Genomic DNA, 57671 nt, shown 5'->3' on the forward strand with positions numbered 1-57671 from the left:
ACATCCCACAGGATATTTCGCTTATCAGCGTTAACGATATCCCCACCGCGCGATTTACCTTTCCGCCGCTCTCCACCGTGCGCATCCATTCCGAGATGATGGGAAGTCAGGGCGTTAACCTGGTGTATGAAAAAGCCCGCGATGGTCGCGCGCTGCCGCTGTTGGTCTTCGTTCCCAGCAAATTAAAACTGCGCGGCACGACCCGTTAAATCCCCTTACACACTGTCCGGCAATCGTTTTTGCCGGACAGTGCTGCCGTTTATTTTCGTGATCCAGTTAAAGTAAATGCATTTACCTGCTATTTTTTAGTAAAAATTTTACTAAACTCCCCAGCAATTACACAAACTACCATCACCATAAATGGTTCCGATTTCTCTCTACCGGGAGGCCCTATGAATCGCTGGGAAAACATTCAGCTCACCCACGAAAACCGACTTGCGCCGCGTGCGTACTTTTTTTCATATGATTCTGTTGCGCAAGCGCGTACCTTTGCCCGCGAAACCAGCAGCCTGTTTCTGTCCTTAAGCGGTCAGTGGAATTTCCACTTTTTTGACCATCCGCTGCAAGTACCAGAAGCCTTCACCTCTGAGTTAATGGCTGACTGGGGGCATATTACCGTCCCCGCCATGTGGCAAATGGAAGGTCACGGCAAACTGCAATATACCGACGAAGGTTTTCCGTTCCCCATCGATGTGCCGTTTGTCCCCAGCGATAACCCAACCGGTGCCTATCAACGTATTTTCACCCTCAGCGACGGCTGGCAGGGTAAACAGACGCTGATTAAATTTGACGGCGTCGAAACCTATTTTGAAGTCTACGTTAACGGTCAGTATGTGGGGTTCAGCAAAGGCAGTCGCCTGACCGCAGAGTTTGACATCAGCGCGATGGTTAAAACCGGCGACAACCTGTTGTGTGTGCGCGTGATGCAATGGGCGGACTCTACCTACGTGGAAGACCAGGATATGTGGTGGTCGGCGGGGATCTTCCGCGATGTTTATCTGATCGGAAAACAACTCACGCACATTAACGATTTCACCGTGCGCACCGACTTTGACGAAGCCTATTGCGATGCCACACTTTCCTGCGAAGTGGTGCTGGAAAATCTCGCCGCCTCCCCTGTCGTCACGACGCTGGAATATACCCTGTTTGATGGCGAACGCGTGGTGCACAGCAGCGCCATTGATCATTTGGCAATTGAAAAACTGACCAGCGCCCGCTTTGATTTTACTGTCGAACAGCCGCAGCAATGGTCAGCAGAATCCCCTTATCTTTACCATCTGGTCATGACGCTGAAAGACGCCGACGGCAACGTTCTGGAAGTGGTGCCACAACGCGTTGGCTTCCGTGATATCAAAGTGCGCGACGGTCTGTTCTGGATCAATAACCGTTATGTGATGCTGCACGGCGTCAACCGTCACGACAACGATCATCGCAAAGGCCGCGCCGTTGGAATGGATCGCGTCGAGAAAGATCTCCAGTTGATGAAGCAGCACAACATCAACTCCGTGCGTACCGCTCACTACCCGAACGATCCGCGTTTTTACGAACTGTGTGATATCTACGGCCTGTTTGTGATGGCGGAAACCGACGTCGAATCGCACGGCTTTGCTAATGTCGGCGATATCAGCCGTATTACCGACGATCCGCAGTGGGAAAACGTCTACGTCGAGCGCATTGTTCGCCATATTCACGCGCAGAAAAACCATCCGTCGATCATCATCTGGTCGCTGGGCAATGAATCCGGCTATGGCTGTAACATCCGCGCGATGTACCATGCGGCTAAGGCGCTGGATGACACGCGACTGGTGCACTACGAAGAAGATCGCGATGCTGAAGTGGTCGATATTATTTCCACCATGTACACCCGCGTGCCGCTGATGAATGAGTTTGGTGAATACCCGCATCCGAAGCCGCGCATCATCTGTGAATATGCTCATGCGATGGGGAACGGACCGGGCGGGCTGACGGAGTACCAGAACGTCTTCTATAAGCACGATTGCATTCAGGGACATTATGTCTGGGAATGGTGCGACCACGGGATCCAGGCGCAGGATGACAACGGCAATGTCTGGTATAAATTCGGCGGCGACTACGGCGACTATCCCAACAACTATAACTTCTGTCTTGATGGTTTGATCTATTCCGATCAGACGCCTGGGCCGGGCCTGAAAGAGTACAAACAGGTTATCGCGCCGGTAAAAATCCACGCGTTGGATCTGACTCGCGGCGAGTTGAAAGTCGAAAATAAACTGTGGTTTACCACGCTGGATGACTACACCCTGCACGCAGAGGTGCGCGCCGAAGGTGAAACGCTCGCGACGCAGCAGATTAAACTGTGCGACGTTGCACCGAACAGCGAAGCCCCCTTGCAGATCACGCTGCCGCAACTGGACGCTCGTGAAGCGTTTCTCAACATTACGGTGACCAAAGATTCCCGCACCCGCTACAGCGAAGCCGGACACCCTATCGCTACTTATCAGTTCCCGCTGAAGGAAAATACCGCGCAGCCTGTACCTTTCGCGCCAAATAATGCGCGTCCGCTGACGCTGGAAGACGATCGTTTGAGCTGCACCGTTCGCGGCTACAACTTCGCAATCACCTTCTCAAAAATGAGTGGCAAACCGACATCCTGGCAGGTGAATGGCGAGTCGCTGCTGACCCGCGAGCCAAAGATCAACTTCTTCAAGCCAATGATCGACAACCACAAGCAGGAGTACGAAGGGCTGTGGCAGCCGAATCATTTGCAGATCATGCAGGAACATCTGCGCGACTTTGCCGTAGAACAGAGCGATGGTGAAGTGTTGATCATCAGCCGCACGGTTATTGCCCCACCGGTGTTTGACTTCGGGATGCGCTGCACCTACATCTGGCGCATCGCTGCCGATGGCCAGGTTAACGTGGCGCTTTCCGGCGAGCGTTACGGCGACTATCCGCACATCATTCCGTGCATCGGTTTCACCATGGGGATTAACGGCGAATACGATCAGGTGGCGTATTACGGTCGTGGACCGGGCGAAAACTACGCCGACAGCCAGCAGGCTAACATCATCGATATCTGGCGCAGCACCGTCGATGCCATGTTCGAGAACTATCCCTTCCCACAGAACAACGGCAACCGTCAGCATGTCCGCTGGACGGCACTGACTAACCGCCACGGCAATGGTCTGCTGGTTGTTCCGCAGCGCCCAATTAACTTCAGTGCCTGGCACTACACCCAGGAAAACATCCACGCAGCCCAGCACTGTAACGAGCTGCAGCGCAGTGATGACATCACCCTGAATCTCGACCACCAGTTGCCTGGCCTCGGCTCCAACTCCTGGGGCAGCGAGGTGCTGGACTCCTGGCGCGTCTGGTTCCGTGACTTCAGCTACGGCTTTACGTTGCTGCCGGTTTCTGGCGGAGAAGCTACCGCGCAAAGCCAGGCGTCGTATGAGTTCGGCGCAGGGTTCTTTTCCACGAATTTGCACAGCGAGAATAAGCAATGAGGATCATCGATAACTTAGAACAGTTCCGCCAGATTTACGCCTCTGGCAAGAAGTGGCAACGCTGCGTTGAAGCGATTGAAAATATCGACAACATTCAGCCTGGCGTCGCCCACTCCATCGGTGACTCATTGACTTACCGCGTGGAGACGGACTCCGCGACCGATGCGCTATTTACCGGGCATCGACGCTATTTTGAAGTGCATTACTACCTGCAAGGGCAGCAAAAAATTGAATATGCGCCGAAAGAGACATTACAGGTAGTGGAATATTATCGTGATGAAACTGACCGCGAATATTTAAAAGGCTGCGGAGAAACCGTAGAGGTCCACGAAGGGCAAATCGTTATTTGCGATATCCATGAAGCGTATCGGTTTATCTGCAATAACGCGGTCAAAAAAGTGGTTCTCAAAGTCACCATCGAAGATGGTTATTTCCATAACAAATAAAAACTACGGCGGCAAAAGGAGTTTGCCGCCACCGCTACCCTACTCATTTTCGGAGATGTGTTATGTCTGATACCAAACGTAATACAATCGGCAAATTCGGCTTGCTCTCGCTGACTTTTGCCGCCGTTTACAGCTTTAACAACGTTATCAATAATAATATTGAGCTTGGACTGGCCTCGGCACCGATGTTTTTCCTCGCAACAATTTTTTATTTTATTCCCTTCTGTCTGATCATCGCAGAATTTGTTTCGTTAAATAAAAACTCGGAAGCCGGTGTCTACGCGTGGGTAAAAAGTTCGCTGGGCGGACGTTGGGCATTTATTACTGCCTATACCTACTGGTTCGTAAACCTGTTCTTTTTCACCTCATTATTGCCGCGCGTTATTGCTTACGCCTCGTATGCATTCCTCGGCTACGAATATATTATGACGCCGGTTGCCACCACCATTATCAGTATGGTGCTGTTCGCCTTTTCCACCTGGGTTTCTACCAACGGGGCGAAAATGCTGGGGCCAATTACCTCCGTCACTTCAACGCTGATGCTGCTGTTAACGCTCTCCTACATTTTACTGGCAGGTACGGCACTGGTTGGCGGCGTACAGCCTGCTGACCCCATCACTGTTGACGCGATGATCCCAAACTTTAACTGGGCGTTCCTCGGCGTTACCACCTGGATCTTTATGGCTGCAGGTGGCGCGGAGTCCGTCGCGGTGTACGTTAACGACGTCAAAGGCGGTTCGAAATCGTTCGTTAAAGTGATCATCCTCGCCGGGATTTTTATTGGCGTACTGTACTCCGTCTCCTCGGTACTGATTAACGTCTTCGTCAGCAGCAAAGAGTTGAAGTTTACCGGCGGATCGGTACAGGTATTCCACGGCATGGCGGCGTATTTTGGTCTACCGGAAGCACTGATGAATCGCTTTGTCGGTCTGGTGTCCTTTACCGCGATGTTCGGTTCCCTGCTGATGTGGACGGCAACGCCGGTGAAAATTTTCTTCTCCGAAATTCCGGAAGGCATCTTTGGTAAGAAAACCGTCGAACTGAACGAAAACGGCGTTCCGGCGCGCGCAGCGTGGATCCAGTTCCTGATCGTCATCCCGCTGATGATTATCCCGATGCTCGGTTCCAATACCGTGCAGGATCTGATGAATACTATTATTAATATGACTGCTGCAGCGTCCATGCTTCCGCCGTTATTCATCATGCTGGCTTACCTGAATTTACGCGCCAAATTAGATCACCTGCCACGCGATTTCCGTATGGGCTCCCGCCGCACCGGTATTATCGTTGTTTCAATGCTGATTGCGATATTTGCAGTAGGGTTTGTCGCTTCGACATTCCCGACTGGCGCGAATATTCTGACCATCATTTTTTATAACGTCGGCGGTATTGTTATCTTCCTCGGCTTTGCGTGGTGGAAATACAGTAAATATATAAAGGGATTAACGGCTGAAGAGCGCCATATTGAAGCGACGCCAGCCAGCAATGTTGATTAAGCAGAATAATAAAAAATGAGCAGGCATTTTCCCTCTTCCTGGATGGGGAGAGGGAAAATAGTTTCTGCCTTTATATTTTTATAATTACAACGATAAAAGGCTGTACTTTTTCTTTAGCTCATGGATTAACACAATGAAATTAATCACTGCACCATGCAGAGCATTACTTGCCCTGCCTTTTTGCTACGCTTTTTCTGCACTTGGCGAAGAAGCACGTCCGGCAGAACATGACGACACAAAAACCCCCGAAATGATCTCGACATCTTCTCCTTCATTTCGTTTTTACGGCGAATTAGGGGTTGGTGGGTATATGGATTTAGAGGGTGAGAATAAACATAAATACAGCGACGGCACCTATATTGAAGGTGGCCTGGAGATGAAGTACGACTCCTGGTTCGGCCTGATTTACGGCGAAGGCTGGACCGTGCAGGCCGACCACGACGGTAATGCCTGGGTGCCTGACCATAGCTGGGGTGGTTTCGAAGGTGGGATTAACCGTTTCTATGGCGGTTATCGTACCAATGATGGCACCGAAATCATGCTCAGTCTGCGTCAGGATTCCTCGCTGGATGACCTGCAATGGTGGGGCGATTTCACGCCCGATCTGGGCTACGTCATTCCCAATACCCGCGACATTATGACTGCGCTGAAGGTACAGAACTTAAGCGGCAACTTTCGTTATAGCGTTACCGCCACACCTGCCGGACATCATGACGAAAGCAAAGCCTGGCTACATTTTGGCAAGTACGATCGCTACGACGACAAATACACCTATCCGGCAATGATGAACGGTTACATCCAGTATGACCTTGCAGAAGGTATCACCTGGATGAACGGTCTGGAAATCACCGACGGCACAGGCCAACTCTATCTCACGGGCCTGCTTACCCCTAACTTTGCCGCTCGCGCCTGGCACCATACCGGACGCGCCGACGGGCTGGACGTACCGGGAAGTGAAAGTGGGATGATGGTGAGCGCCATGTATGAAGCGTTAAAGGGCGTTTATCTCTCCACCGCTTACACCTACGCCAAACATCGCCCTGACCACGCTGACGATGAAACCACCTCTTTCATGCAGTTTGGTATCTGGTACGAATACGGCGGCGGACGTTTCGCAACGGCTTTTGATAGCCGCTTCTACATGAAAAATGCCTCTCACGATCCCAGCGACCAACTCTTCCTGATGCAATATTTTTACTGGTAATAAGGACAGTAATCTCATGAAAATCAAAACTATTTTAACACCAGTAGCCTGTGCTCTGCTGATGAGCTTTTCCGCCCATGCCGCTAACGCTGACAATTATAAAAACGTGATTAACCGTACTGGCGCGCCGCAGTACATGAAGGATTACGATTACGACGATCACCAGCGTTTTAATCCGTTTTTCGATCTCGGAGCCTGGCATGGTCATCTGTTGCCAGACGGCCCGAACACTATGGGCGGCTTTCCAGGCGTTGCGTTGTTGACGGAAGAGTACATCAACTTTATGGCCAGCAATTTCGACCGCCTGACCGTCTGGCAGGACGGCAAGAAAGTCGATTTCACGCTGGAGGCATACAGTATTCCCGGCGCGCTGGTGCAAAAGTTGATATCGAAAGATGTACAGGTCGAAATGATTCTGCGCTTCGCCACGCCGCGCACATCACTACTGGAAACCAAAATCACCAGCGATAAACCGCTGGATCTGGTGTGGGATGGCGAACTGCTGGAAAAACTGGAAGCGAAAGAAGGGAAACCGCTTTCCGATAAAACCATTGCTGGCGAGTACCCTGACTATCAGCGCAAAATCAGCGCCACCCGCGATGGCCTGAAAGTTACCTTTGGCAAAGTGCGCGCCACCTGGGATCTGCTGACCTCCGGTGAATCAGAATATCAGGTGCATAAATCATTACCGATGCAGACTGAAATCAACGGCAATCGCTTTACCAGTAAGGCGCATATCAACGGATCGACGACGCTCTATACCACCTATTCCCATCTGCTGACCGCTCAGGAAGTTAGCAAAGAGCAAATGCAGATCCGCGATATTCTGGCGCGTCCGGCGTTTTATCTCACCGCCTCGCAGCAACGTTGGGAAGAATACCTGAAGAAAGGATTAACCAATCCGGATGCGACGCCGGAACAGACGCGCGTCGCGGTGAAAGCCATCGAAACGCTCAACGGTAACTGGCGATCGCCGGGCGGTGCGGTGAAATATAACACCGTCACGCCGTCGGTGACCGGGCGCTGGTTCTCCGGCAACCAGACCTGGCCGTGGGATACCTGGAAGCAGGCGTTTGCGATGGCGCATTTCAATCCGGACATCGCCAAAGAGAATATCCGCGCGGTCTTCTCCTGGCAGATCCAGCCAGGCGACCGCGTGCGTCCGCAGGATGTGGGCTTTGTCCCCGACCTGATAGCGTGGAACCTTAGCCCCGAGCGTGGCGGCGATGGCGGCAACTGGAACGAACGTAATACCAAACCCAGCCTTGCCGCCTGGTCAGTAATGGAAGTGTATAACGTCACCCAGGATAAGGCCTGGTTGGCAGAGATGTACCCGAAGCTGGTGGCCTATCACGACTGGTGGTTACGTAACCGCGATCACAACGGCAACGGCGTGCCGGAATATGGCGCGACCCGCGACAAAGCCCACAACACCGAGAGCGGCGAGATGCTGTTTACGGTGAAAAAAGGCGACAAAGAGGAGACGCAGTCTGGGCTGAACAACTACGCCCGTGTGGTGGAGAAAGGCCAGTACGACAGTCTGGAAATTCCGGCACAGGTTGCTGCGTCGTGGGAATCAGGTCGTGATGACGCCGCCGTTTTCGGGTTTATCGACAAAGAACAGCTGGATAAATATGTCGCTAACGGCGGCAAACGTAGCGACTGGACGGTGAAATTCGCCGAAAACCGCAGTCAGGACGGAACGTTGCTGGGCTACTCGCTATTGCAGGAGTCGGTGGATCAGGCCAGCTATATGTACAGCGATAACCATTATCTGGCGGAGATGGCGACGATTCTCGGTAAGCCGGAAGAGGCCAAACGCTATCGTCAGTTAGCACAACAGCTCGCGGACTACATCAACACTTGTATGTTCGACCCGACTACACAGTTCTACTATGACGTGCGTATTGAAGATAAACCGCTGGCGAACGGCTGCGCGGGCAAACCGATTATTGAGCGCGGTAAAGGGCCGGAAGGCTGGTCGCCGCTGTTTAACGGTGAGGCAACGCAGGCCAATGCCGACGCGGTGGTGAAGGTGATGCTGGATCCGAAAGAATTCAACACCTTTGTCCCGCTGGGAACGGCGGCGTTAACCAATCCGGCTTTTGGCGCGGATATCTACTGGCGCGGGCGCGTATGGGTGGATCAGTTCTGGTTTGGTCTGAAAGGGATGGAGCGTTACGGTTATCGTGATGATGCCCTGAAGCTGGCGGATACGTTCTTCCGGCACGCCAAAGGATTAACCGCCGATGGCCCAATTCAGGAGAATTACAACCCGCTCACTGGCTCGCAACAAGGCGCACCAAATTTCTCCTGGAGTGCCGCGCATTTGTATATGTTGTATAACGATTTTTTCCGTAAGCAGTAATTTGCAACGGCTGGCGGATGCGGCGTGAACGCCTTATCCGCCCTACATGTGCAATCCCCCAGGCCGGATAAAACGCGGCAAGCGTCGCATCCGGCGTTACCACCGGGCGTATTCTTTTTGAATCCCATCACAAACCCCGCACTCCCCTTTTCCCTTTTCTCCGGCGACGGCTAAATTAGAACTCATCCGACCACATAACAATTATTTTACATACTGGACAATTTTATGAGCTACCCGTCGCTGTTCGCCCCGCTGGATTTAGGTTTTACCACGTTAAAAAACCGCGTGTTGATGGGCTCAATGCACACCGGGCTGGAGGAGTACCCGGACGGCGCTGAACGGCTGGCAGCGTTTTATGCCGAACGCGCCCGTCACGGCGTGGCGTTGATTGTCAGCGGCGGTATCGCACCAGATTTAACAGGCGTTGGCATGGAAGGCGGTGCAATGCTCAATGACGCCAACCAGATCCCACACCATCGCACCATTACCGAAGCCGTACATCAGGAAGGCGGCAAAATCGCCCTGCAAATTTTGCATACCGGGCGCTACAGCTACCAACCGCATCTGGTCGCTCCCTCCGCATTGCAGGCCCCCATCAACCGTTTCGTTCCTCACGAACTCACCCATGAAGAGATCCTGCAACTGATCGACGATTTCGCCCACTGCGCGCAATTGGCACGGGAGGCAGGATACGACGGTGTAGAGGTGATGGGGTCCGAAGGGTATTTGATCAACGAATTTCTGACGCTGCGCACCAATCAGCGTAGTGACCAGTGGGGCGGCGATTACCGCAACCGGATGCGGTTTGCCGTAGAAGTAGTGCGTGCGGTGCGCGAACGTGTCGGCAACGACTTCATTATTATCTACCGTTTGTCGATGCTCGACCTGGTCGAAGGCGGCGGTACTTTTGCCGAAATGGTAGAGCTGGCGCAGGCCATTGAAGCGGCGGGCGCGACCATTATCAACACCGGCATTGGCTGGCATGAAGCGCGGATTCCGACCATCGCCACGCCCGTGCCGCGCGGCGCCTTTAGCTGGGTCACGCGCAAACTGAAAGGGCACGTTTCGCTGCCACTGGTGACCACCAACCGGATTAACGATCCGCAGGTTGCCGACGACATTCTCTCGCGCGGTGATGCGGACATGGTATCGATGGCGCGACCGTTTCTCGCTGATGCGGAGCTGCTATCAAAAGCGCAATCGGGACGAGCCGATGAGATCAACACTTGTATTGGCTGCAACCAGGCCTGTCTCGATCAGATCTTCGTTGGCAAAGTCACCTCGTGCCTGGTGAATCCTCGCGCCTGCCACGAAACCAAAATGCCAATCCTTCCTGCCGTGCAGAAAAAAAATCTGGCGGTGGTCGGTGCGGGACCTGCTGGGCTGGCGTTTGCCATTAACGCGGCGGCGCGTGGGCATCAGGTAACATTGTTTGATGCGCACAGCGAGATCGGCGGGCAGTTTAATATCGCCAAACAGATCCCCGGCAAAGAGGAGTTTTACGAAACGCTGCGCTATTACCGCCGGATGATCGAAGTGACGGGTGTAACGCTAAAACTCAATCACACCGTGACGGCGGATCAGTTACAGGCGTTCGATGAAACGATCCTCGCCAGTGGGATCGTGCCGCGCGTTCCGCCTATCGACGGGATCGATCATCCGAAGGTACTGAGTTATCTCGATGTACTGCGCGACAAAGCGCCGGTGGGCAACAAAGTTGCCATCATCGGTTGTGGCGGAATTGGTTTTGATACGGCGATGTATTTAAGTCAGCCGGGCGAATCCACCAGCCAGAATATCGCCGGGTTCTGTAATGAGTGGGGAATCGACAGTAGCCTGCAACAGGCCGGAGGTTTGAGTCCGCAAGGCATGCAAATCCCCCGTAGCCCACGGCAGATTGTGATGCTCCAGCGCAAAGCCAGCAAACCAGGACAAGGGTTAGGCAAAACCACCGGCTGGATCCATCGCACCACCCTGCTCTCACGCGGCGTGAAAATGATCCCAGGCGTAAGTTACCAGAAGATCGACGATGACGGGCTGCATGTAGTGATCAACGGCGAAACGCAGGTACTAGCAGTGGACAATGTGGTGATCTGCGCGGGGCAAGAGCCAAACCGCGCATTGGCGCAACCGCTGATTGATAGTGGGAAAACTGTGCATTTAATTGGCGGCTGCGATGTAGCTATGGAGCTGGACGCACGGCGGGCAATTGCCCAGGGAACACGGCTGGCGCTGGAGATTTAAATCGTTGTTTGAAGCGCCGGATGCGACGCATCCGGCACGTCGCGTTAATCAATAAACAAGGCGGGAGAAATACCGAATCGCGTTGCCAGTTTTTTAGCGTGTTCCAGCGTTAATTTCCTTTTCCCGCTCAAAACGCGTGACACCATCGATTTACTGCCTATTTCCGGAAGATCGGAAAGGGTTAAACCATATTGATCCATAAGGGTACGAATCACGGCTATACCGCCAGGCATGGCTTGAGCCATGGCATTAAATTCCACAAATTCGGGCGCTGATTCTTCCCACGCGGTTATTTTGGCACACACCAGATCCAGTAAGGGGTTTTCAGGATCGTTGAGCAGCAGATGATCTACCAGTTCCAGCGCCTGGGTGTATTGTTCCTCGTTCTGAATACCCGCCAGAAAAGGTGCCACAGCAGTTAGCTTTTCTCCTGCTTGCAAGATGTCGGCAATCGCAATCATTTTTTCCCCTTAGTACGATGAACGGCGGTAAAGAAATCGTATTCTTTATGCGTCATAACTTCACGTATGTAGCACTTTTGCGATTCAAAAAAGACCATTGCTACAACACGTAATTCATTGCCCCCGACATTGAAAACATAATGCTTATCCAGATATTTGAAGTTATCCAGAGAAGGGAATACTGCTTTTAATGACTCAGGTTTTTTGAAATATCCCTTAGCAATCGTGTTCCCCAGAGCCACCAACTCCGTTTTATGTTGCGGGTATTTTTCCGCAGCATCTTTCAATGCTTTTTGAGTTATCAGGTGCATTCTTCATCACGTCCGTTGACAAATTGGCAATATGATAACATCCGTTGACAGATTGGCAACGAATGAATTTATCTGTGTGACGGAAGAATAAACGTAGAAAAACGCTAAACAAGAGAATGTAGAGGATGGTGACAGGAATTTTTTGTTTTATGGAAGCGCGATTCCAGAACTGGGCAGACATTGCCGGATGCGACGCTTGCCGCGTCTTATCCGACCTGGGGGTAATGTGCTGAACGTATGCCGGATAAGGCGTTTACGCCGCATCCGGCAGGTAACCCCCAATCTTACCGACGACGCCCCAGCTTCACTGCTTTCAGCACCACAAATTTATTATTCGTGGCGATGGTGGTGCAGTTGCCGAAAATTTTCTTCAGTTTATGGAAGTAATCCAAGTGACGGTTGGCAACGATATACAGCTCGCCGTTGATTTTCAGGCAGCGGCGGGCGTGGTGGAACATCTCCCAGGCGACGTTATCGGTCAGCGCATGTTGCTGATGAAACGGCGGGTTGCAGAGCACAGCATTAAAACGGAAAGGCTCCACGCCGGAAAGCGCGTTGTTGATCATAAACTCGCAGCGATCCAGTGCCTCGGGCATGTTGGTTTCAACGTTCAAACGGCTGGAAGCAACCGCCATCGGTGATTCATCGACAAACACCACTTTCGCCTGCGGGTTTTTATCGAGCAATGTCAGGCCAATAACGCCATTACCGCAACCGAGATCGACAATCTCACCTTCGAGATTCTCTGGCAGATGTTGCATAAAGAAGCGCGCGCCAATATCCAGCCCGGTGCGGGAGAAGACATTCGCATGGTTGTGGATAGTCCAGTCAGTACCTTCCAGCTTCCAGCTAACGGTCTGCGGCGCATCGGCCAACGGCGGTTCGTTGAAGGTGCAGTTAATCAGGCGCGCTTTCTTCCATGCCAGCGTGGTGGTGGTCGGGCCGAGCACTTTTTCGAACAATTCCAGCGTGGAAGTGTGAATGTCACGGGCTTTGGCACCAGCAATAATGCGCGTATCTGGCGTGACCACTTTGCGCAGCGCGCGCAGTTGTTGTTCCAGCAATGCCAGTGTTTTCGGCACTTTGATCAGCACCACACCCGGCTGTTGCGGGTAGTCGGCGGTGCTGTCGAGAAACTTCACGCTCGACTCATCAATCCCGTTGAGGCGTAAATTCTCGCGCGTGGCCAGTTCACTGATGTATGAGTCGCCAATGCTGTACGGCTTATGTTCCGCCAGCACACAGCTTAACGCACCAAAAGCATCATTCAGGATCAACACCGGGCCGCGGATTTCTGTGTCGTCCAACTGTTGCAGCAAATACTCATCCGCCGCTTCCCACGCCTGTAGCGGGTTAACGTCATCCGTCGCCGGAAAACGTTGTAGTGTCAGTGAACGGAAACCGTTGTCTAAGTGGCTCATCGGCCCTCCTGAATGATAAAATTTCGACGTTGCCCCTGAAAAGGGTGCGTGAGTATACCCTTTTTCTCTTTTTCGTGGGCGGTTATGAGCAATCTTACTTATCTTCAGGGTTATCCCGAGCAGCTACTTTCCCAGGTGCGAACGCTGATTAACGAACAGCGTCTGGGCGATGTGCTGGCAAAACGTTATCCGGGAACACACGACTACGCCACCGATAAAGCCCTCTGGCAATATACTCAGGATCTTAAAAATCAGTTTCTGCGCAATGCCCCGCCGATCAATAAAGTGATGTATGACAATAAGATCCACGTGCTGAAAAACGCGCTCGGGTTACATACTGCCGTTTCGCGTGTGCAGGGCGGCAAGCTGAAAGCAAAAGCAGAGATCCGCGTCGCTACCGTGTTTCGCAACGCGCCGGAACCGTTTTTGCGCATGATCGTGGTGCACGAGCTGGCGCACCTGAAGGAGAAAGAGCATAACAAAGCGTTTTACCAGTTGTGCTGTCATATGGAACCGCAGTACCACCAGCTTGAGTTCGACACCCGGCTGTGGCTAACGCAGTTGTCGCTTGGGCAGGACAAAATCTGAAAATGATGTCAGGCGTTATTTTTTCCTCCTTTAGCGCCTAAAATCGACCTCCTCCCTTTCGTTAAGGATAACGACCATGCTGCGCGCATTTGCCCGCCTTCTTCTTCGTATTTGTTTTTCTCGCCGGACTCTTAAAATTGGCTGTTTATTGTTGCTTATAGCAGGAGCGACCATTTTTATTGCCGATCGCGTTATGGTCAACGCCAGCAAGCAGCTGACCTGGAGTGATGTCAACGCCGTTCCGGCGCGGAACGTGGGTTTATTGCTGGGGGCGAGGCCGGGTAATCGCTACTTTACCCGACGTATTGATAGCGCCGCAGAGTTGTACCACGCCGGAAAAGTGAAATGGCTATTGGTGAGCGGCGATAATGGACGTAAAAATTACGATGAAGCGTCAGGAATGCAGCAAGCCTTGATCGCTAAAGGCGTACCGGCAAAAGCCATCTTCTGCGACTATGCCGGATTCTCAACGCTTGATTCGGTGGTGCGTGCCAACAAGGTGTTTAGTGAAAACCATATCACCATTATCTCGCAAGAATTTCATAACCAACGCGCCATCTGGCTGGCAAAACAGTATGGTATCGATGCTATCGGTTTTAACGCGCCAGACCTGAATATGAAGCACGGTTTATATACTCAACTGCGGGAAAAACTTGCCAGAGTCAGCGCGGTGATTGATGCGAAAATCCTCCATCGCCAGCCGAAATATCTCGGGCCGTTGGTTATGATTGGGCCGTTTAGTGAGCATGGCTGTCCGGCAAAAGAATAATGCGTATCTGCGCACGTCGAAGATAAAAAAGGCGTGCTACAGTGACGACAGAATCCCTTTATGGAGTATCCACGCGTTATGATACGTTTCGCTGTGATTGGTACGAACTGGATCACTCGCCAGTTCGTCGAGGCCGCCCATGAGAGCGGTAAATACAAGTTAACCGCCGTCTATTCCCGCAGCCTTGAACAGGCCCAGCACTTCGCCAATGATTTTTCTGTCGAGCATCTGTTTACGTCGCTGGAAGCGATGGCAGAAAGCGATGCCATTGACGCGGTGTATATTGCCAGCCCAAATTCCCTGCACTTTTCCCAGACACAACTTTTCCTTAGTCACAAAATTCATGTGATTTGCGAGAAGCCACTGGCGTCGAATCAGGCGGAAGTGGATGCCGCCATTGCCTGTGCGCGGGAAAATCAGGTGGTGCTGTTTGAGGCATTTAAAACGGCCTACCTGCCGAACTTTCATCTGTTACGCCAGGCGCTGCCGAAAGTCGGCAAACTGCGTAAAGTCTTTTTCAACTATTGCCAGTATTCCTCGCGGTATCAGCGTTACCTGGACGGAGAGAATCCCAACACCTTCAATCCGGCATTCTCCAACGGTTCGATTATGGATATCGGCTTTTACTGCCTGGCGTCGGCGGTGGCATTATTCGGTGAACCGAAAAGCGTGCAGGCAACCGCCAGTTTGCTGGCAAGCGGTGTGGATGCCCACGGCGTGGTGGTGATGGATTACGGTGATTTCAGCGTTACGTTGCAGCACTCAAAAGTGAGCGATTCTGTCCTGGCAAGCGAGATTCAGGGCGAAGCGGGATCGCTGGTGATTGAAAAACTCTCTGAATGCCAGAAAGTCTGCTTTGTACCGCGTGGCAGCCAGATGCAGGATCTCACCCAGCCACAGCATATTAATACCATGCTCTACGAAGCAGAGCTGTTCGCTACCCTGGTGGATGAGCATCTGGTGAATCATCCAGGGCTGGCGGTCAGTCGTATCACCGCCAAACTGCTGACTGAGATCCGCCGCCAGACTGGGGTGATTTTTCCGGCAGATAACGTAAAACTATAATTGCCAAAGTAAAACAGTGTAAAAGGTATGTAACAGACCATTGACTGACTGAATGGTCTGTCATACTTTGTTACCTGCAAAGGGGAGTAACTTCATTGTCGGTCGATCGTCATTACGGTGTGTGAAAAACCACATCCGGTCACCGGGCAACCCGAAAGGAATACGCAGACGTATTCCTTTTTTGTTGTAAGTGAGACCTTGCCGGAAGGCGAGGTCTATGCATAAAAAGCAGCGGCTGACGTCTTCCGACGTTGGCCGTTTTTTTATGTGTAAGGAACTTCTATGAATACTGTCGGCACGCCGTTGCTATGGGGCGGATTCGCTGTTGTTGTCACCATTATGCTGGCTATCGACCTGTTGTTGCAGGGGCGTCGTGGGGCACATGCCATGACCATGAAACAGGCTGCGGCCTGGTCGCTGGTCTGGGTGACGCTGTCGTTACTGTTTAACGCCGCTTTCTGGTGGTATCTGGTGCAAACCGAAGGTCGCGCCGTTGCCGATCCACAGGCACTGGCCTTTCTCACGGGTTATCTGATTGAGAAATCGCTGGCGGTCGATAACGTCTTTGTCTGGCTGATGTTGTTCAGCTATTTCTCTGTTCCGGCGGCATTACAACGCCGCGTGCTGGTGTATGGCGTACTCGGGGCGATTGTTCTGCGTACCATCATGATCTTCACTGGTAGCTGGCTGATTTCACAGTTCGACTGGATCTTGTATATCTTCGGTGCCTTCCTGCTGTTTACCGGCGTGAAGATGGCGCTCGCCCATGAAGATGAATCAGGCATTGGCGACAAGCCGCTGGTGCGCTGGCTGCGCGGTCATTTGCGCATGACCGACACCATCGACAACGAGCATTTCTTTGTGCGTAAGAATGGTTTGTTGTATGCCACGCCGCTGATGCTGGTGCTGATTCTGGTGGAGTTGAGCGACGTGATTTTCGCCGTGGATAGTATTCCGGCTATCTTCGCCGTGACCACCGATCCGTTTATTGTGCTGACCTCAAACCTGTTTGCGATCCTCGGCCTGCGTGCGATGTATTTCCTGCTGGCAGGTGTGGCAGAGCGTTTCTCGATGCTCAAATATGGTCTGGCGGTGATTCTGGTGTTTATCGGTATCAAGATGCTGATTGTCGACTTCTACCATATTCCGATCGCCGTCTCGCTGGGCGTGGTGTTTGGCATTCTGGTGATGACGTTTATTATCAACGCCTGGGTGAATTATCGGCATGATAAGCAGCGGGTTGGATGATTTTTAATCTGCCTAAGCCGTGTACCCTGTCATCCACATGAGCACCGTTTTCTCCCTCTCCCCAAAAGGGGCGAGGGGACTGACCGAGTACTTTTTTGACGTTGTCATCAGTCTGGAAGCCGCACGTTGGGCTTTATTTTCATGTCAAACAAATGTAACCATTAAGTTGCGAAATATGACTTCTCCTTAAAATCCAGCATATTTCGCTTCCCGAAGCTGTAACTTTCCTTATACTCGACCTTGCAAACACTTTGTTACATCCTGAAAGATGCGTCGACAGAACGCACCAGGGATGTGCGACAACACAATGAAAGGATCGAAAAATGACTACGCAACATTCACCGGGGCTATTCCGGCGTCTGGCTCATGGCAGCCTGGTAAAACAAATCCTGGTCGGCCTTATACTGGGGATTCTTCTGGCATGGATCTCAAAACCCGCGGCGGAAGCTGTTGGTCTGTTAGGTACTTTGTTCGTCGGCGCACTGAAAGCCGTTGCCCCCATCCTGGTGTTGATGCTGGTAATGGCATCTATTGCTAACCACCAGCACGGGCAGAAAACCAATATCCGCCCTATTTTGTTCCTCTATCTGCTGGGCACCTTCTCTGCTGCTCTGGCCGCAGTAATCTTCAGTTTTGCCTTCCCTTCTACCCTGCACTTGTCCAGTAGCGCGGGTGATATTTCGCCGCCGTCAGGCATTGTAGAAGTGATGCGCGGGCTGGTTATGAGCATGGTTTCCAACCCCATTGATGCGCTGCTGAAAGGTAACTACATCGGGATCCTGGTGTGGGCAATTGGCCTCGGTTTCGCACTGCGTCACGGTAACGAAACCACCAAAAACCTGGTCAACGATATGTCGAATGCCGTCACCTTTATGGTGAAACTGGTGATTCGCTTCGCACCGATCGGTATTTTTGGTCTGGTTTCTTCTACCCTGGCAACCACCGGTTTCTCCACGCTGTGGGGCTACGCGCAACTGCTGGTCGTGTTGGTTGGCTGTATGTTACTGGTGGCGCTGGTGGTTAACCCCTTGCTGGTGTGGTGGAAAATTCGTCGTAACCCGTTCCCGCTGGTGCTGCTGTGCCTGCGCGAAAGCGGCGTGTATGCCTTCTTCACCCGCAGCTCTGCGGCGAACATTCCGGTGAATATGGCGCTGTGTGAAAAGCTGAATCTGGATCGCGATACCTATTCCGTTTCTATTCCGCTGGGAGCCACCATCAATATGGCGGGCGCAGCAATCACCATTACCGTGTTGACGCTGGCTGCAGTTAATACGCTGGGTATTCCGGTTGATCTGCCCACAGCGCTGCTGTTGAGCGTAGTGGCTTCTCTGTGTGCCTGTGGCGCATCCGGCGTGGCGGGGGGATCTCTGTTGCTGATCCCACTGGCCTGTAATATGTTCGGTATTTCGAACGATATCGCCATGCAGGTGGTTGCTGTCGGCTTTATTATCGGCGTATTGCAGGACTCCTGTGAAACCGCGCTGAACTCGTCAACTGACGTGCTGTTCACTGCGGCAGCTTGCCAGGCGGAAGACGATCGTCTGGCAAATAGCGCCCTGCGTAACTAATACTTAGCCCCTTTCGTCTACGGCGGAAGGGGTTTTCTCCACTTTAAACGGATCAATTCCCCTTCTCTGCATACGCCAGAAACGAATGATATTCAGGCCATTCATCAGCAGAAAACTGCCTTCAATCATCGTGCCGCCTATCGACCCCGCCCAGAAGTTGTGAATCACCCAGCAACACGTTGAAAACCACATTACGCAGCGCATGGTCAGCCCTTTACAGCGGAACAGCGCCCAGGTACTGACAATCGTGCCGATTACCGGCAATAGTTCAACAGGATGATGGAACTTCGCGAGGCCAATTCCGCCAGTCAGCACAATAAAAATCGCCATTACCCATAAGCTGCGCGTGCGTAAGGTAATCAATGTACGAATGGCATTAAGGATGGCACTGGCACCGGCAGGATAGGTGCCCAGAAGAAAAAAATGTACGCCAATAACGGCGCTATAGACCGAAAGTTGCTTTTTGAAGCGACGTTCGTCACGATTGAAAAATGTTGTGATACCAATCAGAAAGGCGATGACACCCACGCCCTGGGCCAGCCAATACGCGGTCATGATAAATCCTTAGCAGGTATGGAAAAGCAAACGGCGCTTCACATTATGAAACGCCGTTTTTTATTAACAACTCATTTCGACTTTATAGCGTTACGCCGCTTTTAAAGATCGCCAGTTCGCGGAAGTCGTTACGCTCGTTACAGGTTTGCTTACCGTTGGCAAACTCAACGATGGTGTCGATAAATTCTTCCAGCAACTGCGGCATCGCTTTACCGTGGATCAGCTGACCCGCGTCAAAGTCGATCCAGTGTTTTTTCTTCGCCGCCAGTTCACTGTTGGTGGCGATTTTCACCGTCGGCACAAATCCACCATACGGCGTGCCACGACCAGTACTGAACAGCACCATATGGCAGCCCGCACCCGCCAGGGCGCTGGTCGCTACGGCATCGTTACCCGGCGCACTTAACAAGTTCAGCCCCGGCGTTTTCAGACGCTCGCCGTAACGCAGCACGTCAACCACGACACTGGAACCCGCTTTCTGGGTACAGCCAAGCGATTTATCTTCCAGCGTGGTGATACCGCCTGCTTTGTTCCCCGGTGATGGGTTTTCGTAGATCGGCTGGTCATGGGCAATAAAGTACTGCTTGAAGTCATTGACCATGGTGACCAGTTTTTCAAACGTTGCTTCGTCGCGGCAATGGTCCATCAGCAACTGCTCTGCGCCAAACATCTCCGGCACTTCGGTCAGTACGGTAGTACCGCCGTTAGCAATCACGTAGTCAGAGAAACGCCCCAGCATCGGGTTAGCAGTAATACCAGAAAGACCGTCAGAACCACCGCACTCCAGACCAAACTTCAGTTCGCTGAGTTTGCCCGGCTCGCGTTTATCGTTGCGCATCACGCTATACAGCTGATGCAAATGCGCGATCCCGGCCTCGATTTCATCATCCTGCTGTTGGCAGATCATGAAATGAACGCGTTCAGGATCGATATCGCCCAACGTTTCACGGAATGCGGCAACCTGGTTATTTTCGCAACCCAGACCAATCACCAGCACTGCGCCCGCGTTCGGGTGGCGCACCATGTTTTGCAGCATGGTGCGGGTATTGATGTGATCGTCGCCCAGTTGTGAGCAGCCGTAGGTGTGGCTGAAGAGGAACACGCCGTCGGTACCTTCAGCGTTGTTGGTCTCTTTCAGGAAACGATTTTGGATCTGCCGCGCGATGCCGTTGACACAGCCCACGGTTGGCAGGATCCACAGCTCATTACGCACCCCGACATCACCGTTAGCGCGACGATAGATCTGCACTTCACGATCTGCCGCTTGCGCAGGCAGATCCTGAAAATCAGGTTGATAGCGATACTGATCCAGATCGCTCAGATTCGTGCGCGTATTGTGGGCGTGAACGTGTTCCCCCGCCGCAATATCCGCCAATGCATAACCAATCGGCAGGCCATATTTAATGACGTTGGCCCCTTTTGCGATATCCGTTAACGCAAATTTATGTCCACGAGCAACATCCTGGCGCAGCGTAACAGTCTGGTTATCGACACTGACTTCTGTGCCTTCAGCCAAATCCGCTAAAGCAACCGCGACGTTATCCAGCGCATGGATCTTGATGTATTGCATATCAACCCCAGACCTTAGTTCAGTTCAATGGCGAAGTAGTCACGCGCATTGTTAAAGCAAATATTTTTCACCATCTCGCCCAGCAGGTTGATGTCCGCCGGTGCTTCGCCTGCTTCCACCCAGCGACCGATCATCTGGCACAGAATGCGGCGGAAGTATTCGTGACGGGTGTATGACAGGAAGCTACGGCTGTCAGTCAGCATGCCGACAAAGCGGCTCAGCAGACCGAGCTGCGCCAGTTGGGTCATCTGACGTTCCATACCGTCTTTCTGGTCGTTAAACCACCAGCCGGAACCGAACTGCATTTTGCCCGGCATACCTTCGCCCTGGAAGTTACCGATCATGGTGCCCAGCACTTCGTTATCGCGCGGGTTCAGGCAGTAGAGAATGGTTTTCGGCAGCAGGTTTTCTTCGTTCTGCTTGCTCAGCAGCTTAGATAGCTCTTCCGCCATCGGACGGTCGTTGATGGAGTCAAAGCCGACATCCGGCCCCAGCAGTTTGAACTGACGCAGGTTGTTATTACGCAGTGCGCCAATGTGGTACTGCTGTACCCATCCGCGACGTGCATATTCGGCACCAAGGAACACCAGCACCGCAGTTTTGAACTGTGCTACTTCGTGCTCGCTCAGGGTTTCGCCTGCCAGACGGCGCGCGAGGATGCTGTCCAGTTCCGCTTCGTTCGCTTCAGCAAACATCACCACATCCAGCGCGTGGTCAGACACTTTACAGCCGTGAGCGGCGAAGTGATCCAGACGTTTAGTCAGGGCAGTTTGCAGGTCAGCAAAGCGGCGAATGTCGGTATCAGAAACTTCGCCCAGCTTCGCCATGTAGTCGTTAAAGGTCGCCTGTTCAATGTTAAAGGCTTTGTCCGGACGCCAGCTCGGCAGCACTTTAATGGTGAAAGAGCCGTCTTTGGCGATCTCTGCGTGATGCTCCAGAGAATCGATCGGGTCATCGGTGGTGCCGACCATTTTCACGTTCATCTGCTGCATGATGCCGCGCGCGGAGAAGTTATCCTGCGCCAGCAGTTCGTTACATTCGTTCCAGATTTCATCGGCAGTTGACGGAGAAAGCAATTTGCCAGTGATACCAAACGGACGACGCAGTTCGAGGTGCGTCCAGTGGTATAACGGGTTGCCGATAGTGTGCGGAACAGTCGCCGCCCAGGCGTCAAATTTTTCACGGTCAGACGCATCACCGGTGCACAGACGCTCGGCCACACCGTTGGTACGCATAGCGCGCCATTTGTAGTGATCGCCCTTCAACCAGATGTCATACAGGTTTTTAAAACGATAGTCTTCCGCAATCTGCTGCGGCGGCAAATGGCAATGGTAATCGAAAATCGGCTGGTCTTTTGCGTAGTCGTGATACAGACGGCGGGCAAATTCAGTATCTAACAGGAAATCTTCAGTCATAAACGGAGTCATTTTCGTCTTCCTCTCAACGAGTGAGCTAGCTTGCTTATGGTGCGATGCTGACAAAGTTATCACACCAATTTCCAGAGTCCGAAGATATTTTCGTGAGTTAGATCAATAAACGTAGTTAAAAAAATTACTCTCAAAGTGGTAAATCTCGCTGCAGGCCGCGCCAGTACTGGCCTCGTCGTCGTCAGGTAATGTCCCTACAAATATTCGCACATTTGTGATGGCTCTCACCTTTTAAAGTTGTATGACAAGTTATCTTTCTGCCGTCGCAAATCATAAGTCGACGGAATGCAAATTGCCGATTCATTCATTTGTTAGATGAATCGGGTTAACCGGTACGGAAGCCGAATTAGCACGAAACTTTCATGGCAACGTTCGGGGCGTGCCGGTTTTTTTTCGGTTACCCGGTCGTAACTAACATCTTCAGCCTCTGGCGGGATGATGGCCGCGCTTCCTGCGGATATAACAAAACGATGAGGTTTTACATGCGTAAAATTAAAGGGTTACGTTGGTATATGATCGCACTGGTGACGCTCGGCACCGTGCTTGGTTACCTGACGCGTAACACTGTGGCGGCAGCTGCGCCAACTCTGATGGAAGAGTTAAACATCTCCACCCAACAGTATTCCTATATCATCGCAGCGTATTCTGCTGCTTATACGGTCATGCAACCGGTAGCGGGTTATGTACTGGATGTGCTGGGTACGAAAATCGGTTATGCAATGTTTGCTGTACTGTGGGCCGTGTTCTGTGGTGCAACCGCGCTGGCAGGTAGTTGGGGTGGCCTGGCGGTTGCTCGTGGTGCGGTCGGTGCCGCGGAAGCCGCGATGATTCCGGCGGGTCTGAAAGCCAGCTCCGAATGGTTCCCGGCAAAAGAGCGTTCCATCGCGGTAGGTTACTTTAACGTAGGTTCTTCGATTGGTGCGATGATTGCGCCGCCGCTGGTGGTATGGGCAATCGTGATGCACAGCTGGCAGATGGCATTTATCATCTCCGGTGCGTTGAGCTTTATCTGGGCGATGGCATGGCTGATTTTCTACAAGCATCCGCGCGACCAGAAACATCTGACCGATGAAGAACGCGACTACATTATTAATGGTCAGGAAGCCCAGCACCAGGTTGACACAGCGAAGAAAATGTCCGTTGGTCAGATCCTGCGTAACCGTCAGTTCTGGGGTATCGCGCTGCCGCGCTTCCTGGCAGAACCGGCATGGGGTACTTTTAACGCGTGGATCCCGCTGTTCATGTTTAAAGTTTACGGCTTTAACCTGAAAGAGATCGCGATGTTTGCCTGGATGCCGATGCTGTTTGCTGACCTCGGTTGTATCCTCGGTGGTTACCTGCCACCACTGTTCCAGCGTTGGTTTGGTGTGAACCTGATCGTTTCCCGTAAGATGGTCGTAACGCTGGGTGCGGTGCTGATGATTGGCCCGGGTATGATCGGTCTGTTCACCAACCCGTATGTCGCGATTATGCTGCTGTGTATCGGTGGTTTTGCTCACCAGGCACTGTCTGGCGCACTGATTACGCTCTCGTCTGACGTGTTCGGTCGTAACGAAGTGGCGACGGCGAACGGTTTAACCGGGATGTCCGCATGGCTGGCAAGTACGCTGTTTGCACTGGTAGTCGGTGCACTGGCTGACACCATCGGCTTCAGCCCGCTGTTCGCAGTTCTGGCAGTGTTCGACCTGTTAGGTGCGCTGGTTATCTGGACCGTGTTGCAGAACAAACCAGCGATTGAGGTGGCGCAGGAATCACATAACGATCCCGCACCGCAACATTAAGGCTTCGTGTAAGTTTTAGTTTCCCTTCAAAGCCGCCTTCTCAGGCGGCTTTTTCATCACTGCGAGTAGAGCTAAACTCGCAAAAGTGGTATAACAAATATAGTCTGCCGTATCATGCCTGGAGCGCATATGGAAATCACTGAACCACGCCGTTTGTATCAACAACTTGCCGCTGATCTGAAAGAGCGCATCGAACAGGGCGTCTATCTGGTGGGTGATAAACTGCCTGCCGAACGCTTTATTGCCGATGAAAAAAACGTCAGCCGCACCGTGGTTCGTGAAGCCATCATCATGCTGGAAGTTGAAGGCTATGTCGAAGTGCGTAAAGGTTCAGGTATTCATGTGGTTTCCAACCAGCCGCGCCATCAGCAGGCGGCTGACAATAATATGGAATTCGCCAATTACGGTCCGTTTGAGTTGCTCCAGGCTCGCCAGCTCATCGAAAGTAATATTGCCGAGTTCGCGGCAACTCAGGTCACAAAACAGGACATCATGAAATTGATGGCCATTCAGGAGCAGGCACGCGGCGAACAATGCTTCCGTGATTCCGAGTGGGATTTGCAGTTCCATATTCAGGTAGCCCTGGCGACGCAGAACTCCGCCCTGGCGGCTATCGTTGAAAAAATGTGGACCCAGCGTAGTCATAACCCGTACTGGAAAAAACTGCACGAACACATTGATGCCCGTACCGTCGATAACTGGTGTGATGACCACGATCAAATCCTCAAGGCGCTGATTCGCAAAGATCCTCATGCTGCTAAGCTGGCAATGTGGCAGCACCTGGAAAACACCAAGATCATGTTATTTAACGAAACCAGCGACGATTTCGAGTTCAATGCCGACCGCTATCTGTTCGCCGAAAACCCGGTGGTGCATCTCGATACAGCCACCAGCGGCAGTAAATGAAATTCCTGTCCGACAGGCGCTACAGTGCGCCTGTTTGTCTCGTCGGTAAGCGAAAAGTATAAAGTGTCAGCCTGTGTAAATCCTCTCGCCTCCCTCCCCTGCATTCAGCAAAATCAGACTCCATGGACATGTAATTTTGATAACGAACAACGTTGACCTTTGTTACAATTAGATTCAATTTGAGTTTATGCTTTTGAATGCTTTCTTATCTCACGATTTAACAGGGAATAGTTCAGGCTGTGTTGATGTATCAAACCCGCAGAACATACCAAGACAGCAATAACATTGCGGTAGTGCATCATTTAAAACCAGCGTGGCGTTAACCGATTCACCAGGAATAATGAATGGAACTTTTGACCCAATTGCTGCAAGCCCTGTGGGCGCAGGATTTTGAAACCCTGGCCAATCCGTCGATGATTGGCATGTTGTATTTTGTCTTGTTTGTCATTTTGTTCCTTGAAAACGGCTTGCTTCCGGCGGCCTTTTTACCGGGCGACAGTTTACTGGTACTGGTCGGCGTATTGATTGCGAAAGGCGCGATGGGCTATCCGCAAACGATTCTGCTGCTGACCGTTGCCGCCAGCCTCGGTTGCTGGGTCAGCTATATTCAGGGGCGATGGCTGGGCAATACCCGCACCGTACAAAACTGGCTATCTCATTTACCCGCGCATTATCATCAACGCGCACACCATCTTTTTCATAAACACGGTTTATCGGCGCTGTTAATTGGTCGCTTTATTGCGTTTGTCAGAACACTGCTGCCGACGATTGCCGGGTTATCAGGGCTGAATAACGCGCGCTTTCAGTTCTTCAACTGGATGAGTGGTCTGCTGTGGGTGTTGATCCTGACAACTCTGGGTTACATGCTCGGCAAAACACCGGTATTTTTAAAGTACGAGGACCAGCTGATGTCATGCCTGATGCTGCTCCCGGTGGTGCTGCTGGTGTTTGGCCTGGCAGGTTCTCTGGTCGTGTTATGGAAAAAGAAATATGGAAATCGGGGGTAAGGGATGCAAATACCTCGCATGTCACTTCGCCAGCTAGCCTGGTCCGGCGCTGTTTTACTTCTGGTCAGCACACTATTGCTGGCCTGGTCCGCGGTTCGCCAGCAAGAGTCTACGCTGGCGATTCGTGCCGTTCATCAAGGGACAACGATGCCAGACGGTTTTTCAATCTGGCATCACCTTGACGCTCACGGCATTCCTTTCAAAAGTATCACCCCCAAAAACGACACTCTGTTAATTACCTTTGACTCCAGCGACCAGAGCGCCGCCGCAAAAGCGGTCCTCGACAGAACATTGCCCCATGGCTACATCATTGCGCAGCAGGACAATAACAGTCAGGCTATGCAGTGGCTGACCCGGTTGCGGGATAACTCTCATCGCTTCGGATAACTTCCTGTTATCCGAAACAGATCACTCACTTTGGTGATTTCACCGTAACTGTCTATGATTAATGAGGCGGTGGTTAACACGACCGCTTCGTTGTCTGGACAATCGTTCCTTTGTAATAGGTCCGAATCACAATGGAAGGTTCAAGAATGAAATACCGCATCGCTTTAGCTGTTTCTCTCTTTGCTCTTAGTGCCGGTAGTTATGCCACTACCCTGTGTCAGGAAAAGGAGCAAAATATCCTTAAGGAGATCAGCTATGCCGAAAAACACCAAAACCAGAATCGTATTGACGGTCTGAATAAAGCCCTGAGTGAAGTCCGGGCCAACTGTTCAGATAGCCAACTGCGTGCCGATCATCAGAAGAAAATCGCAAAGCAGAAAGATGAGGTGGCGGAACGCCAGCAAGATTTAGCCGAGGCGAAGCAAAAAGGCGATGCAGATAAGATTGCCAAACGCGAACGGAAACTGGCAGAAGCGCAGGAAGAGCTGAAAAAGCTGGAAGCGCGCGACTACTAACTCACAATAGTCACTACTTACTCACCTGGAGAAAACTATGTCGAAAGAACACACTACGGAACATCTGCGTGCTGAGTTGAAATCCCTTTCCGATACGCTGGAAGAGGTGCTTAGCTCATCTGGCGAGAAGTCAAAAGAAGAGTTGAGTAAGATTCGTAGCAAAGCGGAGCAGGCACTGAAACAGAGCCGTTATCGCCTGGGTGAAACCGGTGATGCCATTGCCAAACAAACCCGTGTCGCGGCGGCGCGTGCCGATGAGTATGTGCGTGAAAATCCGTGGACGGGCGTGGGCATTGGCGCAGCAATCGGTGTAGTGCTCGGCGTTCTGCTGTCGCGTCGTTAATTATGGCGGACACTCATCACGCGCAAGGGCCCGGTAAAAGCGTTCTGGGCATCGGGCAGCGAATTGTTTCCATCATGGTTGAAATGGTGGAGACACGTCTGCGGCTGGCGGTGGTGGAGCTGGAAGAGGAAAAAGCGAATCTCTTTCAACTTTTACTGATGCTGGGCCTGACGATGCTTTTCGCTGCATTTGGTCTTATGAGCCTGATGGTGCTAATTATCTGGGCGGTTGATCCGCAATATCGCCTGAATGCGATGATTGCCACCACCGTGGTGTTGCTGCTACTGGCACTGATTGGCGGCATCTGGACGTTACGTAAATCGCGTAAGTCTACGTTGCTGCGCCACACGCGCCATGAGCTGGCAAACGATCGGCAGCTGCTCGAGGAGGAGTCCCGTGAGCAGTAAAGTCGAACGTGAACGACGTAAGGCGCAACTGCTTAGCCAGATCCAGCAACAACGGCTGGATCTTTCCGCCACTCGTCGTGAATGGCTGGAGGCAACAGGCGCTTACGATCGTCGCTGGAATATGCTGTTGAGTCTGCGCTCCTGGGCGCTGGTTGGCAGTAGCGTGATGGCTATCTGGACGATTCGCCATCCTAATATGCTGGTCCGCTGGGCCAGACGCGGTTTTGGTGTATGGAGCGCCTGGCGTCTGGTGAAAACAACCCTCAAGCAACAACAGCTTCGCGGTTAACTTCCTCTCTGGCCGGAGAAATTCCGGCCTTATTCCTCAAATTTTTTGAAAATATTTGACAGTTTTCCTTGCTAACAATCACGCTTCGCCACGTTTATGATTCTCTCCATCGACAGCAACGACGCTAATAGCGCGCCCTTGCACAAAAAAACAATCAGCAGCCTGAGCGGCGCAGTGGAGAGTATGATGAAAAAATTAGAAGATGTTGGTGTACTGGTAGCGCGTATTTTAATGCCGATTCTGTTTATTACCGCAGGCTGGGGAAAAATTACTGGCTACGCGGGTACCCAACAATATATGGAAGCAATGGGCGTCCCCGGCTTTATGCTGCCGCTGGTGATTCTGCTTGAGTTTGGTGGTGGTCTGGCAATCCTGTTCGGTTTCCTGACACGTACCACAGCCCTGTTTACTGCGGGCTTTACGCTGCTGACGGCATTTTTATTTCACAGCAATTTTGCAGAAGGCATGAACTCGCTGATGTTTATGAAAAACCTGACTATTTCTGGCGGATTCCTGCTGCTGGCAATTACCGGTCCAGGCGCATTCAGCATCGACCGCCTGCTGAATAAAAAGTGGTAAGCACGCGCTATACTTAACGATAAAAAACGAGGGGGAAGCTCCTCGTTTTTGCTATTGGAGGATAGAAAAATGGGTCAACTGATTGACGGCGTCTGGCATGACACCTGGTACGATACCAAATCCACCGGCGGTAAATTTCAACGTTCAGCTTCCGCATTTCGTAACTGGCTCACTGCCGATGGCGCGCCAGGCCCCACTGGCAAAGGCGGTTTTGCCGCAGAGAAAGATCGTTATCATCTCTATGTTTCACTCGCCTGCCCGTGGGCACACCGCACGCTGATCATGCGTAAGCTCAAAGGACTGGAACCGTTTATTTCCGTTTCCGTAGTGAACCCGCTGATGCTGGAAAACGGCTGGACCTTTGATGACAGTTTTCCGGGAGCAAGCGGCGACACGCTCTATCAACATGAATTTCTGTATCAGCTTTATCTCCACGCCGATCCACACTACAGCGGACGAGTTACTGTTCCCGTGCTGTGGGACAAAAAAAACCACACCATCGTCAGCAACGAATCAGCAGAAATCATACGCATGTTCAATACCGCGTTTGATGCGCTGGGTGCGAAAGCTGGAGATTACTACCCACCAGCCCTGCAACCGAAAATTGACGAACTTAACGGCTGGATTTACGACACCATTAACAATGGCGTGTATAAAGCCGGTTTTGCCACCAGCCAGCAAGCCTACGACGAGGCGGTGGCGAAAGTGTTTGAATCGCTGGCGCGACTGGAACAGATTTTAGGTCAGCACCGTTACCTGACCGGCAACCAGCTAACCGAAGCCGATATTCGCCTGTGGACCACGCTGGTGCGTTTTGATCCAGTGTATGTGACCCACTTCAAGTGTGATAAGCACCGCATCAGCGATTACCTGAATCTGTATGGCTTCCTGCGCGATATCTACCAGATGCCGGGAATTGCCGAAACAGTCAATTTCGATCACATCCGTAATCATTACTTCCGCAGCCATAAGACCATCAACCCTACGGGGATTATTTCAATTGGTCCGTGGCAGGATCTCGATGAACCGCATGGACGAGATGTTCGCTTCGGTTAAAAAAAGGCACCTTACGAGGTGCCTCTGATAATTAGCTAAGTACGTGTTGTTCATGTCGGATGCGGCGTAAACGCCTTATCAAACCTACAAAACATTTATATTCAATATGTTGCAATGACCGCGCAGGCCAGATAAGCGTAGCGCATCTGGCAATTTTGCGTTTGCCCTTATCCTTCACAGCGCCTTATTAATTCATCGCGATAATATTTACTGCCATTTCATTCACGTCTATTCTTAATTTGCTGCTTTAAAAACAAGTGATTGAGCAAAATTGAGGCAAAAATGGACTGGTATCTGAAAGTACTAAAAAATTATGTCGGTTTCCGGGGTCGTGCGCGGCGCAAAGAGTACTGGATGTTTATTCTGGTCAACATCATCTTTACGTTCGTGCTGGGGCTACTGGATAAAATGTTAGGCTGGCAACGTGCCGGTGGCGAAGGCATCCTGACGACAATCTACGGTATTCTGGTGTTTTTACCATGGTGGGCAGTTCAGTTCCGCCGCCTGCACGACACCGACCGCTCGGCGTGGTGGGCACTGCTATTCTTAATCCCGTTTATCGGCTGGCTTATTATCATCGTCTTTAACTGCCAGGCGGGTACGCCAGGCGAAAACCGCTTTGGACCAGATCCGAAACTGGAACAAGAATAATAATTAAGCACCTTGTAAAAGGTGCTTAATCGATTATTTTCCGCTAAAAAGTTTGGGAATTTCCCGCAGACACCAGGATTTCGCCTCCCCCATACTGTCACGACGCCAGGCCATAATAATATCGATCTCGCTGGTCGATTCCGGGCTGACGACACGCAACCGCCCTTCCGCAATATCTTTTTCGACCATCGGATACGGCATCGTCGCCACGCCAAGCCCCGCCAGTAATGCCTGACGTTTATCTTCAATCGTGCTCACCGTTAAGCGCGGCTGTTTGTCCAGCAACTGTACGGTCAACACCGGGCGCTCACGAGCGGTATCCGCCACCGCAATTCCACGATATTTCACGCGCGTCACTTCAGATAACGGTTCCGGCTCCTGATGAATCGGGTGATCCGGCGCGGCAACATAGACGTTCATTAAGGTATAGAGTTTGCGCGAGTTGATCTCCGACGAGGAACGAAAATGCATATCCGGCGCGATAACGATATCCGCCCGCCCCTGCTCCAGCCGTTCCCACGCCCCCGCCAGCACTTCGGTGATAATTGCCAGTTGGGTATTGGCTTTTGCCGCCAGTTTGTCGATTAACGGGAAAAAGGCAGGTGTCGGTACCAGCGCCTCGGTCACAATGGTGAGATGCGTTTCCCAACCGCGCGCGAGGGCTTCCGCATCGGTAGTCAGTTTATCTGCGGCTTCCAGCAAAACGCGCCCTCGCTCCAGCAACATCCTCCCGACATTGGTGAATTTGGTGCGATGGCCCGAGCGGTCAAACAGCACCACATCCAGCTCTTCTTCCAGTTTTTGCATGGTGTAGCTAAGTGCGGAAGGCACGCGTCCCAGCTCATCCGCCGCCGCCGCAAAACTGCCCCGGCGATCGATCGCATCCATAACCCGTAGTGCTTCCAGCGTTAATGCCCTTTCTTTGGCCATTTCGTTCTCATTCAGGAAATTTGAACATACCGGGCAGAATATCTGGCTAACAATGTAGCGTCCAGCCCCTTACCATAAAAGGAAGTAAAGAGAGGTCAAGAATTATGATTACTACCCGAACTGCCAGGCAGTGTGGACAAGCAGACTACGGATGGTTGCAGGCCCGGTATACTTTTTCCTTTGGACACTACTTCGACCCGAAATTGTTAGGCTATGCCTCCCTGCGCGTGCTTAACCAGGAAGTGCTGGCCCCAGGTGCCGCCTTTCAGCCACGAACCTATCCCAAAGTCGATATTTTAAATGTGATTCTGGATGGAGAAGCTGAGTATCGCGACAGCGAAGGCAATCATGTTCAGGCCAGCACTGGTGAGGTGTTGCTGCTCTCTACCCAGCCAGGTGTCAGCTATAGCGAACACAATCTCAGCAAAGACAAACCGTTAACGCGAATGCAGCTTTGGCTGGATGCCTGCCCGCAGCGAGAGAATCCGCTGATTCAAAAGCTGGCGCTTAATATGAGCAAGCAGCAATTAATCGCCTCGCCAGAAGGTGGGATGGGAAGCCTGCAATTGCGCCAGCAAGTGTGGCTGCACCATATCGTGCTCGACAAAGGCGAAAGTGCGAATTTCCAGTTGCATGGGCCACGCGCGTATTTGCAATCGATTCACGGGAAATTTCATGCGCTTACGCATCATGAAGAGAAAGCGGCGCTAACCTGCGGTGATGGGGCGTTTATTCGTGACGAGGCTAACATTACGCTGGTTGCCGATTCCCCACTGCGCGCTTTGCTGATAGATTTGCCTGTCTAGTTGTTTTTACAGGGAGATGATGATGAGTAAAAAATCGGCCAAAAAGCGCCAGCCAGTGAAGCCCGTGGTGGCGAAAGAACCTGCTCGTACCGCCAAAAATTTTGGCTATGAAGAGATGTTGAGCGAACTGGAAGCCATCGTCGCGGATGCTGAAACGCGTTTAGCCGAGGATGAAGCTACCGCGTAAAGACAGGTTGCCGGATGCGGCGCAAACGCCTTATCCGGCACAATACCCAAAACCGGGCGTTTATCTGGCCTTGCTCGCCATAATCTCGATAATCTGCCGATCCGTTTGCTGCATCGAATGGCTTGCTAACGCACACAGGTTGGCAATCGACTGCTCAACATCATGCGCCACAATCCCTTCATTGCCGGTCACGGCGGTATCATCCAGCGCCATTAACACCGCTTTCCACGCAGCCGAAGCACTGGTCGAAACCTTCATCGCGCAGCTGTTCGATGCACCATCGCAAATCATGCCGCTGACATCGCCGATCATACTGCTGATCGCCATCGAGATGGTTTCATAACGCCCATCCACCAGCCATGCCATCCCGGCAGCGGCCCCCATTGCTGCGGTCGTTGCGGCACACAGCGCAGACAAACGCGGTAACTGGTTATGGATGTAAATCGCGCTCAAATGCGAAAGCATCAGCGCACGCGCCAGCCGTTCATCATCCGCTCCGAAGTGTTCAGCTACCACCACCACGGGCATTGTTGCGGTGATCCCCTGGTTACCCGAGCCGGAGTTACTCATTGCCGGAAGCGTAGCGCCGCCCATACGCGCATCGGATGCCGCGCTGGTACGAATCACAATGGATGAAGAGAGATCTTTCGCCAGCAAACCGCGCGCGCACTGTTTTTCCAGCGTCGCACCAATATGCAGCCCCCAGTTACCGCTCAAACCTTCCTGCGATAACGCACAATTTAACTTCGCAGAATCGAGAATAAAGCGGATCGCCGCAAACGGGACTTCATTGACGAACTTCAGGATCTCAGCCAGCGTCGTCCTGGAAAGCACCGTCAGCGGCGACTCTTGCTCGCCCTCTGCCACACACGCCTGCTGGGTAAACACCACACCATTGTGCGTCTCAATATGCACAATGTTGGTATGCCCGCCGACGATGGTGACACACGCCCATTTCTCACCGTTCCAGACTTTGGCGCGTGAGAAGAGGATTTCATCGCAAGGTTCCTGGATCTTAACTGAGACTTTCCCCGCCGCCAGCAGTGCTTTGGCATCGGAAATTGCCTGCGCAGTTGCGTCTTTCAGCACTTCCAGCCCGGCGTTAGCATTTCCACCTAACGCTCCCAGCGCCGCCGCAATTGGCAGCCCCACCATTCCTGTACCGGGAACGGTGACACCCAGACCGTTCTTCATCAGATTTGGCGAAACCCAGGCTTCTACACGTTCAACCGGACCTTCCAGTTCAGCCGCAGCAACCGCCGCCGCCAGCGCCAGTGAAATCGGTTCAGTACACCCCAGCGCCGGTTTTACTTCCTCCTGAACGGCGAGGATGTAACGCTGCCATAACGGATTTAAAGTCGAATCAAACATATTAAAAACCTTAAAATTTCAGGTAAATCAAGAAAATGCCAGGAACGGAGAAACACAAAGCAACAAACCAGTGACGATAATCAGGTACAAAGACATCCCTTTGTATTTGTGCAATGCCGGTACTTTGTAAACCAGCCACGCCGGGATCAGGCACCCTACCATGCCGAAAATCGGGCTACAGATAGAGGTGAAGCTCAACACCGGGGCGTTCAGTACGATGGCGCTCCAGGCCAGCAAAATGGCGAAAATCATGATGCCGCGCTGAACGAGATTTTCGTTAATCTTCTCGGCAGGTATCTTGCGACGCAGGATGTTCATTACGATCCCTTGCGTTGCTTCGCGAAAGCCTAAATAGACGCCAAAGAATGCAGTCATTACAGCAAAGATATTGAGAATGACGCTGACCACTTTCACCCACGCTGCGCCGTCACCGCTAATAAACTGTGCGGCAATCGCCAGCGCGGAAATATTCTGCTCGTAGGCTTTTACCGCTTCGTCATGTCCCATCGCCAGCGTGAACGACACGGCGTAGAAAAAGACGGTGACAAACAAAATGCCAAACGCGATATTCATTGCCCGCAATGCTTTATGCCGCGCCACTTCAATTGATTTTTCCCGCGAGCGATAAGAGATCACCATCGGGCTTAACGTCTGGATAAATAGAATCGACGTCAGGGTAAACGGCAGCGTAATAATGGCGTTTTTCATCAGCAGCCCCAGCGGCGGTAGCGAACCGACGTTATACAGATGCCACATTCCCACCATCGACACGCCCAGCGCCGCGACCACCAGCAGCTTGGTCAGCACCATGCCGGTCGAAATTTTGAATAACAATTTCTCGCCGCGTGAGGAGATCGCCACCAGAATGCAAATCAGTACCAGACCATAAAAGGGACTGTCTGACAGCAACCCTTCCGTCACGCCGAAGGTATGCAGGTAGGAAGCACTATCGTTGGTGATGGCGGTGGAATAGACGAACATCCAAATCACCAGCATTACGAAATAGAGTGCACCTAACAGGATGCCCCAGTTTTTACCTAAATAACCGCTGATGACGCTCGGGTAATCTTTACATTCTGGTGATTCTGCCAGCGTATTAATAAACAACCGCTGAAACAGATACATTGCCGGGTAACCAATCACCGATGAGAGCAAAAATACCCACAATCCCATCAAACCGACCTGCACCGGGAGAAAAACAATCCCCGCGCCAATCGCCATCCCGATACTCATAATCACCCAGCCAGTGTCAGTACTGTCGAATTTGATCGCTTCTCGCCACTCGCTCTCACTCATTCCAGCACGACCCGCCGGGGTCGAAGCGTCTGCAATGACGCCTTTATTCGATGCAATTTCCATAATTTCTCGCTCAATATTTTGTAGGGCTTATTATTTTTTTCCGAGCCGCATCAAGGCGATATGCGGTCTACGTTTTTGCAGGCGAGTTATTAGAATAAAGAAATGATACGCGTGAGATCAGAGAAAATCTTCACAATCAAGACTTTTAAATAGCAATTGTGGGTAATAATTTTCTATTAAATTGAGTTAATAGAAATAATTATTCTCTATTTGCGGCAGATCACAATAAAAAAGGGTGCACATTTTGTGCACCCAAGGATGATAGCTGACAGCAATGTCAGCCGCAGACCACTTTAATAGCCAGTCCTCCGCGTGATGTTTCGCGGTATTTATCGTTCATATCTTTGCCGGTTTCATACATCGTCTCGATCACTTTATCGAGTGAAACACGCGGTGCCGAGGTGCGGCGCATCGCCATCCGCGCGGCGTTTACTGCTTTCACGGCATTAATGGCATTACGTTCAATGCACGGGATTTGTACCTGTCCGGCAACCGGATCGCAGGTCAGCCCAAGGTTATGCTCCATCGCGATTTCCGCCGCATTGCATACCTGCGCCGGACTGCCACCCAGTAGTTCAGTTAACCCTGCCGCTGCCATTGAACAGGCCAAGCCAATCTCCCCCTGACAGCCGACTTCCGCGCCAGAGATGGAGGCGTTCATTTTATACAGCGCGCCAATTGCCCCCGCTGCCAGAAAATAGCGGGCAATTGACCGCTCGTTTACCGGACGACGGAACTTATCGTAATAAGCCAGCACTGCCGGAATAATGCCGCACGCACCGTTAGTCGGTGCCGTTACCACGCGCCCGCCAGCTGCGTTTTCTTCACTAACCGCCAGCGCGTACATGTTGATCCAGTCGATGACATTCATCGGATCGTTAGAGATGTTATCGCTGGAAACCAGTTGACGACGCAGCGCTACGGCACGGCGCGGCACATTGAGCGGACCAGGCAGCACGCCTTCAGTATTCATTCCACGTTCAATACCGTCATGCATCACTTGCCAGATACGGGCAAACCCTGCGTCAATTTCCGCTTTACTGCGCAGCGCCAGCTCGTTGTGCATCATCAGGCCAGATATAGACAGGCCGTTGTAATCACACATTTTCAGCAGTTCACCTGCTGAGTGGAAATCGTAAGGTACGGGTGTTTCGACATCGTGCGACAGGCCGAAGTGTTCTTCTTCGACAATAAACCCGCCGCCGACAGAGTAATAGGTTTTGCTTAATAGCTCTTCCTGTCCCTTCCAGGCAGTGATCCGCATTCCGTTCTCATGGCGAGGCAACATTTCGGGATGGAAGATAATGTTCTTTGCTACAGGAAAATCAACAATATGCGCGCCAGAAGCCACCGGCAACCGCCCGCTGCGCGTCACTAACTCTATAAATGCAGGGATCTCATCAATGACAACATCCTGCAGACTGTTTCCTGCCAGTCCCATGATGATGGCGACATCCGTGGCATGGCCTTTGCCCGTCAGTGACAACGACCCGTACAGATCGACCACAATATGGCTCGTCGCGGTTAATAAGCCGCTACTTTCCAGCCGATCAATAAAACTTTTTCCGGCATTCATTGGCCCCACAGTATGCGAACTGGAGGGACCAATCCCAATTTTGAAAATATCGAATGCACTAATCATATCCACACCCTCGGATTGCCGTTCAGTGAAGTGGAGCGGAACGACCTTGCGACCGTCCCGCTCACGAGGCTTTACGCACTACGTACTGCGATGGCTTCAATTTCCAGCTTCACATCTTTCGGCAAACGCGCGACCTGCACACAGCTCCGGGTCGGGTAGGTCGCCTGATGTTCATCGAAGAACTGCTTATAGACTTCATTGATGGTGGCAAAATCATTCAGATCGGTGATGAACACGGTCATCTTGATGATATCGCCCACACTCAGCCCGGCAGCAACCACGATCGCTTTGACGTTTTCGAGGCTTAAACGCGCCTGATCTTGCACATCAGCCGGGATCTCACCGGTCTGTGGGCAAACCGGAATTTGCCCGGAGGTGAAGACCATGCTGCCTAAATCAACGCCCTGAACATAAGGGCCGATTGCGCCTGGGGCACGTTGCGTTTCGATAATCTTTTTCATACATCCTCCGGCGTCAGAGCGCCTGGGTAAAGGTACGTGAAATAACATCCTGTTGCTGTTCACGGGTCAGTGCGTTGAAGCGCACGGCGTAGCCAGAGACACGGATTGTCAGGTTAGGATATTTTTCCGGGTGCTCGATGGCATCCAGCAGCATTTCCCGATTCATTACGTTGACGTTGAGGTGTTGACCGCCTTCGACATCCGCTTCGTGGTGGAAATACCCATCCAGCAGGCCGACAAGGTTGGTTTTACGTACTGGATCTTCTTTGCCCAGCGCCGCAGGGACGATGGAGAAGGTGTACGAGATCCCATCTTTGGCGTAGGTGAACGGCAGTTTCGCCACCGACGTCAATGAGGCCACGGCACCTTTGCGATCACGACCGTGCATCGGGTTAGCGCCCGGCGCGAACGGTGTTCCGGCGCGGCGACCGTCCGGCGTGTTCCCGGTTTTCTGACCGTACACCACGTTAGAGGTGATAGTCAGAATCGATTGGGTCGGCACAGCATTGCGATAGGTTGGCAAAGCTTTAATTTTCTTCATAAAGCGTTCAACCAGATCGCAGGCAATGCTGTCTACGCGCTCGTCGTTGTTGCCATACTGCGGATATTCGCCGTCAATCTCGAAATCCACCGCCAGGCCGTTTTCATCACGGATTGGTTTCACACGAGCATATTTGATGGCAGACAGGGAGTCCGTTGCCACCGACAGGCCCGCGATGCCGCACGCCATGGTGCGATAGACATCACGATCATGTAGCGCCATCAGCGAAGCTTCGTAGCTGTACTTGTCGTGCATGTAGTGAATGATATTCAGCGCGCTGATGTACTGTACCGCCAGCCAGTCCATGAAGTGGTCGAGGCTATCCATCACTTTGTCGTAGTCCAGCACGTCATCCATCAACGGAGCCGTTTTCGGGCCAACCTGAATCTTCAGCTTCTCGTCCATTCCGCCGTTGATTGCGTACAGTAGCGTTTTCGCCAGGTTAGCGCGCGCACCGAAGAACTGCATCTGCTTACCAATCACCATTGGGCTGACGCAACAGGCAATCGCGTAATCGTCGCTATTGAAGTCAGTACGCATCAGATCGTCGTTTTCATACTGCAAAGAGGATGTGACGATAGACACCTGCGCGGCATATTTTTTGAAGGCAATCGGCAAGGCTTCCGACCACAGAATAGTCAGGTTAGGTTCCGGTGCAGGCCCCATAGTGTGCAGGGTGTGTAAATAGCGGAAGGAGTTTTTGGTCACCAGGGTTCGACCGTCCAACCCCATCCCGCCGATCACTTCCGTCGCCCAGATCGGGTCGCCGGAGAACAGCGAATCAAATTCCGGCGTACGCAAGAAGCGCACCATACGGATCTTCATGATGAAGTGGTCGATCAGTTCCTGTGCCTGCTGCTCATTGAGTACGCCTGCTTTAAAGTCGCGCTCAATGTAGATATCGAGGAACGATGCCGTGCGCCCCAGCGACATCGCGCCGCCATTTTGCGATTTCACTGCCGCCAGGTAAGCGAAGTAGAGCCACTGCACGGCTTCTTGTGCATTCTGCGCTGGACGAGAGATATCAAAGCCATATTTCGCCGCCATTTCCTGAATCTGTAACAGCGCACGGCGATGTTCTGCCAGTTCCTCACGCAGACGAATGGTGGCTTCGAGATCTTCGCCTTTTTCCAGACGGGACTGGAGATCGGCAAACTGCAGTTCGCGTTCACGTACCAGATAACTGATGCCGTACAGTGCCACACGGCGATAGTCACCGATGATACGCCCACGACCATAACCATCTGGTAAACCGGTCAGTACACCAGATTTACGGCAGCGCAGCATATCCGGTGAGTAAGTATCAAATACGCCCTGATTATGGGTTTTACGCAGATCGGTAAAGATGTATTCAAATTCGCTATCCATTTCACGACCATACGCGTGGAATGAACTTCTAATCATATTAATGCCGCCGAACGGATGCAGCGCACGCTTTAATGGCGCATCCGTTTGCAGACCCACTATTTTTTCCAGCGGCTGGTTAATATATCCCGCGTCATGAGCGGTAATTGTGGTGGCAATATTGGTATCGAAATCCAATGGCGCGTGAGTCGCATTTTCGATACGGATGCCTTCCATGACTTTTTCCCACAATTCCGTGGTGGCAGGCGTCGCTTCGGCGAGAAAAGATTCATCGCCTTCATAAGGTGTATAGTTATGTTGAATAAAATCGCGGACATTAATTTCGTTTTTCCAGTCCGTACCTTTAAAGCCAAGCCATGCGTCGGCGTACAGCTTATCGCTGGTATCAATATCTACCTTCATGAAAAATAATCTCTCTACAATACTTCAACTAAATTATGCAAATTCTGCGGGCGCGTTCACTTTGCCTAAATGAATGGCATCCAAAGCAATCATTTTTTCTTCGTTAGTCGGAATTACGGCGCAAATGACACGCGCATTTTCACTGGAAACAATTCGCTCTCCAAAAGAGTTAGAGCGATTATTCATTTCTGTATCAATTTCTACGCCTAATACAGCTAAATGTTCCATGACCAGACGACGAATTAAACTTGAATTCTCTCCTATTCCGCCGGTGAATATAATTCCATCCAGGCGATGTAATGAAGCAGCGTGTCCGGCAATATGACGGGCAATTCGGTGAACAAAGGTTTTAATTGCCAGTTGCGCGCGTTCGTGACCTTCATGCCAGGCTTTTTCCAGAACACGTAAATCCGAAGAAAGGCCGGAAATACCTAATAATCCCGACTCTTTATTCACTACGCGTTCCAGGTCCCCCAGGCTCTGGTTGGTTTGGCTGGCGACCCAGGACATCGCCCCGAAGTCGACATCACCACTGCGGGTACCCATCATCAAGCCTTCCAGCGGCGTCATTCCCATTGAAGTGTCAACACTCTGACCGTTGCGAACCGCGCAGATTGATGCGCCATTGCCAAGATGCGCCACAACCAGGCCGGAGTCATCTTCCGCCAGATTCAGCAGCGAATGTGCGCGCTGGGAAACATAGCGGTGCGACGTGCCGTGGAAACCATAACGGCGTACACCTAACTCTTCATAATATTTCCACGGCAGGCCGTATAAATAAGCTTCCGGAGCCATCGTCTGGTGGAAACTGGTATCAAATACCGCCACCTGAGTTACGCCCGGGAATAATTGCTGCGCCGATTCAATACCACTTAAATTGGCGTAATTATGCAGGGGTGCCAGTGGAGAAACGCGACGGATATTATCAATGACTTCATCGGTAATAATGGCGGACTCGGTAAAAATACTGCCGCCGTGAGCGATGCGGTGGCCAATTAAAGCCACACTGTCATTTAAATTCCGTTTTTCCAGTTCAAATGCAATTGCCTTCAATGCACCTTCGTAGCTGTGGTGAGCCAGCGGTGCTGGCTCTCCCCCATTTACGGATAAGAATGCATTTTCCGAGTTAATACCGTCGGCAATACCTGACATTAATACTTCACAGTCGCTGGCATTGAGTACGGAAAACTTAATCGAAGACGAACCACAGTTAATAACCAAAACAACCGGAAATTCATTCATCTCTTTTCTCATCCTGAGTTACGGATTAAAACAGTTTGTATACGATGTTCAGGATGGTCAGCAGACCAATCACGGTAACAAACACGTTATCCAGACGACCACGGTATTTCGCCAGAGACGGCGCTTTACGGATGGCATACATCGGCAACAGGCACAGCAGTGATGCGATAATCGGTGCGCCCATGGCTTCAATCAAGTCGAGGATGTTCGGGTTGGCGTAGGCAACAACCCAGGTGGAGCCCATAATGAAAATCATGCTGATAGTATTCAGTTTACCCAGCGACACTTTGGTTTTGTCACCTTTATAACCGAACTTCAGAATCAAACCATTCAGCCCTTCCAGCGTCCCCAGATAGTGACCGAAGAAAGATTTGAAAATAGCCACGAGTGCGATGATGGAAGCGGCATATTCCAGTGTAATCGCAAACGTTGTTTTGGTACCGGTCATGGACGCAAAGTGGTTAGCCAGATAAGAAAGCACTGGAATATTCTGCGCTTTCGCTTCAGCCATATTCGCCGGAGACAGCGTAAACAGGCAGCTAAAGGCAAAGAACATCACCACTGCAACCATCAGCATACTGGCGCGAGAGATGATTTGTGAACATTTACGCTCGGTGAAGTCGCGACCAAAATCTTTCTCGTACTCTTCACGTTTAGAAACCACGAAGGAAGAGACGATTGGCGAGAAGTTAAAGGAGAAAACCATGATGGAAATCCCCAGCCAGACGGTGATCAGGATACCGTCATGACCAGTTAACGACAGCGAACCGAGGTCAACCTGGTCGATAACTGCAGAGTTCCAGTAAGGGATCAGCGAAAGAGAAATCAGCACCAGGCTGGCGATAAACGGCCATACCAGATAGCTCATCACTTTAACCATCAGATCCTTACCAAACCAGATGACGAAAGCCATCAGCAGCAACAGGAACAGCGCCACAAAGCCGCGATTCAGCGGTGCAAAGCCGAGCTGGTTTTCCCAGAACGTCATAAAGGTGTTGGTAATGGTAACGCCATAAATCCACAACAGTGGGCAAATCGCGAAGAAGTACAGGAACGTGATAACCACGCCGCCAGTTTTACCAAAATGCTCTTCCACCGTTTCCGTAATGTTGCCGGAAGGGTTAGAGCCAGAAAGACACAGACGCGCCAGTGCCCGGTGGCAATAAAACGCGATGGGGTATGCTAATACCAACATCAGAAGAATCGGGATCAGTCCGCCAAAACCTGCGCGGATAGGGAAGAACAGCACCCCGGCGCCGATTGCCGTACCAAACAAGCCTAACGTCCATGTGGTATCTGATTTACGCCAGGACGATTGTTTTGTCTGGCTGGATACAATGCTATCTGAAGTACTCATATCCTATCCTCAACGAATTAATTAAGCGTCAACGAAACCGGTGATTTGAGAGACGCGAGAAAGATCGATATTGCCGCCGGAAATAATACTGACGGTTTTTCTGTTTTGAATATATTGGTCTAATTTACCGCTTAATAATGCAGCACATGCCAGAGCGCCTGCGCCTTCGGTGACGACTTTATTGCGCTGAATTAAGGCAATCATACTGTTTCTGATTTCGTCTTCGCTGACCAGCACGATGTCATCGACTAATTCACGAACGATTTCGTAAGTTAAATTACCCGGGCGGGAGACATCACAACCATCCGCCAGGGTGCCGGTAGTTCGGTGCGTAGTTATTTCTCCGGAGTGGAAAGAAGCCGCCATGCCGTGAACGTTTTCAGACTGTACGCCAATAACACGGATGGTCGGGTTGATAGATTTAATTGCCACCGCAATACCAGCAATTAAACCGCCGCCGCCAATTGGCACAATCACGTTATCGACATCATAGAGATCTTCCATAATTTCCAGACCAATCGTTCCCTGGCCAGCAATCACTTTCGGATCATCGTAAGGTGGGATAAAAATACGGCCTTCCATTTCGACAATTTCGCTCACTTTAGCAATAGTGTCGTTGAAGTTATCACCATGCAAAACGACTTCTGCGGAGTAGTCGCACGTTGCCGCGACTTTGGATTTCGGCGCACCTTTTGGCATCACCACTTTACCGTCAATACCCAGCATCGCGCAGGAGAGCGAAACCCCTTGCGCATGGTTGCCCGCAGAGCAGGCCACTACTCCTTTACGTTTTTCCGCATCAGTCAGTGAACTTAATTTATTAAATGCGCCACGAATTTTAAATGAACCAGTACGCTGCATGTTTTCGAATTTGAGGAATATTTCACCTTTGCAACGTTCACTAAAATAGTTGGAGCGAGGCATACCTGTTTTATAAATTCGCCCAGCCAGTCGTTGTTTTGCTTCAATGATGTCATCAATAGCAACCGGGAGATCGTATGTAATATGCATTATAAAACCTCTTAGCCTGAATTAAATATGTAGGTAACCGTAACCGACACCTGCAAAACAGACAGGTGGATTATTTATGTTTAAATTAAAACAAATAACTAATCAACTTCAATTAATTGCCTTCGTCTACACCCATTATAAGATGAATACTCTTTGGCTAATTCCACCAAAACCGATGCTGCTTTTTTAATACGATAATTTTTCGACCATACCGCGGCATATTGTGCCACAGGTAATGTTTCTTCAACCGGAATAGTAATAAATTGATTAGAACCAAAAGGTGATGTCATATCACAAGGAATTACAGTTAAGAAATCAGCATTGAGAACAAGATTATAAATTGTCACGACTGAGTCGGTTTTAACGATGTTTTCAATACTGATGCCATTTCTTTGTAACGTAGTAAGTAGTTCGCTGTAGTACCCCATATTGGTTTGTGGCAACACCCACTGTTCGTTCTTCAACGACTCCAGCGTGGCGGTGCCGGTGCATGTTCGGGACTTACTGGCTACCAGCACAAACTCGGACTCGAACAGCGGCTCAACATGTAAATCCTGAAGCTTCATTTCTGCGCTTAACGTACCAATCGCAAAATCCAGTCGACCGTCGCGGATTGCCGGTAAGAACGAAGACAGTTGCGCTTCATACATAGAAACCTGCGCTTTCGGGAACACCTCTTTGAACTTGTTGATCATCCCTGACATAAAAGTAAAACCAATCAATGAAGGAAAACCAAATGAGACTTCCACCACCGCCTCAGAAGACATACCGCTTATCTCATTAACCATATTTTTCATTTCACGGGTAATGGATTCGGAACGGGAGAGTAACAATTGACCGGCAGGTGTTAATGTTACACCGGTATTTTTCCGCACCACTAACTCCACCCCAAAATAATCTTCAATATCGTTAATGATTTTACTGACGGCCGGTTGAGTTAACCCTAACTCTTTTGCAGCCGAGCCGATAGAACCACTTCTAATAACTTCCTGAAAGACTACCAGGTGCTGCGTTTTCGGAAGAAGAATAGTGCTCATAACGACCTACGTTAATTACCTCATTGACGGTATGAAGTGTATCAAAATAAAATGAACAGGATATGTGCGACCACTCACAAATTAACTTTCAATACTTTCCATAGCATCGTTACCCCAATTAAATACCTTTAAGTATCAACAAGTTAAAGTATGAAAATCAGCATAAACCCTGATTTTTGTCAAAAAAAATGACGGGGATAACCATATTTTATGGCGATAACATCATTCTTTATGTGGTTAATACAAAAAAGGGGCTGAGACTATATTTCAAGCAATTACCGGATAATTACCAGGCAAAATTTGAGTTAAATTTAATGAGTAAGTTCTCAAATTTTATTATAAACAAACCATTTTCAGCGATAAATAATGCGGCACGTCACATTTTTTAACGCTATTTGTTGGAGAACAAACATTTATTTTATCAATATTTTAAAATTTCGAATACAGGTATTGATCATCTCGAACAATTGATTAACGTCAACGTTTTCTCTTCTGACAGGATGTCATTTTGTGAATGCAATCGTTTTCCATAAATTCTTCTCCCATCATAGGCAACGAAGAGCATTTTGTGTTGAGGATCACAAAACGAATAATTGCTGGTCGCCGCGATAAGGTCAGACGAAGACAACAAGGGGGATTCTCACTGTGCTTTACATCAGCGTAGGCCATAGAATGTTGCTTCGTTGACTGTAATGCCGGGTAAATGAGCGTTTTTTGATAGTGCGAAAGAACCGTGCAAGGAGAATAAGCATCTATTATTGTTTGTCATGATGACAAGGCAGGCATCAATGAAAGGCTTCTCAATTGCACATATTCTTCACCCTTCAATCCCGTCAATGCACGCAGTGGTTAACAATCACAATAGAAATATTGATTATTGGACGGTAAAAATTTAGGTTATAACGCCCAAATTATTCAACGATCGGACAATACCTGCGAACTTACAATTAATGAGAGAAATATACGTATAATTACGACCTTTTAAATGCAATATAGACTTAATAACTTCTTACAAAGTCTGTTATTAATACCGTAGATATTCATCTTACCCTGGGCACACAAAGCAAAAACCCGCCGAAGCGGGTTTTTACGTAAATCAGGTGAAACTGACCGATAAGCCGGGTTCTGTCGTGGACAGTCATTCATCTAGGCCAGCAATCGCTCACTGGCTCAAGCAGCCTACCCGGGTTCAGTACGGGCCGTACCTTATGAACCCCTATTTGGCCTTGCTCCGGGTGGAGTTTACCGTGCCACGGACTGTTACCAGCCGCGCGGTGCGCTCTTACCGCACCCTTTCACCCTTACCTGATCCCGCTTACGCGGGCCATCGGCGGTTTGCTCTCTGTTGCACTGGTCGTGGGTTTCCCCCCCAGGCGTTACCTGGCACCCTGCCCTATGGAGCCCGGACTTTCCTCCCCTCCGCCCGTCTCCCCCGAAGAGGACGACGACGAAGCGGCGACTGTCTGGTCAGCTTCGGCGCGCAGTATAGAGGGTTTGCGCGCCCTTGTCACCCCGCGTTGCGCATTCCAATCGCCAGTGTCGCGGCGATATTACGTGAAGCACGGCAGATATTGTCATAAGCTCCGCGGAGTGCTTCGTCTAACGTACCAATGCTGGTCAGTACGCTGAAGACCGCATCAATGCCATGCTGATGTACAACGCCAACATCATTGGTCAGGCTACCCGCAATGCCAATCACCGGTTTATGGTACTTCTTCGCCACGTTTGCGACACCAATCGGTACCTTGCCGTGAATACTCTGGCTATCAATACGCCCTTCACCAGTGATCACCAGCGTACAATCGTGAATATGTTCCTCCAGATTCAGCGCCGTAGTGACGATTTCAATACCACTTTTCAGTTCTGCACCAAGAAACGCCATCAGCGCCGCGCCCATACCTCCCGCAGCTCCTGCGCCGGGGACATCTTTCACATCAACATGCAGCGCTTTTTTAATAACATCGGCATAGTGAGAGAGGTTATTGTCCAGCTCGACAATCATCGCCTCACTGGCTCCCTTTTGTGGGCCAAAGATGCGCGAAGCACCACTGTCGCCGACTAACGGGTTGGTGACATCACAAGCGACGCGGATGACACAATCTTTTAAGCGCGGATCGAGACCGGAAATATCAATATCATTCAGAGTATTAAGACTACCGCCGCCAAAACCAATTTCATTGCCGTTGGCATCGCATAATTTCGCCCCCAGCGCCTGTACCATGCCTGCGCCGCCGTCGTTGGTGGCGCTGCCGCCAATGCCGATAATAATGTTTGTCGCACCGCTCTCCAGCGCCTGCAGGATTAACTCACCAGTACCGCGTGAAGTGGTCACGAGTGGATCGCGTTTTTCCGCAGGTACCAGTTCCAGCCCACTGGCCGCCGCCATTTCGATAAACGCGGTTTTGCCATCGCCGGAGATCCCCCAACTGGCATTCACTTTCTCGCCCAGCGGCCCTGTAACCCAGGCGTGACGTTCAGCCCCCTGGGTGGCTGCAATCATCGCTTCCACCGTTCCTTCACCACCGTCGGCAACCGGAACAGAAACATACTGTGCATCAGGAAAAATTTCCCGAAATCCTTTTTCTATCGCCTGCGCAACCTCGCTGGCAGATAAACTTTCTTTATAAGAGTCTGGGGCGATTACGATTTTCATACCTATGCCTGTTACCACATGACGCCGGAGGGCGTTTCTCTTATTCGGCCTGGATTCCAGGCCCGGATTGCAATACGCCATCCGGGCACGACGTCATTAGCGAGTAACTTCGACTTTCGCCAGTTTTTCGTAGTAGCACGCCAGGGCGCTATGATCCGCCGTTCCTAAACCATCTGCACGCAGTGCCTGCATCATCTCCATAACCGCAGCAGTGAGCGGCAGTTGCGCGCCGACGCCGTGAGAAGTATCCAGCGCATTCGCCAGATCCTTAATATGCAGATCAATACGGAAGCCCGGTTTGAAGTTGCGGTCCATCACCATCGGCGCTTTGGCATCCAGCACGGTACTGCCCGCCAGCCCACCGCGAATTGCCTGATACACCAGATCCGGGTTAACGCCCGCTTTGGTTGCCAGCGTTAACGCTTCTGACATCGCGGCAATATTCAGCGCCACAATGACCTGATTTGCCAGTTTGGTGACGTTACCTGCACCGATTTCCCCGGTATGCACCACGGAACCCGCCATCGCTTTCATCAAATCATAGTATTTGTCGAAAATAGCCTTGTCGCCGCCCACCATCACTGACAGCGTACCGTCGATGGCTTTCGGTTCACCGCCGCTCACCGGAGCATCCAGCATATCAATGCCTTTCGCTTTCAGCGCTTCGCTGATTTCACGGCTTGCCAGCGGTGCGATAGAACTCATATCGATCAATACCGTACCTGGCTTCGCGCCTTCAATAATGCCATTCTCACCCAGCGCCACCTCTTTCACATGAGGGGAGTTTGGCAGCATGGTTATGATGACGTCGCACTGTTCAGCGATCGCTTTAGCCGTAGCGGCTGTTTCTGCACCGGCAGCAATCACGTCAGCAATAGCTTCTGGGTTACGGTCAGCAACCACCAGCGAGTAACCTGCTTTCAGAAGGTTTTTACTCATTGGTTTACCCATAATCCCCAGGCCAATAAAACCAACTTTCATAGTCATATCAATCATCTCTCTTGTTGCGGTGGTGGTTATTTTTTAAAGGTATCAGCCAGTTTCTGAGTGGCAGAGCGGAAGACGCCGAGATCGCTGCCGACGGCCACAAACGTCGCGCCCCATTCCAGATAACGACGCGCATCAGCCTCGACCGGTGCGAGGATGCCGCTGGGTTTGCCGTGCGCGCTGGCACGGTTAAAAATGTGCTGAATTGCTTTTTGTACATCCGGGTGCGAGGCATTGCCGAGATGGCCTAATGCCGCAGCCAGATCGCTGGGGCCGACGAAGATGCCGTCTACACCTTCGGTAGCGGCAATAGCATCGACGTTATCTACGCCCTGCTGACTTTCTATCTGGACCAGAATAGTGATGTTCTTGTTCGACTGAGCGAAATAATCCGCCACGGTGCCAAACATATTGGCGCGGTGAGAAACGGAGACGCCGCGAATGCCTTCCGGTGGGTAACGAGTTGATGCCACCGCCTGCTCTGCTTCCTCTTTTGTTTCTACAAAAGGAATCAGGAAGTTATAGAAACCGATATCCAGAAGACGCTTAATAATTACCGGCTCGTTGGTCGGCACTCGCACTACTGGCGCGCTGGCGCTGCCTTTCAGGGCCATTAACTGCGGAATAAACGTGGAGATATCGTTTGGCGCATGTTCACCATCCAGCACCAGCCAGTCAAACCCAGCCAAACCAAGAACTTCAGTGCTAATCGGGTTAGAGAGAGCTGACCAGCAACCAATTTGTACCTGTTTCGCAGCCAGTGCGGCTTTGAATTTATTCGGGAAAACATCGTTATTCATCGCTTATACCTTTGCTTATTTCTGCAATTCCATACGTTTAATGTCGCCGACTACGAAGAGGTAGCAGACCATCGCCATCAGCGCTGAACATCCCACGAAAACCAGTGCTGCATTGAAGGAGTGCAGTTCACTTACCAGATAGCCAATCACCAGTGGAGTGACAATGGAGGCAACATTGCCAAAGACGTTAAAGACGCCGCCGCAGAGGCCAACAATCTCTTTCGGCGCGGTGTCAGAAATCACTGGCCAGCCCAGCGCACCAAATCCTTTGCCAAAGAAAGCCAGCGCCATCAGCATGACCACCAGCGTGGTGTTGTTGGTGTAGTTACATAAGATGATGGTGGAAGCCAGCAACATTCCCAGCACAATTGGTAGCTTACGTGCCAGGGTCAGGGACAAACCGCGTTTGATCAGATAATCCGAGAAGACACCTCCCAGCACGCCGCCCGCAAAGCCACACAGTGCCGGAATCGAGGCGACCAGACCCACTTTCAGAATCGACATGCCTTTTTCCTGCACCAGATAAATTGGGAACCAGGTGAGGAAGAACCAGGTGATGGTGTTGATAAAATATTGTCCGAAAAATACGCCCAGCATCATGCGGTTAGAGAGCAATTGCTTGATGTAATGCAGTTTGGGTCCGCTTGCTGCCGCACTACCCGGCTTTTTGTGGTCCATATCGACCACCGCGCCATTTTCCGAGATAAACTTCAGCTCTTCTGCAGACATACGTGGGTGATCTGTCGGGTTATGAATCAACTTGATCCACAGCGCCGTCAACACAAAACCAATCACCCCCATAACGGTAAAGACATGCTCCCAGCCCCAGGCGAAAGTCAGCCAGCCAAGCAGCGGCGAAAAGAGCGCCAACGAGAAATATTGCGCCGAGTTAAAGATGGCGGAGGCAGTACCACGTTCTTTCGTCGGGAACCAGGCGGCGACAATACGGGCGTTCGCCGGGAATGATGGCGCTTCCGAGAACCCCAGCATAAATCGCATAAAGAACATGGAGATCCCAGCCCAGGCCAGCGGAAACATATCGACAAAGCCTTGCAGGAAGGTGAACAGCGACCAGAAAAAGAGGCTGTAAGTGTAAACTTTCTTCGAGCCAAACTTATCAAGCAGCCAGCCGCCGGGAATTTGCATCAGCAAGTAGGCCCAGCCAAAAGCAGAGAAGATGTAACCCATCGAAACCGCACTTAACTGCAACTCTTTTGCCACTTCGGTACCAGCAATAGACAGCGTTGCACGATCGGCGTAGTTAACGGCGGTAACAATAAAAATAATCAGTAATATTAAATAGCGGGTATGCACGCCTTTCTTTTTTACGTCAACGGTGTCCAGAATCATTTTATTTACCTCGGGTACTTATGCTGATTTTTATTATTATGGGGAAGGTGTTATTTATGAGTTTTATTTATGCCGTTACGACAATGAACTCGGGAATTAGTATAAGCAGCGCGAGAATAATAATCATTGTGCAAATGCTAATTTAATTAGTACTATTTAAATATTATTTTGAGCATATGCACATAAGGTTGCGCGCTAAAGCACAGATTTGCGCTTTACCTTGCCGGGAGGTACTGCAATCCCTGAAATGATTGACATTGATCACATTTCTGCATTTAAACTCCTGACATTCTTATTTCACCCAATGAAGTTATTTATTTTTAAATGAGACCAGGTCCTCATTTTAATAGTCCCTGGCTGGAGAATATTGCACAATGGCCAACATCGAAATCAGACAAGAAACGCCAACTGCGTTTTATATAAAAGTTCACGACACAGATAATGTGGCAATTATTGTTAATGATAATGGCCTGAAAGCAGGAACGCGTTTTCCGGATGGGCTGGAATTAATTGAACATATTCCCCAGGGGCATAAAGTCGCATTGCTGGACATTCCGGCTAATGGTGAAATTATTCGTTATGGCGAGGTGATTGGTTACGCCGTGCGCGCAATCCCACGCGGAAGCTGGATCGACGAATCAATGGTTGTACTACCGGAAGCGCCGCCGTTACATACGCTGCCACTGGCAACCAAAGTCCCGGAACCCTTACCGCCGCTGGAAGGATACACCTTTGAGGGCTATCGCAATGCCGATGGCAGCGTGGGCACCAAAAACCTGCTCGGCATCACCACCAGCGTCCACTGTGTGGCAGGCGTGGTGGACTACGTAGTAAAAATCATTGAACGCGATCTGCTACCGAAATACCCGAACGTCGATGGCGTGGTGGGGCTGAATCATTTGTACGGTTGTGGCGTGGCGATTAACGCACCCGCGGCAGTTGTACCTATTCGTACCATTCACAATATTTCGCTGAACCCTAACTTTGGCGGCGAAGTAATGGTGATTGGTCTGGGTTGTGAAAAGTTGCAGCCTGAACGCCTACTGACTGGAACGGATGATGTGCAAGCTATTCCAGTAGAAAGCGCCAGCATTGTCAGTTTGCAGGATGAAAAGCATGTCGGTTTTCAGTCCATGGTCGAGGATATTTTGCAGGTAGCCGAACGCCATCTACAAAAACTGAATCAACGTCAGCGAGAAACCTGTCCGGCTTCAGAACTGGTTGTCGGCATGCAGTGCGGTGGCAGCGATGCGTTTTCTGGCGTAACGGCAAACCCGGCGGTTGGGTATGCGTCTGATCTATTGGTGCGCTGCGGCGCAACGGTGATGTTTTCAGAAGTCACAGAAGTGCGTGACGCGATCCATCTGCTGACACCACGCGCAGTGAACGAAGAGGTCGGCAAACGGCTGCTGGAGGAGATGGAGTGGTACGATAACTATCTCAATATGGGAAAAACCGACCGCAGCGCCAACCCTTCGCCGGGCAACAAGAAAGGCGGTCTGGCAAACGTGGTAGAGAAGGCACTCGGCTCCATTGCTAAATCGGGTAAAAGTGCAATTGTTGAAGTGCTGTCGCCCGGCCAACGCCCGACTAAACGCGGATTAATTTACGCCGCGACGCCAGCCAGCGATTTTGTCTGTGGCACGCAACAGGTGGCTTCGGGTATCACCGTGCAAGTGTTTACGACCGGTCGTGGTACGCCGTACGGCCTTATGGCGGTACCCGTCATTAAAATGGCGACCCGCACCGAGCTGGCGAACCGCTGGTTTGATTTAATGGATATTAACGCGGGCACTATCGCTACCGGCGAAGAAACCATTGAAGAAGTGGGCTGGAAGTTGTTCCACTTTATTCTCGACGTCGCCAGCGGGAAGAAGAAAACTTTCTCGGATCAATGGGGACTGCATAACCAGCTGGCGGTGTTTAACCCGGCACCGGTGACCTGATTTCTTTTGGAACGTCCCTCGCAAAACATGGCCTTAGTGCCATGTTTTTATTGTTTAAAGTCCACACATCCATTAATAATGCATTTGCATTACCTTAGTTCAAGCTTATAATTTGAGCAGAAAACAGGCTGTAAAAGGACAGTAAATAATGCCCGCTAATGCTCGCTCTAACGCTGTACTGACCACTGAATCAAAGGTCACTATACGCGGACAAACAACTATCCCCGCGCCAGTGCGTGAGGCCTTAAAACTGAAGCCAGGCCTGGACAGCATTCATTACGAAATTCTGCCTGGTGGGCAAGTATTTATGTGCCGACTGGGAGATGAACAGGAGGATCATACTATGAATGCATTTTTGCGTTTTCTGGATGCAGATATCCAGAACAATCCGCAAAAAACTCGTCCATTCGACATTCAACAAGGAAAGAAACTTGTCGCTGGCATGGACGTCAACATTGACGATGAGATTGGCGACGACGAATAATGGATTTTCCACAAAGGGTTAATGGTTGGGCGCTATATGCTCATCCCTGTTTTCAGGAAACCTACGATGCTTTAGTTGCCGAAGTCGAGGCATTAAAGGGAAAAGATCCTGAAAATTATCAGAGAAAAGCTGCCACAAAGTTATTGGCGGTGGTCCATAAAGTGATTGAGGAGCATATCACGGTCAATCCATCATCACCGGCATTCCGTCATGGCAAGTCGTTAGGCTCTGGGAAAAATAAAGACTGGTCACGGGTAAAATTTGGTGCTGGTCGCTATCGTCTCTTCTTTCGTTACAGTGAAAAAGAGAAAGTCATCATTCTGGGATGGATGAACGATGAAAACACGCTGCGCACCTACGGTAAAAAAACAGATGCCTATACCGTATTCAGTAAAATGTTAAAAAGAGGACATCCTCCTGCCGACTGGGAAAGCCTCACCCAAGAGACAGAAGAAAACCATTGATGGTGTTCACAATGCCCGCCGAACGCATTGGTGTTGACCAGCGGGCATCCTTTCTCATTCCCCGACCAGAATCACTTCAACCCCAGCCTTTCGCAGTCCTTCCAGACTATCCGCAGGAATGCCTTCATCAACAATGATCATGTCGATACGTTGAGTATCAATGATCTTATGTAAACTGGAACGGTTGAACTTACTGGAATCGGTGACCACGATGATCCGTTCCGCAACTTCGCACATCCGACGGTTTAAACGGGCTTCATCTTCATTATGCGTGCTGACGCCACGCTCCAGATCGATCGCATCTACACCAAGAAACAGCATATCGAAGTGGTAATTTTGCAGCGATTGCTCAGCCTGATCACCGTAAAAAGATTGCGACTGACGGCGCAAATGCCCCCCGGTCATCAGCAGCTCAACGCCTTCCGCTTCCAGCAACGCATTAGCCACGTTCATACCGTTGGTCATCGCAATTACGTCGGTGTGCTTGCGCATCAGACGAGCAATCTCAAAAGTGGTGGTCCCGGAGTCGAGGATCACCCGATGACCAGGCTGAATCAACTCAACGGCAGCTTTCGCAACGCTGCGTTTCATCGCGGTGTTCAGTGCGCTTTTATCTTCCACTGATGGCTCGACTGACGGCGTTGTGCTATCGCAGATCAACGCGCCACCATAGGCACGCACGGCGATCCCCTGCTTTTCCAGAAACGCCAGATCGTTGCGGATCGTCACAGTAGATACGCCATACAATGCCGACAGATCGTTAACCTGCACACTCCCTTGCTGTCGCAGACGCTGAATGATCTGTTCTCGTCGCTCGCTGGTGCCTGTCACTCGCTTCTCACCTGAAGCGTCGGTATTACTCATAGTAAGTCCTTTCGTAAAACTTTCGTTTCATTTCGTTTTGCCTATTAACGCCTTTCTATTAAGCAAATGCAAGCCCACCTTACCCATTGGCGCAAGCTACTCTCGTTTCAGTGGCTTTCATTATGTTTCTTTTGTGAATCAGATCAGAAAACTATTATCTTTCGTTTTATTTTTATCTCACCATGACGCAGTATCAACTGAAACAAAACGAAAGATTAATGTCGCAGTAATCTGAACTGGAGAGGAAAGTGAAACATCTGACAGAAATGGTGAGACAGCACAAAGCGGGCAAAACAAATGGGATTTATGCCGTTTGTTCCGCACATCCGCTGGTGCTGGAAGCTGCAATCCGCTACGCCAGTGCAAACCAAACGCCGTTACTGATTGAAGCTACCTCCAATCAGGTGGACCAGTTTGGCGGTTATACCGGAATGACGCCCGCCGGTTTTCGCGGCTTTGTTTGTCAGCTCGCCGACTCGTTGAATTTCCCGCAGGATGCGCTGATTCTGGGTGGCGACCATCTGGGGCCAAACCGCTGGCAAAATCTGCCTGCCGCTCAGGCAATGGCCAATGCCGATGATTTGATTAAAAGCTACGTGGCGGCAGGATTCAAAAAAATTCACCTTGATTGCAGCATGTCCTGTCAGGACGATCCGATTCCCTTAACCGATGGCATCGTGGCCGAACGCGCCGCTCGTTTGGCGAAAGTGGCGGAAGAAACCTGCCGTGAACATTTTGGCGAAGCCGATCTGGAGTATGTCATTGGTACCGAAGTGCCGGTGCCTGGCGGCGCGCATGAAACCTTAAGCGAGCTGGCGGTCACCACGCCGGATGCCGCCCGCGCCACGCTGGAAGCCCATCGTCACGCTTTTGAAAAGCAGGGTCTGAATGCCATCTGGCCACGCATCATTGCCCTGGTGGTTCAACCCGGCGTCGAATTCGATCACACCAACGTTATTGATTATCAGCCCGCCAAAGCGACCGCCTTAAGCCAGATGGTCGAAAACTACGAAACGCTGATTTTCGAAGCGCACTCTACCGATTATCAAACGCCGCAATCGCTGCGCCAGCTGGTGATTGACCACTTTGCCATTCTGAAAGTTGGCCCGGCGCTGACCTTTGCTCTGCGTGAAGCTCTGTTCTCTCTGGCAGCGATTGAAGAAGAACTAGTGCCAGCAAAAGCCTGTTCTGGTCTGCGTCAGGTGCTGGAAAACGTGATGCTCGACCGCCCGGAATACTGGCAAAGCCACTACCACGGTGACGGCAACGCGCGTCGTCTGGCGCGTGGTTATAGCTACTCGGATCGCGTGCGCTATTACTGGCCGGACAGCCAGATTGATGACGCTTTCGCTCATCTGGTTCGTAATCTGGCGGATTCACCAATTCCGCTGCCGCTGATCAGTCAGTATCTGCCGCTGCAGTACGTGAAAGTTCGCTCCGGCGAGCTGCAGCCAACGCCACGGGAACTCATTATCAACCATATTCAGGACATCCTGGCGCAGTACCACACAGCCTGTGAAGGCCAATAAGCAAAACAAAGAGGAACACGCTATGCCAAATATTGTTTTAAGTCGGATTGATGAACGCTTGATTCACGGTCAGGTCGGCGTTCAGTGGGTAGGATTTGCGGGGGCAAATCTGGTGCTGGTAGCCAACGATGAGGTTGCCGAAGATCCGGTACAACAAAACCTGATGGAAATGGTACTGGCAGAAGGGATCGCCGTACGTTTCTGGACGCTGCAAAAAGTCATCGACAACATCCATCGCGCCGCCGATCGACAGAAAATCCTGCTGGTTTGTAAAACACCGGCCGATTTCCTGACGCTGGTGAAAGGTGGCGTTCCGGTGAATCGCATTAACGTTGGCAATATGCACTACGCCAATGGCAAGCAACAAATCGCCAAAACGGTTTCTGTGGATGCGGGTGATATCGCAGCATTTAACGACCTGAAAGCCGCTGGGGTGGAATGCTTCGTTCAGGGCGTCCCGACAGAGCCTGCTGTGGACCTCTTTAAATTACTTTGAGGGATTCATCATGGAAATCAGTCTGTTGCAGGCATTTGCGTTGGGCATTATCGCCTTTATCGCTGGCCTGGATATGTTTAACGGCTTAACCCATATGCACCGCCCGGTGGTTCTCGGCCCGTTGGTCGGGCTGGTACTTGGCGATCTGCATACCGGTATTTTAACCGGCGGTACGCTGGAACTGGTGTGGATGGGGCTGGCCCCGCTGGCGGGCGCACAGCCGCCTAACGTGATTATCGGTACTATCGTCGGCACGGCGTTTGCCATTACTACTGGCGTGAAACCCGATGTCGCGGTCGGTGTCGCCGTACCTTTCGCTGTTGCAGTACAGATGGGGATTACCTTCCTGTTCTCGGTGATGTCCGGCGTGATGTCCCGCTGCGACCGGATGGCGGAGAACGCCGATACTCGCGGCATTGAACGCGTGAACTATCTGGCACTGCTGGCACTCGGCACTTTCTATTTTCTCTGCGCTTTCCTGCCTATCTACTTCGGCGCGGAACATGCAAAAACCATCATTGATGTCCTGCCGCAACGATTAATTGATGGCCTCGGCGTCGCGGGCGGCATCATGCCAGCAATCGGTTTTGCCGTGCTGCTGAAAATCATGATGAAAAACGTCTACATCCCCTACTTCATCCTGGGCTTTGTTGCCGCAGCCTGGCTCAAGTTACCGGTGCTGGCTATTGCTGCCGCTGCGCTGGCGATGGCGCTGATCGACCTGCTGCGTAAATCTCCTGAACCGACTCAACCTGCGGCACAGAAAGAGGAATTTGAAGATGGCATCTAATCAAACCACCCTGCCGAACGTCAGCGAAAATGAAGAAACACTGCTGACTGGCGTCAATGAAAACGTGTATGAAGATCAGAGCATTGGCGCAGAGCTGACGAAAAAAGATATCAACCGCGTCGCCTGGCGCTCCATGCTGTTACAAGCGTCTTTCAACTACGAACGTATGCAGGCTTCCGGCTGGTTGTACGGTCTGCTGCCTGCTCTGAAAAAGATCCACACTAATAAACGGGACCTGGCGCGCGCCATGAAGGGGCATATGGGTTTCTTCAATACCCATCCGTTTCTGGTGACGTTTGTTATCGGCATTATCCTTGCGATGGAGCGTTCTAAGCAGGACGTTAACAGTATTCAGAGCACCAAAATTGCCGTCGGTGCGCCGCTCGGCGGGATTGGCGATGCGATGTTCTGGCTAACGCTACTGCCGATTTGTGGCGGGATAGGCGCAAGCCTCGCGCTACAAGGCTCTATTCTTGGCGCTGTCGTCTTTATTGTGCTGTTCAACGTGGTGCACCTGGGGCTGCGTTTTGGTCTGGCGCATTATGCTTACCGCATGGGCGTGGCGGCTATTCCACTCATTAAAGCAAATACCAAAAAAGTCGGCCATGCGGCGTCTATCGTTGGGATGACGGTGATCGGCGCGCTGGTGGCAACCTATGTTCGTTTAAGCACCACGCTGGAAATCACGGCGGGCGACGCAGTGGTTAAGTTACAGGCTGATGTTATCGACAAACTGATGCCTGCCTTCTTACCGCTGGTCTACACCCTGACCATGTTCTGGCTGGTACGCCGCGGCTGGAGTCCGCTGCGCCTGATTGCAGTGACAGTGGTTCTCGGCATCGTCGGTAAATTCTGCCATTTCCTTTAAATACAATGAGGTATTAGATGTTAAGTATTATTTTGACAGGGCATGGCGGATTTGCCAGCGGCATGGAAAAAGCAATGAAGCAAATCCTCGGCGAGCAATCGCAGTTTATCGCCATCGATTTTCCAGAAACCTCAAGCACCGCGCTGCTTACATCGCAGCTTGAAGAGGCCATCGCCCAACTGGATTGTGAAGACGGCATTGTTTTTCTGACGGATTTGCTGGGCGGCACGCCGTTTCGCGTAGCTTCAACGCTGGCGATGCAAAAACCGGGCTGTGAAGTGATCACCGGCACAAATTTGCAACTATTACTGGAAATGGTGCTGGAACGCGAAGGGTTAAGCGGTGAAGAGTTCCGTGTGCAGGCGCTGGAGTGTGGACACCGTGGGCTAACCAGTCTGGTGGACGAACTTGGTCGCTGCCATGAGGAATGTCCGGTCGAGGAAGGAATATGACACACGTTCTGCGCGCCAGAAGGCTGCTGACTGAAGAGGGATGGCTCGATGACCATCAGTTGCGTATTGCTGACGGTGTAATCGCAGCAATCGAACCGATTCCAGTGGGCGTGACTGAACGCGATGCGGA

The 57671-nt window shown here is 51.2% G+C and carries 56 protein-coding genes, 1 other RNA gene and 3 pseudogenes (2 of these 60 only partly in view); 38 read left to right on the plus strand and 22 right to left on the minus strand.

The annotated features are described in order from the left end of the window. The 7 genes from ebgR to fadH form a co-directional block, all read left to right on the plus strand. Positions 1-209 carry the 3' end of a transcriptional regulator EbgR gene (gene ebgR / locus ACJHX4_RS07995; RefSeq protein ID WP_000212450.1) on the plus strand. Its footprint begins 775 nt before the window's first position, so only the last 209 of its 984 coding nucleotides appear in the window; the start codon falls outside the window, past its left edge; the stop codon is at positions 207-209. A 183-nt stretch (positions 210-392) separates the two neighbouring features. Beyond that, on the plus strand, positions 393-3485 hold the full coding sequence (ebgA, locus tag ACJHX4_RS08000) for a beta-galactosidase subunit alpha (protein ID WP_001082927.1): 3093 nt from the start codon (positions 393-395) through the stop codon (positions 3483-3485). Then, on the plus strand, positions 3482-3931 hold the full coding sequence (locus tag ACJHX4_RS08005) for a beta-galactosidase subunit beta (protein WP_001219954.1): 450 nt from the start codon (positions 3482-3484) through the stop codon (positions 3929-3931). The genes ebgA and ACJHX4_RS08005 overlap by 4 nt, the downstream gene beginning before the upstream one ends. A 62-nt stretch (positions 3932-3993) precedes the next feature. Further along, positions 3994-5427, plus strand: a complete 1434-nt coding sequence (locus ACJHX4_RS08010) for an amino acid permease (protein WP_001285446.1) — start codon at positions 3994-3996, stop codon at positions 5425-5427. Between the two features lie 133 nt (positions 5428-5560). Then, a complete protein-coding gene (gene ygjJ / locus ACJHX4_RS08015; protein ID WP_000767671.1) occupies positions 5561-6631 on the plus strand; it encodes a protein YgjJ in 1071 nt (356 codons plus the stop codon). Between the two features lie 16 nt (positions 6632-6647). Next, on the plus strand, positions 6648-8999 hold the full coding sequence (gene ygjK / locus ACJHX4_RS08020; RefSeq protein WP_001531994.1) for an alpha-glucosidase: 2352 nt from the start codon (positions 6648-6650) through the stop codon (positions 8997-8999). 225 nt (positions 9000-9224) lie between these two features. Continuing rightward, the gene (gene fadH / locus ACJHX4_RS08025) at positions 9225-11243 is read left to right on the plus strand and encodes an NADPH-dependent 2,4-dienoyl-CoA reductase (RefSeq protein WP_000121413.1); all 2019 of its coding nucleotides are present in this window, start codon (positions 9225-9227) and stop codon (positions 11241-11243) included. Positions 11244-11287: 44 nt separating this feature from the next. Here the strand turns inward: fadH and higA are convergent, their stop codons facing one another. The 3 genes from higA to rlmG form a co-directional block, all read right to left on the minus strand. Then, a complete protein-coding gene (gene higA / locus ACJHX4_RS08030; RefSeq protein WP_000560269.1) occupies positions 11288-11704 on the minus strand; it encodes a type II toxin-antitoxin system antitoxin HigA in 417 nt (138 codons plus the stop codon). Next, positions 11701-12015: a type II toxin-antitoxin system toxin HigB gene (gene higB, locus ACJHX4_RS08035; protein ID WP_000550189.1), complete on the minus strand. Its 315-nt coding sequence runs from the start codon at positions 12013-12015 to the stop codon at positions 11701-11703. Before higB ends, higA begins: the two co-directional genes overlap by 4 nt. A gap of 284 nt (positions 12016-12299) precedes the next feature. Then, entirely contained in the window at positions 12300-13436 is a 1137-nt protein-coding gene (gene rlmG / locus ACJHX4_RS08040) for a 23S rRNA (guanine(1835)-N(2))-methyltransferase RlmG (protein ID WP_000018703.1), read from the minus strand. An 84-nt stretch (positions 13437-13520) separates the two neighbouring features. Here rlmG and ACJHX4_RS08045 point away from each other — a divergent pair, with 84 nt between their 5' ends. From ACJHX4_RS08045 to sstT, 5 genes are all read left to right on the plus strand, one after another. Continuing rightward, positions 13521-14024, plus strand: coding sequence for a M48 family metallopeptidase (locus tag ACJHX4_RS08045; RefSeq protein WP_001295542.1), 504 nt, complete (start codon positions 13521-13523; stop codon positions 14022-14024). Between the two features lie 76 nt (positions 14025-14100). Further along, complete coding sequence (locus ACJHX4_RS08050) at positions 14101-14793, plus strand: vancomycin high temperature exclusion protein (RefSeq protein ID WP_000942551.1); 693 nt, start codon at positions 14101-14103, stop codon at positions 14791-14793. Positions 14794-14871: 78 nt separating this feature from the next. Continuing rightward, positions 14872-15858, plus strand: coding sequence for a Gfo/Idh/MocA family protein (locus ACJHX4_RS08055; protein ID WP_001385498.1), 987 nt, complete (start codon positions 14872-14874; stop codon positions 15856-15858). 282 nt (positions 15859-16140) lie between these two features. Further along, positions 16141-17106 (plus strand): TerC family membrane protein Alx, encoded by a 966-nt coding sequence (gene alx, locus ACJHX4_RS08060; protein WP_001098827.1) that lies wholly within the window; start codon positions 16141-16143, stop codon positions 17104-17106. Positions 17107-17429: 323 nt separating this feature from the next. Beyond that, positions 17430-18674, plus strand: coding sequence for a serine/threonine transporter SstT (gene sstT / locus ACJHX4_RS08065; RefSeq protein ID WP_000211388.1), 1245 nt, complete (start codon positions 17430-17432; stop codon positions 18672-18674). A gap of 3 nt (positions 18675-18677) precedes the next feature. Here the strand turns inward: sstT and ACJHX4_RS08070 are convergent, their stop codons facing one another. The 3 genes from ACJHX4_RS08070 to uxaC form a co-directional block, all read right to left on the minus strand. Beyond that, positions 18678-19229, minus strand: a complete 552-nt coding sequence (locus ACJHX4_RS08070) for a YgjV family protein (RefSeq protein ID WP_000128143.1) — start codon at positions 19227-19229, stop codon at positions 18678-18680. Positions 19230-19311: 82 nt separating this feature from the next. Further along, positions 19312-20799: an altronate dehydratase gene (gene uxaA / locus ACJHX4_RS08075; protein ID WP_001199372.1), complete on the minus strand. Its 1488-nt coding sequence runs from the start codon at positions 20797-20799 to the stop codon at positions 19312-19314. A gap of 14 nt (positions 20800-20813) precedes the next feature. Then, complete coding sequence (gene uxaC / locus ACJHX4_RS08080) at positions 20814-22226, minus strand: glucuronate isomerase (protein WP_000187442.1); 1413 nt, start codon at positions 22224-22226, stop codon at positions 20814-20816. Positions 22227-22708: 482 nt separating this feature from the next. Between uxaC and exuT the strand changes: the two genes are divergently transcribed. From exuT to ACJHX4_RS08140, 12 genes are all read left to right on the plus strand, one after another. After that, on the plus strand, positions 22709-24007 hold the full coding sequence (gene exuT, locus ACJHX4_RS08085) for a hexuronate transporter ExuT (protein WP_001298326.1): 1299 nt from the start codon (positions 22709-22711) through the stop codon (positions 24005-24007). Between the two features lie 129 nt (positions 24008-24136). Next, on the plus strand, positions 24137-24913 hold the full coding sequence (gene exuR, locus ACJHX4_RS08090; protein WP_000406487.1) for a transcriptional regulator ExuR: 777 nt from the start codon (positions 24137-24139) through the stop codon (positions 24911-24913). Positions 24914-25152: 239 nt separating this feature from the next. Next, positions 25153-25236, plus strand: coding sequence for a hypothetical protein (locus ACJHX4_RS08095; protein WP_212734101.1), 84 nt, complete (start codon positions 25153-25155; stop codon positions 25234-25236). Between the two features lie 21 nt (positions 25237-25257). Then, entirely contained in the window at positions 25258-25920 is a 663-nt protein-coding gene (gene yqjA / locus ACJHX4_RS08100; protein ID WP_000422149.1) for a DedA family general envelope maintenance protein YqjA, read from the plus strand. 3 nt (positions 25921-25923) lie between these two features. Continuing rightward, complete coding sequence (mzrA, locus tag ACJHX4_RS08105) at positions 25924-26307, plus strand: EnvZ/OmpR regulon moderator MzrA (RefSeq protein ID WP_001166764.1); 384 nt, start codon at positions 25924-25926, stop codon at positions 26305-26307. Between the two features lie 146 nt (positions 26308-26453). Further along, on the plus strand, positions 26454-26822 hold the full coding sequence (gene yqjC, locus ACJHX4_RS08110; RefSeq protein WP_001295543.1) for a DUF1090 family protein YqjC: 369 nt from the start codon (positions 26454-26456) through the stop codon (positions 26820-26822). Positions 26823-26859: 37 nt separating this feature from the next. After that, entirely contained in the window at positions 26860-27165 is a 306-nt protein-coding gene (locus ACJHX4_RS08115; RefSeq protein WP_000031415.1) for a YqjD family protein, read from the plus strand. 2 nt (positions 27166-27167) lie between these two features. Beyond that, positions 27168-27572 (plus strand): phage holin family protein, encoded by a 405-nt coding sequence (locus tag ACJHX4_RS08120; protein ID WP_000785722.1) that lies wholly within the window; start codon positions 27168-27170, stop codon positions 27570-27572. Beyond that, positions 27562-27861, plus strand: a complete 300-nt coding sequence (locus ACJHX4_RS08125; RefSeq protein WP_000096093.1) for a YqjK-like family protein — start codon at positions 27562-27564, stop codon at positions 27859-27861. Before ACJHX4_RS08120 ends, ACJHX4_RS08125 begins: the two co-directional genes overlap by 11 nt. Positions 27862-28047: 186 nt before the next feature. After that, a complete protein-coding gene (locus ACJHX4_RS08130) occupies positions 28048-28440 on the plus strand; it encodes a DoxX family protein (RefSeq protein WP_000732237.1) in 393 nt (130 codons plus the stop codon). A gap of 69 nt (positions 28441-28509) precedes the next feature. Beyond that, on the plus strand, positions 28510-29496 hold the full coding sequence (gene yqjG / locus ACJHX4_RS08135) for a glutathionyl-hydroquinone reductase YqjG (protein WP_000531173.1): 987 nt from the start codon (positions 28510-28512) through the stop codon (positions 29494-29496). 282 nt (positions 29497-29778) lie between these two features. Then, complete coding sequence (locus ACJHX4_RS08140; protein ID WP_001314179.1) at positions 29779-30147, plus strand: DUF805 domain-containing protein; 369 nt, start codon at positions 29779-29781, stop codon at positions 30145-30147. Between the two features lie 33 nt (positions 30148-30180). Here ACJHX4_RS08140 and yhaJ read toward each other — a convergent pair whose 3' ends face one another. Next, positions 30181-31077: a DNA-binding transcriptional regulator YhaJ gene (gene yhaJ, locus ACJHX4_RS08145; RefSeq protein WP_001041010.1), complete on the minus strand. Its 897-nt coding sequence runs from the start codon at positions 31075-31077 to the stop codon at positions 30181-30183. Between the two features lie 104 nt (positions 31078-31181). Here yhaJ and ACJHX4_RS08150 point away from each other — a divergent pair, with 104 nt between their 5' ends. Next, a complete protein-coding gene (locus ACJHX4_RS08150) occupies positions 31182-31883 on the plus strand; it encodes a pirin family protein (protein ID WP_000633597.1) in 702 nt (233 codons plus the stop codon). Between the two features lie 22 nt (positions 31884-31905). Beyond that, positions 31906-32070 (plus strand): protein YhaL, encoded by a 165-nt coding sequence (yhaL, locus tag ACJHX4_RS08155; protein WP_001295544.1) that lies wholly within the window; start codon positions 31906-31908, stop codon positions 32068-32070. A gap of 60 nt (positions 32071-32130) precedes the next feature. Here yhaL and cyuA read toward each other — a convergent pair whose 3' ends face one another. The 9 genes from cyuA to tdcA form a co-directional block, all read right to left on the minus strand. Beyond that, positions 32131-33441, minus strand: coding sequence for a cysteine desulfidase (gene cyuA / locus ACJHX4_RS08160; RefSeq protein ID WP_000460528.1), 1311 nt, complete (start codon positions 33439-33441; stop codon positions 32131-32133). A 27-nt stretch (positions 33442-33468) separates the two neighbouring features. Then, the gene (locus ACJHX4_RS08165; protein WP_000401581.1) at positions 33469-34800 is read right to left on the minus strand and encodes an amino acid permease; all 1332 of its coding nucleotides are present in this window, start codon (positions 34798-34800) and stop codon (positions 33469-33471) included. Between the two features lie 277 nt (positions 34801-35077). After that, positions 35078-36442: an L-serine ammonia-lyase gene (gene tdcG / locus ACJHX4_RS08170; protein ID WP_247773253.1), complete on the minus strand. Its 1365-nt coding sequence runs from the start codon at positions 36440-36442 to the stop codon at positions 35078-35080. Between the two features lie 71 nt (positions 36443-36513). After that, positions 36514-36903 (minus strand): enamine/imine deaminase, encoded by a 390-nt coding sequence (locus tag ACJHX4_RS08175; RefSeq protein WP_000719990.1) that lies wholly within the window; start codon positions 36901-36903, stop codon positions 36514-36516. Positions 36904-36916: 13 nt separating this feature from the next. After that, positions 36917-39211, minus strand: a complete 2295-nt coding sequence (gene tdcE / locus ACJHX4_RS08180; protein WP_000861714.1) for a 2-ketobutyrate formate-lyase/pyruvate formate-lyase — start codon at positions 39209-39211, stop codon at positions 36917-36919. Positions 39212-39244: 33 nt separating this feature from the next. Beyond that, positions 39245-40453, minus strand: coding sequence for a propionate kinase (tdcD, locus tag ACJHX4_RS08185; RefSeq protein WP_001296431.1), 1209 nt, complete (start codon positions 40451-40453; stop codon positions 39245-39247). A gap of 25 nt (positions 40454-40478) precedes the next feature. After that, the gene (gene tdcC / locus ACJHX4_RS08190; protein ID WP_000107720.1) at positions 40479-41810 is read right to left on the minus strand and encodes a threonine/serine transporter TdcC; all 1332 of its coding nucleotides are present in this window, start codon (positions 41808-41810) and stop codon (positions 40479-40481) included. A 21-nt stretch (positions 41811-41831) separates the two neighbouring features. Beyond that, positions 41832-42821, minus strand: a complete 990-nt coding sequence (tdcB, locus tag ACJHX4_RS08195) for a bifunctional threonine ammonia-lyase/L-serine ammonia-lyase TdcB (RefSeq protein ID WP_000548347.1) — start codon at positions 42819-42821, stop codon at positions 41832-41834. A gap of 98 nt (positions 42822-42919) precedes the next feature. Continuing rightward, a complete protein-coding gene (tdcA, locus tag ACJHX4_RS08200; protein WP_000104202.1) occupies positions 42920-43858 on the minus strand; it encodes a transcriptional regulator TdcA in 939 nt (312 codons plus the stop codon). Positions 43859-44172: 314 nt separating this feature from the next. On the opposite strand from tdcA, the pseudogene tdcR reads away from it, so the two are divergent. The 3 pseudogenes from tdcR to ACJHX4_RS08215 all read left to right on the plus strand — a co-directional run. After that, positions 44173-44391 (plus strand): annotated as a pseudogene (tdcR, locus tag ACJHX4_RS08205) (transcriptional activator TdcR). A 255-nt stretch (positions 44392-44646) separates the two neighbouring features. Further along, positions 44647-44748: pseudogene (locus ACJHX4_RS08210) on the plus strand (hypothetical protein); the annotation flags it as partial. 2 nt (positions 44749-44750) lie between these two features. After that, positions 44751-44813, plus strand: a pseudogene (locus tag ACJHX4_RS08215) (hypothetical protein); the annotation flags it as partial. Positions 44814-44956: 143 nt separating this feature from the next. On the opposite strand, the gene rnpB reads toward ACJHX4_RS08215, so the two are convergent. The 5 genes from rnpB to garP form a co-directional block, all read right to left on the minus strand. Then, positions 44957-45333, minus strand: an RNA gene (rnpB, locus tag ACJHX4_RS08220) — RNase P RNA component class A. Positions 45334-45365: 32 nt separating this feature from the next. Further along, positions 45366-46511: a glycerate 2-kinase gene (gene garK / locus ACJHX4_RS08225; protein ID WP_001296434.1), complete on the minus strand. Its 1146-nt coding sequence runs from the start codon at positions 46509-46511 to the stop codon at positions 45366-45368. Positions 46512-46607: 96 nt separating this feature from the next. Further along, positions 46608-47498 (minus strand): 2-hydroxy-3-oxopropionate reductase, encoded by an 891-nt coding sequence (garR, locus tag ACJHX4_RS08230; protein WP_001350452.1) that lies wholly within the window; start codon positions 47496-47498, stop codon positions 46608-46610. Between the two features lie 29 nt (positions 47499-47527). Continuing rightward, positions 47528-48298 carry a 2-dehydro-3-deoxyglucarate aldolase gene (garL, locus tag ACJHX4_RS08235; RefSeq protein ID WP_001058227.1) on the minus strand — a complete coding sequence of 257 codons (771 nt, stop codon included), beginning with the start codon at positions 48296-48298 and terminating at the stop codon, positions 47528-47530. A gap of 15 nt (positions 48299-48313) precedes the next feature. Further along, complete coding sequence (gene garP / locus ACJHX4_RS08240) at positions 48314-49648, minus strand: galactarate/glucarate/glycerate transporter GarP (protein ID WP_000599651.1); 1335 nt, start codon at positions 49646-49648, stop codon at positions 48314-48316. A 374-nt stretch (positions 49649-50022) separates the two neighbouring features. Here garP and garD point away from each other — a divergent pair, with 374 nt between their 5' ends. The 3 genes from garD to yhaV all read left to right on the plus strand — a co-directional run bounded on the left by garD (position 50023) and on the right by yhaV (position 52542). Further along, positions 50023-51594 carry a galactarate dehydratase gene (garD, locus tag ACJHX4_RS08245; RefSeq protein WP_001273763.1) on the plus strand — a complete coding sequence of 524 codons (1572 nt, stop codon included), beginning with the start codon at positions 50023-50025 and terminating at the stop codon, positions 51592-51594. A gap of 148 nt (positions 51595-51742) precedes the next feature. Further along, positions 51743-52078 carry a type II toxin-antitoxin system antitoxin PrlF gene (prlF, locus tag ACJHX4_RS08250; protein ID WP_001296435.1) on the plus strand — a complete coding sequence of 112 codons (336 nt, stop codon included), beginning with the start codon at positions 51743-51745 and terminating at the stop codon, positions 52076-52078. Further along, positions 52078-52542, plus strand: a complete 465-nt coding sequence (yhaV, locus tag ACJHX4_RS08255; protein ID WP_000347251.1) for a type II toxin-antitoxin system ribonuclease toxin YhaV — start codon at positions 52078-52080, stop codon at positions 52540-52542. The genes prlF and yhaV overlap by 1 nt, the downstream gene beginning before the upstream one ends. Before the next feature lie 54 nt (positions 52543-52596). On the opposite strand, the gene agaR is transcribed toward yhaV, so the two are convergent. Then, on the minus strand, positions 52597-53406 hold the full coding sequence (gene agaR, locus ACJHX4_RS08260; protein ID WP_000072187.1) for an aga operon transcriptional regulator AgaR: 810 nt from the start codon (positions 53404-53406) through the stop codon (positions 52597-52599). 248 nt (positions 53407-53654) lie between these two features. On the opposite strand from agaR, the gene kbaZ reads away from it, so the two are divergent. The 6 genes in view from kbaZ to nagA are tightly spaced (at most 22 nt apart) and all read left to right on the plus strand, a layout consistent with a single transcriptional unit that may run on beyond the window. Beyond that, positions 53655-54935: a tagatose-bisphosphate aldolase subunit KbaZ gene (gene kbaZ / locus ACJHX4_RS08265; protein WP_000681950.1), complete on the plus strand. Its 1281-nt coding sequence runs from the start codon at positions 53655-53657 to the stop codon at positions 54933-54935. Between the two features lie 22 nt (positions 54936-54957). Then, on the plus strand, positions 54958-55431 hold the full coding sequence (agaV, locus tag ACJHX4_RS08270; protein WP_001295547.1) for a PTS N-acetylgalactosamine transporter subunit IIB: 474 nt from the start codon (positions 54958-54960) through the stop codon (positions 55429-55431). 10 nt (positions 55432-55441) lie between these two features. Further along, positions 55442-56221 (plus strand): PTS N-acetylgalactosamine transporter subunit IIC, encoded by a 780-nt coding sequence (gene agaW, locus ACJHX4_RS08275; RefSeq protein ID WP_000406214.1) that lies wholly within the window; start codon positions 55442-55444, stop codon positions 56219-56221. After that, positions 56211-57089 carry a PTS N-acetylgalactosamine transporter subunit IID gene (gene agaE / locus ACJHX4_RS08280; RefSeq protein ID WP_001295548.1) on the plus strand — a complete coding sequence of 293 codons (879 nt, stop codon included), beginning with the start codon at positions 56211-56213 and terminating at the stop codon, positions 57087-57089. Before agaW ends, agaE begins: the two co-directional genes overlap by 11 nt. Before the next feature lie 17 nt (positions 57090-57106). After that, on the plus strand, positions 57107-57541 hold the full coding sequence (agaF, locus tag ACJHX4_RS08285) for a PTS galactosamine/N-acetylgalactosamine transporter subunit IIA (RefSeq protein ID WP_000948824.1): 435 nt from the start codon (positions 57107-57109) through the stop codon (positions 57539-57541). Next, a protein-coding gene (gene nagA / locus ACJHX4_RS08290) for an N-acetylglucosamine-6-phosphate deacetylase (protein WP_001296436.1) crosses the window boundary here: on the plus strand, positions 57538-57671 show its 5' portion. It continues 1000 nt past the right edge of the window; 134 of the gene's 1134 nt are visible here — the first part of the coding sequence; its start codon is at positions 57538-57540; its stop codon lies beyond the right edge, outside the window. The genes agaF and nagA overlap by 4 nt, the downstream gene beginning before the upstream one ends.

It is taken from the genome of Escherichia sp. WS2035 (assembly GCF_046487065.1).
Lineage (GTDB): Bacteria > Pseudomonadota > Gammaproteobacteria > Enterobacterales > Enterobacteriaceae > Escherichia > Escherichia coli.

Bases quoted from the DNA above. Each gene is read 5' to 3' on its own strand.
- ebgA (WP_001082927.1), top strand. From the start codon at position 393: ATGAATCGCTGGGAAAACATTCAGCTCACCCACGAAAACCGACTTGCG.
- ACJHX4_RS08005 (WP_001219954.1), top strand. From the start codon at position 3,482: ATGAGGATCATCGATAACTTAGAACAGTTCCGCCAGATTTACGCCTCT.
- ACJHX4_RS08010 (WP_001285446.1), top strand. From the start codon at position 3,994: ATGTCTGATACCAAACGTAATACAATCGGCAAATTCGGCTTGCTCTCG.
- ygjJ (WP_000767671.1), top strand. From the start codon at position 5,561: ATGAAATTAATCACTGCACCATGCAGAGCATTACTTGCCCTGCCTTTT.
- ygjK (WP_001531994.1), top strand. From the start codon at position 6,648: ATGAAAATCAAAACTATTTTAACACCAGTAGCCTGTGCTCTGCTGATG.
- fadH (WP_000121413.1), top strand. From the start codon at position 9,225: ATGAGCTACCCGTCGCTGTTCGCCCCGCTGGATTTAGGTTTTACCACG.
- higA (WP_000560269.1), bottom strand. From the start codon at position 11,704: ATGATTGCGATTGCCGACATCTTGCAAGCAGGAGAAAAGCTAACTGCT.
- higB (WP_000550189.1), bottom strand. From the start codon at position 12,015: ATGCACCTGATAACTCAAAAAGCATTGAAAGATGCTGCGGAAAAATAC.
- rlmG (WP_000018703.1), bottom strand. From the start codon at position 13,436: ATGAGCCACTTAGACAACGGTTTCCGTTCACTGACACTACAACGTTTT.
- ACJHX4_RS08045 (WP_001295542.1), top strand. From the start codon at position 13,521: ATGAGCAATCTTACTTATCTTCAGGGTTATCCCGAGCAGCTACTTTCC.
- ACJHX4_RS08050 (WP_000942551.1), top strand. From the start codon at position 14,101: ATGCTGCGCGCATTTGCCCGCCTTCTTCTTCGTATTTGTTTTTCTCGC.
- ACJHX4_RS08055 (WP_001385498.1), top strand. From the start codon at position 14,872: ATGATACGTTTCGCTGTGATTGGTACGAACTGGATCACTCGCCAGTTC.
- alx (WP_001098827.1), top strand. From the start codon at position 16,141: ATGAATACTGTCGGCACGCCGTTGCTATGGGGCGGATTCGCTGTTGTT.
- sstT (WP_000211388.1), top strand. From the start codon at position 17,430: ATGACTACGCAACATTCACCGGGGCTATTCCGGCGTCTGGCTCATGGC.
- ACJHX4_RS08070 (WP_000128143.1), bottom strand. From the start codon at position 19,229: ATGACCGCGTATTGGCTGGCCCAGGGCGTGGGTGTCATCGCCTTTCTG.
- uxaA (WP_001199372.1), bottom strand. From the start codon at position 20,799: ATGCAATACATCAAGATCCATGCGCTGGATAACGTCGCGGTTGCTTTA.
- uxaC (WP_000187442.1), bottom strand. From the start codon at position 22,226: ATGACTCCGTTTATGACTGAAGATTTCCTGTTAGATACTGAATTTGCC.
- exuT (WP_001298326.1), top strand. From the start codon at position 22,709: ATGCGTAAAATTAAAGGGTTACGTTGGTATATGATCGCACTGGTGACG.
- exuR (WP_000406487.1), top strand. From the start codon at position 24,137: ATGGAAATCACTGAACCACGCCGTTTGTATCAACAACTTGCCGCTGAT.
- yqjA (WP_000422149.1), top strand. From the start codon at position 25,258: ATGGAACTTTTGACCCAATTGCTGCAAGCCCTGTGGGCGCAGGATTTT.
- mzrA (WP_001166764.1), top strand. From the start codon at position 25,924: ATGCAAATACCTCGCATGTCACTTCGCCAGCTAGCCTGGTCCGGCGCT.
- yqjC (WP_001295543.1), top strand. From the start codon at position 26,454: ATGAAATACCGCATCGCTTTAGCTGTTTCTCTCTTTGCTCTTAGTGCC.
- ACJHX4_RS08115 (WP_000031415.1), top strand. From the start codon at position 26,860: ATGTCGAAAGAACACACTACGGAACATCTGCGTGCTGAGTTGAAATCC.
- ACJHX4_RS08120 (WP_000785722.1), top strand. From the start codon at position 27,168: ATGGCGGACACTCATCACGCGCAAGGGCCCGGTAAAAGCGTTCTGGGC.
- ACJHX4_RS08130 (WP_000732237.1), top strand. From the start codon at position 28,048: ATGAAAAAATTAGAAGATGTTGGTGTACTGGTAGCGCGTATTTTAATG.
- yqjG (WP_000531173.1), top strand. From the start codon at position 28,510: ATGGGTCAACTGATTGACGGCGTCTGGCATGACACCTGGTACGATACC.
- ACJHX4_RS08140 (WP_001314179.1), top strand. From the start codon at position 29,779: ATGGACTGGTATCTGAAAGTACTAAAAAATTATGTCGGTTTCCGGGGT.
- yhaJ (WP_001041010.1), bottom strand. From the start codon at position 31,077: ATGGCCAAAGAAAGGGCATTAACGCTGGAAGCACTACGGGTTATGGAT.
- ACJHX4_RS08150 (WP_000633597.1), top strand. From the start codon at position 31,182: ATGATTACTACCCGAACTGCCAGGCAGTGTGGACAAGCAGACTACGGA.
- yhaL (WP_001295544.1), top strand. From the start codon at position 31,906: ATGAGTAAAAAATCGGCCAAAAAGCGCCAGCCAGTGAAGCCCGTGGTG.
- cyuA (WP_000460528.1), bottom strand. From the start codon at position 33,441: ATGTTTGATTCGACTTTAAATCCGTTATGGCAGCGTTACATCCTCGCC.
- ACJHX4_RS08165 (WP_000401581.1), bottom strand. From the start codon at position 34,800: ATGGAAATTGCATCGAATAAAGGCGTCATTGCAGACGCTTCGACCCCG.
- tdcG (WP_247773253.1), bottom strand. From the start codon at position 36,442: ATGATTAGTGCATTCGATATTTTCAAAATTGGGATTGGTCCCTCCAGT.
- ACJHX4_RS08175 (WP_000719990.1), bottom strand. From the start codon at position 36,903: ATGAAAAAGATTATCGAAACGCAACGTGCCCCAGGCGCAATCGGCCCT.
- tdcE (WP_000861714.1), bottom strand. From the start codon at position 39,211: ATGAAGGTAGATATTGATACCAGCGATAAGCTGTACGCCGACGCATGG.
- tdcD (WP_001296431.1), bottom strand. From the start codon at position 40,453: ATGAATGAATTTCCGGTTGTTTTGGTTATTAACTGTGGTTCGTCTTCG.
- tdcC (WP_000107720.1), bottom strand. From the start codon at position 41,810: ATGAGTACTTCAGATAGCATTGTATCCAGCCAGACAAAACAATCGTCC.
- tdcB (WP_000548347.1), bottom strand. From the start codon at position 42,821: ATGCATATTACATACGATCTCCCGGTTGCTATTGATGACATCATTGAA.
- tdcA (WP_000104202.1), bottom strand. From the start codon at position 43,858: ATGAGCACTATTCTTCTTCCGAAAACGCAGCACCTGGTAGTCTTTCAG.
- garK (WP_001296434.1), bottom strand. From the start codon at position 46,511: ATGAAAATCGTAATCGCCCCAGACTCTTATAAAGAAAGTTTATCTGCC.
- garR (WP_001350452.1), bottom strand. From the start codon at position 47,498: ATGACTATGAAAGTTGGTTTTATTGGCCTGGGGATTATGGGTAAACCA.
- garL (WP_001058227.1), bottom strand. From the start codon at position 48,298: ATGAATAACGATGTTTTCCCGAATAAATTCAAAGCCGCACTGGCTGCG.
- garP (WP_000599651.1), bottom strand. From the start codon at position 49,648: ATGATTCTGGACACCGTTGACGTAAAAAAGAAAGGCGTGCATACCCGC.
- garD (WP_001273763.1), top strand. From the start codon at position 50,023: ATGGCCAACATCGAAATCAGACAAGAAACGCCAACTGCGTTTTATATA.
- prlF (WP_001296435.1), top strand. From the start codon at position 51,743: ATGCCCGCTAATGCTCGCTCTAACGCTGTACTGACCACTGAATCAAAG.
- yhaV (WP_000347251.1), top strand. From the start codon at position 52,078: ATGGATTTTCCACAAAGGGTTAATGGTTGGGCGCTATATGCTCATCCC.
- agaR (WP_000072187.1), bottom strand. From the start codon at position 53,406: ATGAGTAATACCGACGCTTCAGGTGAGAAGCGAGTGACAGGCACCAGC.
- agaV (WP_001295547.1), top strand. From the start codon at position 54,958: ATGCCAAATATTGTTTTAAGTCGGATTGATGAACGCTTGATTCACGGT.
- agaW (WP_000406214.1), top strand. From the start codon at position 55,442: ATGGAAATCAGTCTGTTGCAGGCATTTGCGTTGGGCATTATCGCCTTT.
- agaE (WP_001295548.1), top strand. From the start codon at position 56,211: ATGGCATCTAATCAAACCACCCTGCCGAACGTCAGCGAAAATGAAGAA.
- agaF (WP_000948824.1), top strand. From the start codon at position 57,107: ATGTTAAGTATTATTTTGACAGGGCATGGCGGATTTGCCAGCGGCATG.